At 55.3% G+C, this 57321-nt stretch carries 53 protein-coding genes and 3 tRNA genes (2 of these 56 only partly in view); 30 read left to right on the forward strand and 26 right to left on the reverse strand.

The features are described from left to right. Positions 1-270: the 5' end (the start) of a 5-guanidino-2-oxopentanoate decarboxylase gene (locus EQV93_RS00530; protein WP_240890707.1), read on the reverse strand. The gene continues 1353 nt to the left of window position 1, outside the view; the window shows 270 of its 1623 coding nt (coding positions 1-270); it begins with the start codon at positions 268-270; its stop codon lies beyond the left edge, outside the window. A gap of 112 nt (positions 271-382) precedes the next feature. Between EQV93_RS00530 and EQV93_RS00535 the strand changes: the two genes are divergently transcribed. Then, complete coding sequence (locus tag EQV93_RS00535; RefSeq protein WP_122784666.1) at positions 383-1279, forward strand: LysR substrate-binding domain-containing protein; 897 nt, start codon at positions 383-385, stop codon at positions 1277-1279. Positions 1280-1292: 13 nt separating this feature from the next. On the opposite strand, the gene EQV93_RS00540 is transcribed toward EQV93_RS00535, so the two are convergent. After that, a complete protein-coding gene (locus EQV93_RS00540; protein ID WP_122784667.1) occupies positions 1293-2177 on the reverse strand; it encodes an MBL fold metallo-hydrolase in 885 nt (294 codons plus the stop codon). Between the two features lie 516 nt (positions 2178-2693). On the opposite strand from EQV93_RS00540, the gene EQV93_RS00545 reads away from it, so the two are divergent. Further along, positions 2694-4223, forward strand: a complete 1530-nt coding sequence (locus EQV93_RS00545; RefSeq protein WP_122784668.1) for an MDR family MFS transporter — start codon at positions 2694-2696, stop codon at positions 4221-4223. A gap of 274 nt (positions 4224-4497) precedes the next feature. Here EQV93_RS00545 and EQV93_RS00550 read toward each other — a convergent pair whose 3' ends face one another. The 3 genes from EQV93_RS00550 to EQV93_RS00560 are packed head-to-tail and all read right to left on the reverse strand — an operon-like array spanning position 4498 to position 7289. After that, positions 4498-5313 carry an ATPase gene (locus EQV93_RS00550; protein WP_240890708.1) on the reverse strand — a complete coding sequence of 272 codons (816 nt, stop codon included), beginning with the start codon at positions 5311-5313 and terminating at the stop codon, positions 4498-4500. Positions 5314-5345: 32 nt separating this feature from the next. Then, positions 5346-6344, reverse strand: coding sequence for an NAD-dependent epimerase/dehydratase family protein (locus tag EQV93_RS00555; protein ID WP_146426648.1), 999 nt, complete (start codon positions 6342-6344; stop codon positions 5346-5348). A gap of 51 nt (positions 6345-6395) precedes the next feature. Beyond that, positions 6396-7289, reverse strand: a complete 894-nt coding sequence (locus EQV93_RS00560; protein ID WP_146384017.1) for a LysR family transcriptional regulator ArgP — start codon at positions 7287-7289, stop codon at positions 6396-6398. A gap of 109 nt (positions 7290-7398) precedes the next feature. Here EQV93_RS00560 and EQV93_RS00565 point away from each other — a divergent pair, with 109 nt between their 5' ends. The 8 genes from EQV93_RS00565 to EQV93_RS00600 all read left to right on the forward strand — a co-directional run bounded on the left by EQV93_RS00565 (position 7399) and on the right by EQV93_RS00600 (position 17545). Next, positions 7399-8001 (forward strand): LysE/ArgO family amino acid transporter, encoded by a 603-nt coding sequence (locus EQV93_RS00565; RefSeq protein WP_122784672.1) that lies wholly within the window; start codon positions 7399-7401, stop codon positions 7999-8001. 220 nt (positions 8002-8221) lie between these two features. Continuing rightward, positions 8222-8818: a superoxide dismutase gene (locus EQV93_RS00570; RefSeq protein WP_122784673.1), complete on the forward strand. Its 597-nt coding sequence runs from the start codon at positions 8222-8224 to the stop codon at positions 8816-8818. Positions 8819-9070: 252 nt separating this feature from the next. Continuing rightward, a complete protein-coding gene (locus EQV93_RS00575; protein WP_240890709.1) occupies positions 9071-11122 on the forward strand; it encodes a putative bifunctional diguanylate cyclase/phosphodiesterase in 2052 nt (683 codons plus the stop codon). Between the two features lie 160 nt (positions 11123-11282). Beyond that, positions 11283-12629 (forward strand): imelysin family protein, encoded by a 1347-nt coding sequence (locus tag EQV93_RS00580; protein ID WP_122784675.1) that lies wholly within the window; start codon positions 11283-11285, stop codon positions 12627-12629. Positions 12630-12877: 248 nt separating this feature from the next. Next, positions 12878-13420, forward strand: coding sequence for a hypothetical protein (locus EQV93_RS00585; protein WP_240890710.1), 543 nt, complete (start codon positions 12878-12880; stop codon positions 13418-13420). Positions 13421-13914: 494 nt separating this feature from the next. Continuing rightward, positions 13915-15342: a di-heme oxidoreductase family protein gene (locus EQV93_RS00590; RefSeq protein ID WP_122784676.1), complete on the forward strand. Its 1428-nt coding sequence runs from the start codon at positions 13915-13917 to the stop codon at positions 15340-15342. A 27-nt stretch (positions 15343-15369) separates the two neighbouring features. Then, positions 15370-16434 carry an imelysin family protein gene (locus tag EQV93_RS00595; RefSeq protein WP_146384023.1) on the forward strand — a complete coding sequence of 355 codons (1065 nt, stop codon included), beginning with the start codon at positions 15370-15372 and terminating at the stop codon, positions 16432-16434. 13 nt (positions 16435-16447) lie between these two features. Beyond that, the gene (locus EQV93_RS00600) at positions 16448-17545 is read left to right on the forward strand and encodes a DUF1513 domain-containing protein (RefSeq protein WP_240890711.1); all 1098 of its coding nucleotides are present in this window, start codon (positions 16448-16450) and stop codon (positions 17543-17545) included. 64 nt (positions 17546-17609) lie between these two features. Here the strand turns inward: EQV93_RS00600 and EQV93_RS00605 are convergent, their stop codons facing one another. The 5 genes from EQV93_RS00605 to colR all read right to left on the reverse strand — a co-directional run bounded on the left by EQV93_RS00605 (position 17610) and on the right by colR (position 21339). Further along, positions 17610-17834: a hypothetical protein gene (locus EQV93_RS00605; protein WP_240890712.1), complete on the reverse strand. Its 225-nt coding sequence runs from the start codon at positions 17832-17834 to the stop codon at positions 17610-17612. After that, positions 17834-18550, reverse strand: a complete 717-nt coding sequence (locus tag EQV93_RS00610; RefSeq protein ID WP_122784680.1) for a lipopolysaccharide kinase InaA family protein — start codon at positions 18548-18550, stop codon at positions 17834-17836. The genes EQV93_RS00605 and EQV93_RS00610 overlap by 1 nt, the downstream gene beginning before the upstream one ends. Before the next feature lie 3 nt (positions 18551-18553). Continuing rightward, positions 18554-19234: a class I SAM-dependent methyltransferase gene (locus tag EQV93_RS00615; RefSeq protein WP_240890713.1), complete on the reverse strand. Its 681-nt coding sequence runs from the start codon at positions 19232-19234 to the stop codon at positions 18554-18556. A gap of 151 nt (positions 19235-19385) precedes the next feature. Continuing rightward, a complete protein-coding gene (locus tag EQV93_RS00620) occupies positions 19386-20666 on the reverse strand; it encodes a sensor histidine kinase (RefSeq protein WP_122784682.1) in 1281 nt (426 codons plus the stop codon). Beyond that, the gene (colR, locus tag EQV93_RS00625) at positions 20656-21339 is read right to left on the reverse strand and encodes a two-component system response regulator ColR (protein ID WP_146384029.1); all 684 of its coding nucleotides are present in this window, start codon (positions 21337-21339) and stop codon (positions 20656-20658) included. Before colR ends, EQV93_RS00620 begins: the two co-directional genes overlap by 11 nt. Before the next feature lie 202 nt (positions 21340-21541). Here colR and EQV93_RS00630 point away from each other — a divergent pair, with 202 nt between their 5' ends. Then, positions 21542-23491, forward strand: coding sequence for an LTA synthase family protein (locus tag EQV93_RS00630; RefSeq protein ID WP_122784683.1), 1950 nt, complete (start codon positions 21542-21544; stop codon positions 23489-23491). 340 nt (positions 23492-23831) lie between these two features. On the opposite strand, the gene groL is transcribed toward EQV93_RS00630, so the two are convergent. From groL to EQV93_RS00650, 4 genes are all read right to left on the reverse strand, one after another. Continuing rightward, a complete protein-coding gene (groL, locus tag EQV93_RS00635; protein ID WP_122784684.1) occupies positions 23832-25475 on the reverse strand; it encodes a chaperonin GroEL in 1644 nt (547 codons plus the stop codon). A 49-nt stretch (positions 25476-25524) separates the two neighbouring features. Continuing rightward, a complete protein-coding gene (locus tag EQV93_RS00640; protein WP_122784685.1) occupies positions 25525-25818 on the reverse strand; it encodes a co-chaperone GroES in 294 nt (97 codons plus the stop codon). Positions 25819-26063: 245 nt separating this feature from the next. Continuing rightward, positions 26064-26537 (reverse strand): FxsA family protein, encoded by a 474-nt coding sequence (locus EQV93_RS00645; RefSeq protein WP_122784686.1) that lies wholly within the window; start codon positions 26535-26537, stop codon positions 26064-26066. Between the two features lie 71 nt (positions 26538-26608). Beyond that, the gene (locus tag EQV93_RS00650) at positions 26609-27334 is read right to left on the reverse strand and encodes a HugZ family pyridoxamine 5'-phosphate oxidase (RefSeq protein WP_122784687.1); all 726 of its coding nucleotides are present in this window, start codon (positions 27332-27334) and stop codon (positions 26609-26611) included. A 154-nt stretch (positions 27335-27488) separates the two neighbouring features. Here EQV93_RS00650 and EQV93_RS00655 point away from each other — a divergent pair, with 154 nt between their 5' ends. After that, positions 27489-28247, forward strand: coding sequence for an SDR family oxidoreductase (locus EQV93_RS00655; protein ID WP_146384037.1), 759 nt, complete (start codon positions 27489-27491; stop codon positions 28245-28247). A gap of 51 nt (positions 28248-28298) precedes the next feature. Here the strand turns inward: EQV93_RS00655 and EQV93_RS00660 are convergent, their stop codons facing one another. Then, positions 28299-29312, reverse strand: coding sequence for a DUF481 domain-containing protein (locus EQV93_RS00660; RefSeq protein WP_122784689.1), 1014 nt, complete (start codon positions 29310-29312; stop codon positions 28299-28301). 163 nt (positions 29313-29475) lie between these two features. Between EQV93_RS00660 and EQV93_RS00665 the strand changes: the two genes are divergently transcribed. From EQV93_RS00665 to EQV93_RS00680, 4 genes are all read left to right on the forward strand, one after another. Continuing rightward, entirely contained in the window at positions 29476-29829 is a 354-nt protein-coding gene (locus tag EQV93_RS00665) for an MGMT family protein (protein WP_122784893.1), read from the forward strand. A 42-nt stretch (positions 29830-29871) separates the two neighbouring features. Further along, on the forward strand, positions 29872-31416 hold the full coding sequence (locus EQV93_RS00670) for an AmpG family muropeptide MFS transporter (RefSeq protein ID WP_122784690.1): 1545 nt from the start codon (positions 29872-29874) through the stop codon (positions 31414-31416). 103 nt (positions 31417-31519) lie between these two features. Then, positions 31520-33235 (forward strand): proline--tRNA ligase, encoded by a 1716-nt coding sequence (locus EQV93_RS00675; RefSeq protein WP_240890714.1) that lies wholly within the window; start codon positions 31520-31522, stop codon positions 33233-33235. Between the two features lie 17 nt (positions 33236-33252). Further along, the gene (locus EQV93_RS00680) at positions 33253-34206 is read left to right on the forward strand and encodes a hypothetical protein (protein ID WP_122784692.1); all 954 of its coding nucleotides are present in this window, start codon (positions 33253-33255) and stop codon (positions 34204-34206) included. Here the strand turns inward: EQV93_RS00680 and dinB are convergent. Further along, positions 34203-35264 carry a DNA polymerase IV gene (gene dinB / locus EQV93_RS00685; RefSeq protein ID WP_122784693.1) on the reverse strand — a complete coding sequence of 354 codons (1062 nt, stop codon included), beginning with the start codon at positions 35262-35264 and terminating at the stop codon, positions 34203-34205. The two genes, EQV93_RS00680 and dinB, sit on opposite strands and share 4 nt — an antisense overlap. 287 nt (positions 35265-35551) lie before the next feature. Between dinB and EQV93_RS00690 the strand changes: the two genes are divergently transcribed. The 5 genes from EQV93_RS00690 (at position 35552) to EQV93_RS00710 (ending at position 40395) form a co-directional block, all read left to right on the forward strand. Then, positions 35552-35628, forward strand: a tRNA-Met gene (locus EQV93_RS00690). Positions 35629-35898: 270 nt separating this feature from the next. Next, a tRNA-Met gene (locus EQV93_RS00695) sits at positions 35899-35975 on the forward strand. A gap of 161 nt (positions 35976-36136) precedes the next feature. Then, positions 36137-36213 (forward strand) — tRNA-Met (locus tag EQV93_RS00700). A 259-nt stretch (positions 36214-36472) separates the two neighbouring features. Continuing rightward, positions 36473-39115: a bifunctional lysylphosphatidylglycerol flippase/synthetase MprF gene (gene mprF / locus EQV93_RS00705; protein WP_240890715.1), complete on the forward strand. Its 2643-nt coding sequence runs from the start codon at positions 36473-36475 to the stop codon at positions 39113-39115. Then, on the forward strand, positions 39115-40395 hold the full coding sequence (locus tag EQV93_RS00710; protein WP_240890716.1) for a virulence factor family protein: 1281 nt from the start codon (positions 39115-39117) through the stop codon (positions 40393-40395). Before mprF ends, EQV93_RS00710 begins: the two co-directional genes overlap by 1 nt. A 641-nt stretch (positions 40396-41036) precedes the next feature. Here the strand turns inward: EQV93_RS00710 and EQV93_RS00715 are convergent. After that, complete coding sequence (locus EQV93_RS00715) at positions 41037-42938, reverse strand: potassium transporter Kup (protein WP_122784696.1); 1902 nt, start codon at positions 42936-42938, stop codon at positions 41037-41039. A gap of 438 nt (positions 42939-43376) precedes the next feature. On the opposite strand from EQV93_RS00715, the gene rimO reads away from it, so the two are divergent. The 5 genes from rimO to tsaA all read left to right on the forward strand — a co-directional run bounded on the left by rimO (position 43377) and on the right by tsaA (position 47323). Further along, on the forward strand, positions 43377-44714 hold the full coding sequence (rimO, locus tag EQV93_RS00720) for a 30S ribosomal protein S12 methylthiotransferase RimO (protein ID WP_240890717.1): 1338 nt from the start codon (positions 43377-43379) through the stop codon (positions 44712-44714). A 105-nt stretch (positions 44715-44819) separates the two neighbouring features. Continuing rightward, positions 44820-45305 (forward strand): GNAT family N-acetyltransferase, encoded by a 486-nt coding sequence (locus EQV93_RS00725; protein WP_146384045.1) that lies wholly within the window; start codon positions 44820-44822, stop codon positions 45303-45305. A gap of 50 nt (positions 45306-45355) precedes the next feature. Further along, positions 45356-46066: an rRNA pseudouridine synthase gene (locus tag EQV93_RS00730; protein WP_122784699.1), complete on the forward strand. Its 711-nt coding sequence runs from the start codon at positions 45356-45358 to the stop codon at positions 46064-46066. Positions 46067-46141: 75 nt separating this feature from the next. After that, positions 46142-46603: a DUF1456 family protein gene (locus EQV93_RS00735; protein ID WP_122784700.1), complete on the forward strand. Its 462-nt coding sequence runs from the start codon at positions 46142-46144 to the stop codon at positions 46601-46603. Positions 46604-46627: 24 nt separating this feature from the next. Beyond that, positions 46628-47323, forward strand: coding sequence for a tRNA (N6-threonylcarbamoyladenosine(37)-N6)-methyltransferase TrmO (gene tsaA, locus EQV93_RS00740; protein WP_146384049.1), 696 nt, complete (start codon positions 46628-46630; stop codon positions 47321-47323). Between the two features lie 58 nt (positions 47324-47381). On the opposite strand, the gene fpr is transcribed toward tsaA, so the two are convergent. Then, the gene (fpr, locus tag EQV93_RS00745) at positions 47382-48161 is read right to left on the reverse strand and encodes a ferredoxin-NADP reductase (protein WP_122784702.1); all 780 of its coding nucleotides are present in this window, start codon (positions 48159-48161) and stop codon (positions 47382-47384) included. Between the two features lie 118 nt (positions 48162-48279). Here fpr and EQV93_RS00750 point away from each other — a divergent pair, with 118 nt between their 5' ends. Further along, positions 48280-49206 (forward strand): LysR family transcriptional regulator, encoded by a 927-nt coding sequence (locus EQV93_RS00750; protein WP_122784703.1) that lies wholly within the window; start codon positions 48280-48282, stop codon positions 49204-49206. Here EQV93_RS00750 and EQV93_RS00755 read toward each other — a convergent pair. The 3 genes from EQV93_RS00755 to EQV93_RS00765 form a co-directional block, all read right to left on the reverse strand. Further along, on the reverse strand, positions 49203-49565 hold the full coding sequence (locus EQV93_RS00755; protein ID WP_146384051.1) for a diacylglycerol kinase: 363 nt from the start codon (positions 49563-49565) through the stop codon (positions 49203-49205). The genes EQV93_RS00750 and EQV93_RS00755 overlap by 4 nt on opposite strands. Before the next feature lie 75 nt (positions 49566-49640). Continuing rightward, positions 49641-50291, reverse strand: a complete 651-nt coding sequence (erdR, locus tag EQV93_RS00760) for a response regulator transcription factor ErdR (protein WP_146384053.1) — start codon at positions 50289-50291, stop codon at positions 49641-49643. 300 nt (positions 50292-50591) lie between these two features. Continuing rightward, positions 50592-51338, reverse strand: a complete 747-nt coding sequence (locus tag EQV93_RS00765; protein WP_122784894.1) for a tRNA-uridine aminocarboxypropyltransferase — start codon at positions 51336-51338, stop codon at positions 50592-50594. A gap of 179 nt (positions 51339-51517) precedes the next feature. Here EQV93_RS00765 and EQV93_RS00770 point away from each other — a divergent pair, with 179 nt between their 5' ends. Both EQV93_RS00770 and EQV93_RS00775 read left to right on the forward strand, forming a co-directional pair. Next, entirely contained in the window at positions 51518-51925 is a 408-nt protein-coding gene (locus tag EQV93_RS00770) for a PA3611 family quorum-sensing-regulated virulence factor (RefSeq protein ID WP_146384055.1), read from the forward strand. 215 nt (positions 51926-52140) lie between these two features. Then, positions 52141-53256, forward strand: coding sequence for a TIGR00730 family Rossman fold protein (locus EQV93_RS00775; RefSeq protein WP_146384057.1), 1116 nt, complete (start codon positions 52141-52143; stop codon positions 53254-53256). A gap of 106 nt (positions 53257-53362) precedes the next feature. Here EQV93_RS00775 and recX read toward each other — a convergent pair whose 3' ends face one another. The 5 genes from recX to EQV93_RS00800 form a co-directional block, all read right to left on the reverse strand. Further along, complete coding sequence (gene recX / locus EQV93_RS00780) at positions 53363-53830, reverse strand: recombination regulator RecX (RefSeq protein WP_122784708.1); 468 nt, start codon at positions 53828-53830, stop codon at positions 53363-53365. Positions 53831-53838: 8 nt separating this feature from the next. Further along, positions 53839-54954 carry a recombinase RecA gene (gene recA / locus EQV93_RS00785; RefSeq protein ID WP_122784709.1) on the reverse strand — a complete coding sequence of 372 codons (1116 nt, stop codon included), beginning with the start codon at positions 54952-54954 and terminating at the stop codon, positions 53839-53841. A gap of 101 nt (positions 54955-55055) precedes the next feature. Then, on the reverse strand, positions 55056-55538 hold the full coding sequence (locus tag EQV93_RS00790) for a CinA family protein (RefSeq protein WP_122784710.1): 483 nt from the start codon (positions 55536-55538) through the stop codon (positions 55056-55058). 71 nt (positions 55539-55609) lie between these two features. Beyond that, complete coding sequence (locus EQV93_RS00795; protein WP_122784711.1) at positions 55610-55951, reverse strand: phage holin family protein; 342 nt, start codon at positions 55949-55951, stop codon at positions 55610-55612. A 270-nt stretch (positions 55952-56221) separates the two neighbouring features. After that, a complete protein-coding gene (locus EQV93_RS00800; protein WP_122784712.1) occupies positions 56222-56956 on the reverse strand; it encodes a LexA family transcriptional regulator in 735 nt (244 codons plus the stop codon). A 179-nt stretch (positions 56957-57135) separates the two neighbouring features. Between EQV93_RS00800 and mutS the strand changes: the two genes are divergently transcribed. After that, positions 57136-57321: the 5' portion of a DNA mismatch repair protein MutS gene (gene mutS / locus EQV93_RS00805; RefSeq protein WP_240890718.1), read on the forward strand. It continues 2394 nt past the right edge of the window; 186 of the gene's 2580 nt are visible here — the first part of the coding sequence; its start codon is at positions 57136-57138; the stop codon falls past the right edge of the window.

Below are 57321 nucleotides of genomic sequence, written 5' to 3' on the forward strand. Positions count from 1 at the left end.
TGAGTCGCCGTAGGCTTGCCCCATGGCCGTGGTGATATTGGTCATGCCCGGCCCGGTGATGATGAAACACACCCCCGGTTTGCCGCTGGTGCGCGCATAGCCATCAGCCATAAACCCGGCACCTTGCTCGTGCCGGGGAGTCACGTGACGAATGGTTGAACCTGCAAGGCCGCGATATAACTCAACGGTGTGCACACCGGGGATGCCAAACACCTGCTCAACACCATACGCCTCGAGCAACTTGACCAATACTTCGCCGCACGTCGCCATGTGTCCTGCCTTTTTAATTTACTTTTGAGCCTTTATTGAAGCGAGCACGTGTGGCGCGCACAACGCAATCCTGCTCATACTTGCCATGTCCTGGACTCATGGCTGCCCACCAATGAAACGCTTACCGCCGCTCCCTGCGCTGCACACGTTTATGATCACGGCTCAATGTTGCAACTTCACCCGCGCCGGTGAGCAGCTGCATATCACTCAAGGTGCGGTAAGCCGCCAGATTGCCGGGCTGGAAGAGCATCTGGGCTATTCGCTTTTTCATCGTTTGGCACGCGGCTTAAGCCTCACTGAGCAAGGTCAGGCGCTGTACCCTCGGATCGAACAGGCATTCGACTTGATTGGCGAGGCCATAGAGCAGACCGGCACACGCCGAACGCCATTGCAAATCAAGGCGCCGACCTGCATGCAGCGCTGGCTGCTGCCCAAACTCAAGCAGTGGCAAATGCTACGCCCCGACGTGCCGGTGGAATTGACCAGCAGCATTCAGCACGGGGTGGATTTTCGCCGTGAAACCTTCGACGCCGCCGTGGTCTACAGTCCGGTACCCGGACCTAAACGCGAGGGCCAACACCTGTTCGATGAGCAACTCACCCCTGTGTGCGCCCCGCACTTGTTACAAGGCAGCGCTGCGATCAACACGCTGACCGACCTTGAATACCACACCCTGTTGCATCCCAGCCGTGACCAGCGGGACTGGAACAACTGGCTAAACGCGGTGGGGGCCGACCTGTCTTTGATCCGCCACAGCCAGTACTTTGACACCCTGGACCTTGCCATGACGGTGGCGGCGCAAGGCAATGGTGTGGCGATTGGGGACTTGTCATTGATCGGCGACGACCTTCAGGCCGGCAATCTGGCGATGCCGTTCGATTTCAAAGTCGCGACAGGCGCAGGTTATTACCTGGTGTGCCCGCCTCGGCGCGAACCTTCGGCGCCGTTGCGAGCGTTGATGGAGTGGTTGCTGACTCAGGCTCACTCAACGCCAGGACCCGTTCGTTAAAGGGCACGCTGGCTCACCACTCCACTTCGCCTTTGGCGACTTTGGCGCTAAGTTCCAGCGAAGACTCTTCGCCCAGGTTCGGATAACGCTTTTTCATCGCAGCAATCAATTCGGCTGAATTTCTGGCTTTGGGCGTCTCTTCATCAAAGGCCTTGATGTAGTCGCGGGTGAAGTGAACCGAGCCCAAAGAACGGTCGTTTTCACCCAGGTAATGGCCGGGTACGACAATCTCGGGCTGCAAACTTTCGATGCGTTTAAGGGTCGCCAGCCACTGCCTGTGTGACTGTGGCGTTTGGGTATCGGCCATCCAGACATGCAGCTTGTCTGCCACCACTACACCCCCTACCACTGCCTTGAGCGACGGAATCCACACGTAGCTGCGCTGCGGTTGCCTGCCGGAAAGCCCCATGACATCCAGTTCATGGCCTTCAAGGGTCAAGGTATTGCCCTTCATCACTTCGGGCACAATGATGCGGCTGGGCACATCCGCGCCCATTTGAGGCCCCCAAAAAGCCAGTTTGGCGTCTTTGGTTTCGTTGATATGCGCTACGGTCGGCCCCGAGGCAACCACCTTTGCATTCGGAAAGGCCTGGACCAGGGTTTCAAGGCCGAAGTAGTAATCTGGGTCGCCGTGGCTGATGTAGATCGTCGTCAGGTTTTTACCACTGTTACGAATCTTGTCGACCACCTGCCGGGCCTGAGTTTTGGCAAATTGGGCATCAATCAGAATGGCCTCTTTGTCGCCGCTGACCAGCACTGAGGACACCGCAAAAGCTGCCGAATCTCCAGGGTTGTAAACATCCAGGGTCAAAGGCGCCGTGGCTGCAACGGCCTGTGCCATGAGGCTCAGCAAAGTCATGCTAAGGAAAAAACGGCGCAAAACTCGCACTATCGACATAAATCATTCCTCGGCGGATAGATGTAAACATTAGGTCAAGCTTAGTGACCGCTTGGCCTTTCGTCTGCCACTTCATCCAAAGACTCGCTGGTAGTCCATTTGAAGGATGAACCTACGCATGACCACTCGTACAACTGACATGGCAGGAACCAGGGTCTGAGCTAGCCTCAAAGGTGTGATGTCTAGGTCTGACTCCGAATGAAGCAGGAGAGATAACGCCATGACCACTAAAACAAGAACCAGATGCATGACTCTGTTTATCGTTTTTGCTGCCGCTGCTCTGTTTGCAAGTGCGTGTTATCGCGCCGAACAAACGCGTCAAGCAGCCGGATTTACCGTCAGTTGCAATGGCGGGCACTGTAACTCTATGTTCAGCACATTGAGGTAATACCCGCAGACCGGACTGATCATCTCAGTTCGGTCTGTTTGAGTTAATCACGAACGACTGTACCTCCCGGGCTTTCGCGCGCACGTCTATCCAGTAGACTGATCACATTTGCCCCCCAGGGATTCTTCGTGACCAGCTTGCATCAGCCCGCCTCGCCAAAACCCGCCATTCGCAGCATTCTGATTGCCCTGATGCTGGCGATATTCCTGGGTGCACTCGACCAGACCATCGTAGCCGTTTCGATACCCGCGATTTCCTCTCAATTCAAGGACGTCAGCCAATTGGCGTGGGTAATTTCCGGCTACATGGTGGCAATGACAGTGGCCGTGCCGATTTACGGCAAGCTGGGGGATTTATACGGACGTCGGCGCTTGATGCTGTTTGGCATGAGTGTTTTTACCCTGGCCTCGCTGTTTTGCGGGCTTGCGCAAAATATGGAACAACTGGTGCTGGCCCGGATCATTCAGGGCATTGGCGCGGGCGGCATGATCTCAGTCAGTCAGGCGATTATCGGCGACATCGTGCCGCCCCGTGAGCGCGGTCGCTATCAGGGCTACTTCAGCAGCATGTACGCCGTGGCCAGCGTTGCCGGCCCCGTACTGGGCGGCTACATGACAGAATTCCTATCCTGGCGCTGGGTATTTTTGATCAACTTGCCTCTGGGCCTTGCGGCGTTGTGGATTTCCCATCGCACGCTGATCGGGCTACCCGTCCCACAACGCAAACCGATCATTGATTATGCCGGCACAGTCCTGATGATCATCGGCCTGACGTCATTGCTGCTGGGTATCACCTTTATAGGCCAAGGCTACAGCTGGCATGGCGATCAGGTGATGGGCCTGCTGGTGGCTGCCGTGAGTGCTCTGGCACTGTTTGTGTGGCACGAGCGCCGCACTATAGAACCCTTGCTGCCCATGCACTTGTTTGCCAATCGCAATGCCGTGTTGTGCTGGTGCACGGTGTTCTTCACCAGTTTTCAGGCAATTTCGCTGATTGTGTTGATGCCACTGCGGTATCAAAGCATCACCGGGGCCGGGGCAGACAGTGCGGCGTTACACCTGCTGCCTCTGGCAATGGGTTTACCGATGGGCGCTTACTTTGCCGGGCGCATGACATCGGTGACCGGGCGTTACAAACCGATGATTCTGACAGGTGCGGCACTGATGCCATTTAGCATTTTGGGCATGGCCTTTAGCCCCCCGAGCGCCGAGGTGTTGAGTGGCGTATTCATGTTGTTGAGCGGAATAGCCGCGGGCATGCAATTTCCGACGTCACTGGTGGGCGCGCAGAACTCGGTGCAACAGCATGATATTGGTGTGGCCACCAGCACCACGAACCTGTTTCGCTCACTGGGTGGCGCCATGGGCGTGGCGTTGATGTCAGCCTTGTTGCTCGCGCTGCTGCATGACTCATTGCTGGCACCTGTTACGGGTCAGCCACTGCTGGGTGAAGGCAGTTCGGGCAATGTGCTGCTGGACGGTTTAAACGCCGTGCAAGGGCCAGCGCTGGATGACCTGCGGCTGGAGCTGCTGCAGACATTCCGCCATTTGTTGACTGTCAGCGCGGTGGTTTCACTGTTGGGGTTGAGTGCGGCGATTGCCATGCCCAATCAACTGCTTCGCGGGCGGGGTGACAAGGTCAAAAGCCCCTCACCCTAACCCTCTCCCGGAGGGAGAGGGGATTAAAAGCAAAAGCTGATTTGCGCAGCACCACCAATCAGCCATTTGTTGACTGTCAGCGCGGTGGTTTCTCTGTTGGGGTTAAGTGCGGCGATTGCCAGGCCCACTCAACTGCTTCGCGGGCGGGGCGACAAGGTCAAAAGCCCCTCACCCTAACCCTCTCCCGAGCAAAAGCTGATTTGCGCAACGCCACCAATCAGCCCCCTCTCCCTCTGGGAGAGGGTCGGGGTGAGGGCCAGCCACACCGCTAATTTCAAGGCTTGGCACTGATCTGCTTTTGCAGGTTTTGAATCTGACTTTGCAAGGTGTTGATGTTGCGCGTCACTTGAGCGCGAAACACGTCAAATTCAGCAGCATTGGCACCTTTGGCAGGCACCGGACGATTTTCCAGTTCACTTTTGAGCACCAGTAAATCCTGCTCCAGACGCTCAATGGCAGCGCTTGGATTACCTTGCTTCTTCAAGGCCGCGACATCCGCTGCCTGCTGGTCAAAGCTGCCTTTGAGGGCCGAAACCTCGGCCGTCAAACCTTTTATCTGAGTATCAAATTTGGTTTGAGCCTCTTGCTCAGCCGTCACCTGCGCCAGCAACGCCGTATTGATTTTCTCAAACCGGGCTTCCAACTCGCCTTTCTGCCCTTCAACCGCACCCTGCTGGCGCTTGCCCTGTTCAAGCAGTTGCTCTTCAAGTTGTTTGATCTGAAGTTTCAAGGCTTCACTGCCCGTGTTAAGGCTCGACTCGCTGGCCACCACTTTGCCGGATATAGCCTGCAATCGCCCTGCGGCTTCTTCACTGATGCGCGCAAAGCTTTCTTGCGTCGCTACTAACTGCTGCTCCATCAATGAAATCTGCTGAAAACTCCACCACGCCAACCCCGCAATAGCCAACAGCAGTGCGCCGATAAACGCCCACAAAGGGCCAGTGTGTGGCGCGTTCACCTTAATCACGGGTGCCGTGCGCGAATACACCGTGGTGCGTTCGCGGGCACCGGCACTTTGCACTCCGTCATCCTCCTCGATGGCATGCAGGGTGGGAACAGAGTCAAAATCATCGCGAGCATCGTTACGCATGAAAAAACCTTATAAAAACCTGGAGGTGAGTGTTAACGGTACGGCGATTGCTGAGCCTTCCACCAACCGCAAAATTCGTCCAGCGCGGCCCACAGTGTGACTTTGGGGTCGTAGTCGAGATAGTGCCGGGCACGGCTGATGTCGAGTGTGAAGTCCTTACTCATGAACTGTGCCCCCAAACGTGATTGCGAAGGCTCTGGCTGGCCCGGCCACAGCTTGCACGCCAACTCGCTCAAGGCCCCCATACTGTAAGCGAGACCATAGCTACGGTGACGGGTCACTTGCGCAATATTCATCTGACGCATCACATAATTAATCACATCCCACAGCGGAATCGGCGCCCCATTACTGATGTTGTAGGCCTTGCCCAATGCAGAACCGCTCGCCAGCAGGCTGCTCAGCAGCGCATCACTGAGGTTTTGCACACTGGTGAAATCAACCTTGTTCAAACCGTTGCCGACGATCGCCAACCGACCTTTGCGCTGCATTTTCAATAAGCGCGGAAACACACTCATATCCCCCGCGCCGGTTACACATCGTGGGCGCAGGGCAATCACTTCGAGCCCGAACTCCTGGGCGCCAAAGACCTTTTGCTCGGCCAGATTTTTGGTAGCCGCATAAGGGTGCCGAAATCGTCGAGGCACCTGCTCTTCTGTCAGCCCGACATGAGAGCGCCCGTCGAAGTAAAGTGCGGCAGACGACAGATGCACCAACCGCCGAACGCGCTGTTTCAAACAGGCTTCAACCACGTTTTCGGTGACCAGCACATTGTCGCGCTGGAAGTCCTGATAACGACCCCAAGTACCTCGGTGGCCCGCACAATGCACCACGGCATCGATATCGACGCACAAGTCGCGCACCAACAGACCATCGGTCAAATCACCCGGGATAAATTCAGCACCACGACGTACCAGGTGTTCAACACCCTCGGCTCGTCGTCCGCTGACCCGCACGTCAAAGCCCTGCTCCAAGGCAAAGCGCGCAAAGCGTCCGCCAATAAAGCCGCTCGCGCCGGTGACCAGAATCTTCATCAATCGCTCCAATGCTGTAATTCTTGTTGCTTGCTGTTTAAACGCTACTTGTCACAACAAAGGCACTAACCAGCGCTGCGCCGAACGCGATAAATGTTCGGTTAGCTGGCCCAGCAATTGTCCACCATTACGCCAATGATGCCAGTACAGTGGCACGTCGATGGGTTTATCTGGCAGCAACTCGACTAATACGCCATTTGCCAGCTGCTCACGCACCTGTAACTCCGGTACAAGCCCCCATCCCAGTCCGGCTTCGGTCAGGCGGATAAAACCTTCGGAAGACGGGCACAGATGATGCTCGAAACTGCCATCGACACCCAAGGCGGCCAAGTAACGGTGTTGCAGAAAATCATCCGGGCCGAACACCAGCGCGGGGGTTTTAGGGAGTAATTCGGCGCGAACACCACCAGGAAAATGCCGTGCAACGAACGCAGGGCTGGCGAGTGCCCGATAACGCATGGCCCCCAGTAAAACACTGCGCGCACCCGCTACCGGGCGTTCGCTGGCACATAAGCACGCGGCGACTTCCCCTGCCCGCATGCGTTTGAGCCCCACCGTCTGATCCTCTACCACCAAGTCCAATAGCAGGTGCTGTTCGGCACAGAAGTCACTGACCGCCGTCGCCCACCAAGTGGCCAGGCTGTCTGCATTCAAGGCAATGCGCAGACGCTCGGGCATCCCCTCGTCATCCAGCGCCGGTACGGCACTTTGCAAATCGCGCTCAAGCAAGCGCACTTGCTGAACATGGTTAAGCAAGCGTCGACCTATTTCAGTCGGGCTCGGCGGCGTTGCGCGAATAAGCACCGGTTGGCCAATACGCGCCTCGAGCAATTTGATGCGTTGGGAAACGGCCGATTGCGACAGACCCAATACCTGCGCAGCCCGCTCAAACCCCGCTTGTTCTACCACTGCGGCCAGCGCAGAAAGCAATTTATAGTCGAACATCAGTTTTCCTAATGAGCGATCAGTAGTATTGGTTTTTCTTATACAGCCAAGAACAGGACAATAGCCAGCAGCAAACTTCTTTCCGGCTGCAGTACAACGAGTGAATTTTATGTGGCAAAGCTATCTTAATGGTCTGTTGGTCGCGTTCGGTCTGATCATGGCCATCGGCACTCAGAATGCTTTCGTACTGGCGCAAAGCTTGCGTCGGGAACATCACCTGCCAGTGGCGGCATTTTGCGTGGTGTGCGATGCATTGCTCGTCGCTGCCGGTGTTTTTGGCCTGGCCACTGTTCTGGCGCAAAACCCGCTGCTGCTCAGTGCGGCACGCTGGGGTGGCGCGGTATTTTTGTTGTGGTACGGCACACAGGCGCTGCGTCGAGCTTTTTCCAGTTCAAGCCTTGAGCAGACGGCCGGGCAGACGGCGCGTTCACTTAAAGCCGTCATGCTCAGTGCACTAGCGGTGACGTTGCTCAACCCGCATGTCTATCTCGATACCGTGTTGCTGATAGGCTCCCTTGGGGCGCAACAAAGTGTTCCCGGCGCATATGTGGTGGGTGCAGCCAGTGCGTCATTGTTGTGGTTTTTTACGCTGGCAATTGGAGCCGCATGGTTGGCGCCTTGGCTGGCAAGACCCTCTACATGGCGCATTCTGGATATGTTAGTGGCAGTGATGATGTATGCGGTGGCAATACAGTTGATTCTGGCAGGATGAGATGGCTTCAAGCTTCACGCTTATAACCTGCCGCGTACCGCTCAATTTTTTATCAACCCGGCTGAAACGTCTATTCCACACAGTTGTCGCGTGGTTATGCCGCCACCCCGGTGCTATGATCTTGGCCTGCGCCGCAAAGAGTAAAAACTCCCTGGCGCGTGTTTGGCCGCCCGTGATCGGCCTTGCGCTCATCGCAACTGACCTGATTAGGAGAATCATCATGGCTTTCGAATTGCCGCCGCTGCCCTACGCACACGATGCCCTGCAGCCGCACATCTCCAAAGAAACCCTGGAGTTTCACCACGACAAGCACCACAACACCTACGTCGTGAACCTGAACAACCTGGTGCCAGGCACCGAGTTTGAAGGCAAAACCCTGGAAGAGATCGTCAAAACCTCTTCGGGTGGCATTTTCAACAACGCCGCTCAGGTCTGGAACCACACCTTTTACTGGAACTGCATGACGCCAAACGGCGGCGGCGAACCTACCGGTGCTCTGGCCGAAGCCATCAACGCTGCATTCGGTTCCTTCGACAAGTTCAAGGAAGAGTTCAGCAAAACGTCCATCGGCACATTCGGCTCCGGCTGGGGCTGGCTGGTCAAGAAAGCTGACGGTTCCCTGGCTCTGGCAAGCACCATTGGCGCCGGTAACCCGCTGACCAGCGGCGACACCCCGCTGCTGACCTGCGACGTTTGGGAACACGCTTACTACATCGACTACCGCAACGTACGTCCAAAATATGTAGAAGCGTTCTGGAACCTCGTTAACTGGAAGTTCGTCGCTGAGCAGTTCGAAGGCAAAACCTTCACCGCTTAAGCCTGACACCCAGTAAAAAACCCGGCTTGCCGGGTTTTTTATTGCCTGATTAAAAGCGCCCCACCCGATACGGGCGCCCCCTCCGACCGCTTCTCTTCTCGTGGTGACTCGTGCCCACCCGCTCATACTCAGTTAACAATACACCTGCACACTCGTCTTTGTGACTATCGTGAGATAGCTGCATCTAACATCCGCATCAATGTCCCTGTACACAGGCCACAGCAGTAACGGTAACAAACAAGGAATTGCGCTTTGAGGCTGGAATTCAAAAACAGCTTGTCACTCAAGCTACTCCGGGTTGTGCTGCTGTCAGCATTGGCCGTAGGGAGCGTAATCAGTTGCGCGCAAATCGTGCTGAATATCTACGAAACACGACGGACCCTGGAGCACGATGCTCAACGTTTACTGGTCATGTTTCGCGACCCATCGACTCAAGCGCTCTATAGCCTTGATCGCGATATGGCCATGCAAGTCATCAGCGGCCTGTTCCAGGATGACTCTGTCAGCCAAGCCTCGATTGGCAATCCCAGCACCGGGCCTCTTGCGCAAAAGTCCCGCCCCCTGATGGACACACCCTACCGTTGGCTCACCGATTACATATTGGGCAAGGAGCGCACCTTTACTATCCCGCTCAAAAGCAGCTCGCAATACAACGAGTATTACGGTGATTTGAGCCTCTCTCTCGATACAGCCACGTACGGCGAAGCGTTTCTGACCAATGCCGCAGTGGTGTTTATCTCCGGTGTTTTCCGGGCTCTGCTGATGGGGTTGGTGTTGTACCTCGTGTATCACTGGTTATTGACCCGCCCCCTCTCGAAAATCATCCGACACCTGACACGCGTTAACCCTGACCACCCCAGTAAACACGCCATGCCGCTTCTCAAGGGCCATCAGCACAATGAGTTAGGGGTATGGGTCAATACGATTAATCAATTATTGGCATCCATTGAACGTAATACGCATCTACGTCGAGAAGCTGAAAGCTCTCTGCTTCGTATGACTCAGCATGACTTTCTGACGGGGCTGCCCAACCGTAAGCAACTGCAAATCCTACTGAGTAAAATGCTGGCCGATGCGGGCCGCTCCCAGCGCCGAGTAGCGGTGTTGTGTGTCGGCCTGGACGATTTCAAAGATATAAACGAACAGTTTGGTTATCAGGCTGGCGATCAATTGTTGCAGGTCATTACCGACCGATTGCAGAGCCATAATCAAACCGTCGGGGCACTGGCTCGTCTGGGCGGGGATCAATTCGCGTTAATTCAGCCACACATTGAACAGCCCTACGAGTCTGCCGAATTAGCTCAAAGCATTCTGGATACATTCCTCACACCCTTCAACGTGGGTCAACACGCCATTCGTTTGCGGGCAACGATTGGCATTACGCTGTTTCCAGAAGACAGCGACACGGCTGAACAATTGCTGCAAAAAGCCGAACAAACCATGACGCTGGCGAAAACCCGTTCACGAGGCCGTTATCAGTTTTATATTGCCAGTGTGGATCGCCAAATGCGCCGCATGCGTGAACTTGAACAAGACCTGCAAGACGCCTTGCCCAACAACCAGCTCTACCTGGTTTACCAACCGCAAATTCGTTACAGCGACCACCGTATCGTGGGCGTCGAAGCGTTATTACGTTGGAAGCACCCCAAGCACGGCATGATCGCTCCTGACCTCTTTATTCCGCTGGCTGAAAAAAACGCCAGCATTATTGCGATCGGTGAGTGGGTGCTGGACCAAGCCTGTCGCCAACTGCGGGAATGGCATGATCTGGGCTTCAATGAACTGCGCATAGCGGTGAATCTGTCGACGGTGCAGTTACACCATGCCGACTTGCCAGAAATGATCGATAGCCTGTTACAGAGCCACTGCCTGGCACCGCGCAGTCTAGAGCTGGAAGTCACTGAAACCAGCCTTATGGAAGACATCAACACCGCCCGCCAACACTTGCTCAGCCTGCGTCGCTCCGGGGCCCTGATCGCCATTGATGATTTTGGAACGGGTTACTCGTCATTGAGTTACCTCAAGAGCCTGCCGCTAGACAAAATCAAGATCGACAAGAGTTTTGTTCAAGACCTGATGAAGGACGACGACGATGCAACTATTGTGCGGGCCATTATTCAACTGGGTAAAAGCCTGGGCATGCAGGTGATTGCCGAGGGCGTCGAAACCATTGAACAAGAAACGTATGTGATCAAGGAAGGCTGCCATGAAGGTCAGGGCTATTTGTACAGTAAACCCCTGTCTGCGCGGGCCTTGAGCGCGTATCTGATCAAGGAAGAGCGTGAACGCACGCTCATTCTGTAAATCCATATTTCAAGATTTGGGACAGAATCATCCTGAGACTATGTAAATAAGAAAGATTTCCAACACTAACCCTTTACACAAAATGCATATCTTTCGCATCATGTCGCAGTTTTGCGTGCAGCCGCACGCTTGTCCCACCTCTCGAAGCAGGATTTTCGCCATGATTCGTATGCCCCTGGCCACCGCCAGTCTGCTGGCCATTGCTATCACACTCGCCGGTTGTGGCGACAAGGACAAGGAAAAAACAGCTGCGGCTCCAACGCCAGCGGCAACGACCAACGTGGCAACACCGGCCACTGACATCACCGCAGCCAAAGTTGATGAAGCAGCGGCCAAAGCCGTTGTCGGCCACTACGCTGACATGGTTCACGCCGTGTACAGCGACGCCGAATCCACCGCGAAAAACCTGCAAACCGCTATCGACGCGTTCCTTGCCAAGCCCAACGACGAAACCTTGAAAGCCGCTCGCGAGGCGTGGGTTCAAGCCCGTGTGCCTTACCTGCAAAGCGAAGTGTTCCGCTTCGGCAACACCATCATTGATGACTGGGAAGGCCAAGTGAACGCCTGGCCGCTGGACGAAGGCCTGATCGACTACGTTGACGCTTCCTACGCTGGCGCACTGGGCAATCCGGGGGCCAATGCAAACATCATCGCCAACACCGAGATTCAGGTCGGCGAAGACAAAGTCGACGTGACTGAAATCACACCTGAAACCCTGGCCAGCCTGAACGAACTGGGCGGTTCTGAAGCCAACGTTGCGACTGGCTACCACGCCATCGAATTCCTGTTGTGGGGCCAGGATCTCAACGGCACCGGCCCGGGCGCAGGCAACCGTCCTGCCTCCGACTACCTTGAAGGCGAAGGCGCTACCGGCGGCCACAATGATCGCCGTCGTGCGTACCTGAAAGCCGTAACCCAACTGCTGGTGAACGACCTGAACGAAATGGTCGGTAACTGGGCACCGAATGTGGCCGACAACTACCGCGCTACCCTCGAAGCCGATACACCGCAAAACGGTCTGCGCAAAATGCTGTTTGGCATGGGCAGCCTGTCGTTGGGCGAACTGGCTGGCGAGCGCATGAAAGTGTCGCTGGAAGCCAACTCCCCGGAAGACGAACAAGACTGCTTCAGCGACAACACCCACAACTCGCACTTCTACGACGCCAAAGGTATTCGTAACGTGTACCTGGGCGAGTACGTCCGCGCTGACGGCACCAAAATGACCGGCCCTAGCCTGTCTTCTCTGGTGGTAGTGGTTGACCCCGCTACAGACGCCACGTTGAAATCCGATCTGGCTGACACCGAAGCCAAGATTCAGGTCATGGTTGACCACGCCAACAAGGGTGAGCACTACGACCAGTTGATCGCAGCGGGCAACGAAGCCGGCAACCAAGTCGTTCGTGACGCCATTGCAGCCCTGGTCAAACAGACCGGCGCTATCGAGCAAGCCGCTGGCAAACTCGGTATCAGCGACCTGAACCCGGATAACGCCGATCACGAGTTCTGATCTGCAGGGTTTAAGTGAGTACACAAAAAACGGCCTTCGGGCCGTTTTTTTGTGGGTGTTATTGCTATCGAAGGCTGTTATCTGACGTAGAGCCATTTTGATTTTATTTTTAAGTATTTATTAAGCAGATGCACCCTCCCCCTTCAGACAAAACACCAACAACTCCAAAACAATATACATATACAGCCTTTCACCCCAATCAAACTTGCTTAAATCAAAAATCCAAGAATGTATTAAGCGAGAGAAACATGAGCACTCATTACAGTCCATTTCAAGCTAGCGGTTCCCTCATGCTGCCGCCAAACCAAACGATGTCTCCAGGGCAATATCTTATGTCTGAAAACGGACGTTTCAGACTTGAACTACAAGCTGATGGAAATCTTGTAATTAAAGAGGGGGGATCTACCGTATGGCTAGCCGATAGCAACCAAGCTTACAGCAAAACTTTGCAGCGTAAAAAAATGCGCGAACGGCTTCACTTCGTTATCAGTAACAGTGGTTTCCTTTATGATCCATCAAGAAGACGCTTATGGATTGCTGAAAGTACTCACAGCAATGATAAATCGCTATGGAACAACGCGTGCATGGTTATACAAAATGATGGCAATTTAGTCATTTATGATCAACGTACTGGGAATTTATGCTGGGCTCGGTTTGGATTTATCCCAGGCCGCAGGCCAAAGAGAACATTCACAGCGATAAAATATATTACCCAGTGGGGCACCGATTCCCATATGGGAGTTTTAACCTACACAAACTCCAACTTCCGATACCCATATAGCACAACTTAATTATGAAGCACTGCAGGAGGATGCAAACAATCAAAACCGTACGGATCTGTCTGACATTTGTAAGCAAGCTCTGGACTGTATACTTTAGGAAATGGCCGATCACTTATACATCCAGAAATCGACACCAATATAAATACTGCTAAAATTATCTTCATACTTACTCCGCTTTTTAGGAAGCATAGTGTATTTGAAGAAAAATTTGTATATCACTCATCTCCGATTAATCTGTAGGAAATACCTTTTATATTATCAAGCCATCCAAGGCTTATTTCATGTGAGTCAGCGCGAACCTTTTACCAGTCGGTCAAGCTGATTGGCATTTTCAATCATGATGAGGTTAACCTCCAGACCGTACTGCCCTCCCCCTCACAAGCAGGCTCAATCTCCTGACTGAGCCTGCCACACGTCAAACCAAACGCTAATCCCTCTTATTTCAATTCACCTTCCCTGATAAACTTTGCGCCCTCGATTTTGCTCGCTGATCTGGACGCTTGATGCCTTCGTTGCCTCTTCGCCTGTCTCTGCTGCTGTTGGCCCTGGGCCTCGGCGGCTGTGATGATGCCCCGCGCTTCACCAAACCCGAGCCCGGCGAAGCCCGCTCAGGCGGTGCAACGACTGTGCGCAAAAACGATCAAAATGCGTTTTCCATGCCGTCCGCCAACCTTTCGCCTACACGGCGTCTGGATTTCAGCGTCGGCAACAGTTTTTTTCGCAGCCCTTGGGTCATCGCACCGTCCACCACCACCGCACGTGATGGTTTAGGCCCGCTGTTCAACACCAATGCCTGCCAAAATTGTCATATCAAGGATGGTCGCGGCCACCCGCCACTGCCTGATGCCAAAAACGCTGTGTCCATGCTGGTGCGCCTGTCGATACCTAACGATCCGGCTTACACCTCGCTGATCGAGAAAGCCGGGATCGTTCCCGAACCCGTGTATGGCGGCCAATTACAGGATATGGCCGTGCCCGGTGTTGCCCCCGAGGGCAAGGTGCGGGTTGATTACACAGCTGTGCCGGTGCGCTTTAAAGACGGCACCGAAGTGCAGTTACGCAAACCGACGCTGCAAATTACCCAACTGGGTTATGGCCCGATGCACCCCGACACGCGCTTCTCAGCTCGCGTTGCGCCACCGATGATTGGACTGGGCTTGTTGGAAGCCATCCCCAATGCAGCGATTCTGGCCAACGCCGACCAGCAGAAGAACAACCGCGACGGTATCGCTGGTCGCCCCAACTGGGTGTGGGACGACGCACAGCAAAAGACTGTTTTAGGTCGTTTTGGCTGGAAAGCCGGGCAACCCAATCTCAATCAACAAAATGTTCACGCCTTTTCTGGTGATATGGGACTAACCACCCACCTGAGACCTTTTGATGATTGCACCCCGGCACAGACGGACTGTCTTTCAGCACCTAACGGCAATGGCCCGCAGGGTGAGCCGGAAGTGAGCGAGAATATTTTGCGTCTTGTGGAGTTCTACACCCGCAACCTCGCGGTGCCCGCACGAAGGGACGTAGGATCACCAGACGTACTGGCCGGTAAAAATCTGTTTTATCAGGCCGGCTGCGCCTCATGCCATACACCGACGTTCACCACTTCGCCTGATGCCGCTGAACCCGAGTTGGCCAATCAGGTCATTCACCCGTACAGCGATTTGTTGTTGCACGACATGGGCCCCGGCCTTGCCGATAACCGCACCGAGTTCGCCGCCTCGGGCAGCGACTGGCGAACCCCGCCGCTGTGGGGGATCGGTTTGACCCAAACCGTCAGTGGCCATACTCAGTTTTTACACGATGGCCGTGCACGTAACCTGCTCGAAGCCGTCCTGTGGCACGGTGGAGAAGCCGAGCCGGCCAAGCAGCACGTTTTGCAATTCAATGCCGAGCAGCGTACTGCGTTGCTGGCGTTCCTGAACTCTCTTTAAACGCTTTACACGATCGGGGACCCCGACATGTTTCGACCCAAGCTGTTATTCACCAGCCTTGCCGCTATCGCTTTGGCGGCCTGCTCGCCACAAGACCCGCAAGCCGTCACTTCGGCCGCTATCGCCAAGCAGGTGATTCTGCCTACGTACAGCCGATGGGTTGAAGCTGACCGCCAACTGGCCATCAGCGCGCTGGCGTATTGCGAGGGTAAAGAAACCCTGGAGACCGCTCGTGCCGACTTCCAGCACGCGCAAAAAGCCTGGGCCGAGCTGCAACCTTTGCTGATCGGGCCATTGGCCGAAGGCAATCGTTCGTGGCAAGTACAGTTTTGGCCGGACAAAAAGAATTTGGTCGGCCGTCAGGTTGAGCAACTGGTCATTGCCCAGCCGCAAATCGATGCTGACGCACTGGCCAAGTCCAGCGTTGTGGTACAAGGCCTGTCAGCCTACGAGTACATTCTGTTCGACAGCAATATCGACCTGGCTGACCCGGCACAAAAAGCCCGTTACTGCCCGCTGTTGACCGCTATTGGCGAGCGTCAGAAACAACTGGCCGAAGAGATTCTGGCCAGCTGGAACAGCACGGATGGCATGCTGGCACAGATGACCAAGTTCCCGAACCAACGCTATGCAGACTCTCACGAAGCCATCGCTGATCTGTTGCGTGCCCAGGTGACCGCGCTCGACACCCTGAAAAAGAAACTCGGCACGCCAATGGGCCGCCAGAGCAAGGGCATTGCTCAACCGTTGCAAGCAGAGGCATGGCGCAGCCAGTCCTCCCTGCAAAGCTTGGCCGCCAGCCTCTCAGCCGCGCAGACCGTATGGGTCGGCGTGGATAACAAGGGCTTGCGTGGTTTGTTACCTTCAGATCAAAAGCCACTGGCCGACAAGATCGACGCAGCCTATGCCGCATCGCTCAAACTGTTCAACGACAACCAGCGCTCATTGAGCGAGCTGCTGGCCGATGAGGCCGGCCGTGCTCAACTGAACACCATTTACGACAGCCTGAACGTCGTCCACCGCCTGCATGAAGGCGAGCTGGCCAAAGCGCTGGGCATACAACTGGGCTTTAACGCCAACGACGGCGATTGATGAAGAGGGTTCGATGATGCGCAGGCAAGCACTCAAGCTCGGCGATCTACTGCTGAGCGCTGTCACCTTGGGTGGCTGGTCGCTGTTTCGGCAAAAAGGCCAAGGCCCGCTGTTGCTCAGCGCCCGTGACGATGTAGACGGCAATCACTTTGCCGTCGGGTATCGTCTGGATGGCACCCGGGTCTTCAGCACTCAGGTCGGCCAGCGTTGCCATGACATCATTAACCACCCGACCCTGCCTGTCGCATTGTTCGTGGCCCGGCGCCCTGGCACCGAAAGCTACCTGATCAGCCTGGCTGACGGGCAACTGTTGCAAACACTGACCTCACTGCCCAATCGTCATTTTTACGGTCACGCGGTGATCCACAAAGATGGCGAGTGGCTCTACGCCACGGAAAACGACACCACAGATCCGGGCCGAGGCTTGCTCGGGGTTTATCGCTTTGAAGGCGAACGCCTGACCCATAGCGGCGAAATTCCGACTCACGGGGTTGGCCCGCATCAAGTGTCGTGGATGCCCGACGGCGAAACACTGGTGGTCGCCAATGGCGGCATTCGCACTGAGGCCGAAAGCCGCGTTGAGATGAATCTGAACGCGATGGAGCCCAGCCTGGTGCTGATGCAACGCGATGGCACCCTGCTGAGCAAAGAAACGCTGAGTCAACAAATGAACAGCGTGCGCCACTTGGGCATCGCCAATGACGGCACCATCGTGGCGTGTCAGCAATTTATGGGGGACGCTCAGACGTTATCGCAATTATTGGCAATTAAACGGCCGGGCATGGCGTTTGAGCCGTTTCCAGTGAAGGAAGAGCAACTGCGGGCCATGGGTCACTACACGGCCAGTGTGGCGGTGCACAGTGAATTACGGTTAGTCGCATTGACGGCGCCGCGCGGTAATCGCTTTTTTGTCTGGGACCTGGACAACGGCGATTTACGTCTCGATGCCCCTCTGCCCGACTGCGCGGGTGTAGCGGCGGTAAAAGATGGTTTTGTCGTCACATCCGGCCAAGGACGTTGCCGCTTCTATGATTGCCGCCAAAAATTGCTGACCGCCAAGCCGTTGGAGTTGCCGTCAGGCTTGTGGGACAACCACTTGCATGTGATGTAGGGCGTTGTCATTGCTGGCGAAGACGACCGAGAAAGCGTCATCGCCAGCAACGATACCGCGGCGGCTATCCCTGCCCCTTCAAGCCCTGGGCCATTCCAAACATAAACAACAGCAGGTCATGATCAGGCTGTGCCGCTTCGGCAGTTTTAATGACTCGCGGCAAGGGGCAATTGGCACTATTAGGCCCGCTAATCACCTGCATCACCGGCTGCTCCCATGCGGCCATCGCCACGGAGGCAACAGCAAGAGCCACCAGCAAAAACAAACCTCGTGCTATTTCTCTCTTCATCACCGTAAACCTTTGATGGCGCTACCAAACACCTTTTCATAAAAGTAGTTCAGTTTTTTCCATTCATCGGCATTCCACGACGAATGGCGCCGTAGCTGTTTAAGATCGTGCAGTGCTGCCTTATGCGCGGTCAGTCGTTGACGGCATTTCTCAAGGTCGAGCAAGGCCACATCAACAACTGCGCTCTCCCCCGTACCCGTGACTCGAACAAAGATGTGTTTGGCGTATAAACAGCTGTGTTGCCAGCGCCCCAGGTGCATGCGTGCCAGATTGTGGGCGATGCTTTCAAGGACTCGATCATGGACCGCTTCGCCATGACGCTCACGCTCACCGGCTGCGTACCAGTTATCGACTTCGACAAAACCCTCCAGCGCAGCGGTCACTAACAGGGCACGCCACTGTTTGTCTGCACCTTGCCGGGCTGCACAGTAAACCAATTCAGGAACACCCACGGACAATTTTGTCAGGGCCTGCAACGCATCCCGCTCACGCAAGACCGTCGGGCGCCCCAGCGGATAGCGCCAACTGCGGTAGGTATGGCCGACCTGACGTTTGACATACAGCAACCGCCCACCTTCTTCATATATTCGCTGCACGCCGCTCTCACCGCCGCGACGCTGGTTCGGCTCCTCGACCCACTCGCCTTGCTGCTGCCAATAAAATTCAAAGCGATCTTCGGTCGCAGCGTCGGATGGCGATACTGAATCAGCGGTCATTTATTACCTCTTGCGCAATATGTAAACCCGCCACATGGCGTAGAGCGGGATAAAATCAAAATGGTTCTGAACTGTAAACCCGGCCTTCTTAAACTCGGACTCAACCGTATCGGCTGGTAACACAAAGCGATTTTGGTAACCCTCGGCCCCGCTATCGAACTGGCGAAGTCGCTCTAGACGTTTGCGTTTCCAGGCTTTGAAGTTGCCGTCCACCCACAAAGAAATGATTACGCTGTCTCGGCTGACCCTATGAAACTCCCGTAGCAGAGCCATGCGATGGCTTGAATCGCCAATATGATGGAGCAAGCGCATAGTGAAAATGCTGTCGACCGAGTTGTCAGGCAGATCAATATCAAATGCAGATGTCTGCAAACGTCGTACCCGTTTCACCACTTCGCCAGGTTGTGCCAGCGATGCGACGTCCAGCATGGCTGCCGAATAGTCGGCACCAATGATTTCACGGTTGGTTTTTTCAGCCAATAACGGCCAAAAACGGCCTGCCCCACAGGGTAAATCCAGCACCAGACCCGGCTCACCGGCCAATGCCAAGGCTTTGCGAGCCAATTGCTCATCACGCTTATGCGAAAGGCGACGCGCTAAGCCGTCCTGATGTTTAACCAAGTATTCGCTTGCGTGTTGCGGGTCATACTTTTCAGAAAATTTAAGTTTGATTGTTGAGTTCACAATGACTCTCCTGAAGCGTGTAGCCTCAACTTTAATCAGGAGAACGTGCGTAACAGGTCATTACAAAGTGAAAATTATGTGCCCTGACCCAGCAAACGTTGCAGGGTTTTACAGAGCCTAAATACTGGCTATGGGCCAGTTAATGAACCAGTCATAGGTCTTCAGGGTTTAATTCAACATGGAAGCGGCAACCATTAGGCTCCATGGTCGTCAGCGTCACGCGCCACCCTTGGCTGTCACAGATTCGTTGCACCAGCGAGAGCCCCAGACCCAACCCTTCGCCCCGCTTTTCGCTGCCTCGAACAAAGGGTTGAAACATAGCCTGGCGTTTCTCTTCAGGGATCCCCACGCCGCTGTCTTCCACCACAAAGCCGGTGGGCTCCAGGCTTAAGCGGATAAAGCCGGTGTCGGTGTAATGCAAGGCATTGCGCAGCAGATTGCCCATCACCGCATGCAAGAAAGTGGCGTTATAGCGGGTGTCCAATGGGTTACCCGGGTCATAAATGAGCTTGAGGCCTTTGGCCTCAATGGGGCCACGCCACAAACTGATCAACCCTTCGGCCACGGTGGTAAGGGTGACCGTCGGCGACATGCTCGCGTCTTCATGTTGCGCGCGCGCCAGCATCAGGAAGGTTTGAACCAGTTCGCGCATTTCTTCACAGGCACGTGATATTCGCTCGACCTGAGCGCGGCTGCGTTGATCCAGCGACGGACTTTCAAGCAGTAGCTCACAAGAGCTGGCCAGTACCATCAAGGGCGTACGCAGTTCATGACTGACATCACTGGTAAACAACCGCTCACGGGTGAGGGTGTCACGCAAGCGGCCTAATGTGGCATCGAAGGCCACCGCCAATTCGCCCACTTCATCGGCCGCGTAGTCTGGTGCCAAAGGGGGGGCCAAGCCGAGCAACTGATCGCGGTGACGCACCTGCCGCGCCAACCGCACTACCGGCGCCATCACCCGGCGCGCCAGTACCCAACCGAGGAAGACCGCCAGCGCCAACGCCAGCACGAAGCCGACCACAACCACGGCAAACAGCACACGCTCACGCTCTTCAAAATCACTTTGATCTTGCAGCAATACGTAGCGGCGCCCATCCACGACTTCAACCATCGCGTGATACGACAGCTGATCACGAAAGACCTCATGAAACCCCGGATCGAGATGCCGCAGGTCTTTAGGCAAGGCAAAATCACCGCGCCCGCCGCTGTAATAAAACAGTTGATCGGGCTCAGGACGATGGTTCCAGTCGGCGACGTTATCCATCAGCAGCAAACGCTGAAGGTCACCGCCCAAGCCAGCAGAAATGAGTTTCTCTTCGACCAGGTGAACCGTGGCAACAATGCCCATAGCGAAGGTGCCTGCCACTAAAGCGCTCATCAACGCAAAGGCGATAATGATCCGCTGAGCAAGGCTTTGCTTAAACTCCATCACGGCTCTCGGCGAGGCGATAACCCACACCATGAACAGTTTGCAGCAATGGTTTTTCGAACGGTTTGTCGATCACTTGGCGCAATTGGTGAACATGACTGCGCAAGCTGTCGCTGTCCGGGCAGTCATCACCCCACAAGGCTTCTTCAAGTACCTCGCGGCGTAATACATGAGGGCTTTTCTGCATCAGTACGGCAAGTAATTTAAGCCCGACGGGGTTGAGTTTGAGCAGACGCCCTTCGCGGGTGACTTCAAGGGTGTCGAGGTCGTATTTCAAATCACCCACTTGCAACTCCCGTCGGCCACCGCCTTGGGCACGACGCAACACTGCTTCGATTCGCGCAGCCAGTTCTGACAGCGCGAAAGGTTTGAGCAGGTAGTCGTCGGCACCGGACTTGAAGCCTTGCAAACGGTCATCCAGTTGATCGCGAGCCGTCAACATGATCACCGGAGTGTCGCGACGCGCATCTTCGCGCAGGCGTTTGCACAGGGTATAGCCGTCGATACCAGGCAACATGATGTCGAGCACGATCAGGTCGTAATGCTCGGTTGCCGCCAGATGCAAGCCTGACAAGCCGTCCTGCGCACAGTCCACGGTATAACCTTTAAGCCCCAAGTAGTCGGCTAGATTGGCGAGGATATCGCGGTTGTCTTCAACCAATAGAATTCGCATGGGCACTTCTCCGTACGCAGTTACCGCCATGTTGGCTCGCGCAGCTTAAGTCCTGTCACTGCACAGAGCCAGCGCTCTGGGGCATTTATATGGTTTAGTTATTTGCCGGGCGCATATGACATTTTTTTTACTAACGGTTCACATACCCCCTACAGTAGCGACCGCACACTTGCGCACCCCCAGGGTTTAAGGAAAAACACTCATGCGTCTGCTGTACTCCGCGCCTATGCGCTATCTGCTGTTATTGACGGGCTGCTGGCTTGCGACCTTTTTAATCACCCGAGGGGTGTTGCTGGCCACTCACCTTGGCGAGGCCGGCAATCACTGGCTGCCTGTATTTGGCATTGGCTTGCTCTACGACCTTGGTTTTCTGGCCTATGCCGCCGTGCCACTGGGACTGTATCTACTGCTGTGCCCGCCTGGGCTGTGGCGTCGTCGCGGCCATCAGTGGTTCCTGCAAGGCCTGCTGACCGTCAGTCTGTTTGCCATGCTGTTCACAGCAGTGGCGGAATGGCTGTTCTGGGATGAGTTCGGCGTGCGCTTCAATTTTATCGCCGTGGACTATTTGGTTTACTCCGATGAAGTGCTGAATAACGTCATGGAGTCCTACCCGATTGGCATGTTGCTAAGCGCCATTGGCGTCGTAGCCATTCTTCTAAGCATCGCGTTGCGCAAACCATTCAACGCCGCGATCAATGCACCGCTACCGACCGTTCGCGGACGTGCCGCCACCTTGGCCGGCTTGCTACTGGTGGCCGGGCTGAGCCTGCAACTGCTCGATCAGGATAGCCCGCGCGGCCAGGGCGGCAACGCCTATCAGCATGAGCTGGCCAGCAACGGCCCGTACCAGTTCTTCGCAGCCTTCCGTAACAACGAACTCGATTATCAACAGTTCTACACCAGCCTGCCCACGGCGGTGGTGGCCAAGCAGTTGCGCAGCGAGCTGGCTGAGCCCAATGCGACGTTTGTCGGCACGGACCCGCTGGATATCCGCCGCACGATTGATAACCCCGGCGCTGCGCGCCAACCCAACATCGTGCTGGTCACCATAGAAAGCCTGAGTGCGAAATATTTGGGCAGCAATGGCGATGGTCGCAACCTGACCCCTCACCTCGATCAGTTGCGTAAAGAGAGTCTGTATTTCAATAACTTCTATGCCACCGGCACCCGTACGGATCGTGGGCTGGAAGCGATTACTCTGGCCATTCCACCCACACCGGGGCGCTCAATCGTCAAGCGTATCGGTCGTGAAAGTGGCTTTGCCAGCCTTGGGCAACAGTTGAATGCGGTCGGGTATGACAGTGTATTTGTGTACGGGGGGCGTGGTTACTTCGACAACATGAACGCGTTCTTTAGTGGGAATGGCTATCGCGTCGTCGACCAAAGCAGCGTGAATGAAGCCGACATCCACTTCAAAAACGCGTGGGGCATGGCGGACGAAGACCTCTACCGTGAAACCCTGAAACTGGCCGATGCCGACTACGCTCAGCAAAAGCCGTTTTTGCTGCAATTGATGACCACATCAAACCATCGTCCTTATACCTATCCAGAAGGCCGAATCGACATCAAGTCGGGTAATGGTCGCGATGGGGCAGTGAAATACACCGACTACGCCATCGGCCAATTCCTCGAGAATGCGCGGAAAAAACCGTGGTTTGACAACACCATCTTTATCTTCGTGGCTGATCACACGGCGGGCAGTGCGGGCAAAGAAGACTTGCCGATCAGCAACTACCAAATCCCGTTGTTTATTTATGCGCCAAAGCTGATTGAAGCGCGCGAAAACGCGCAACTGGCGAGCCAGATCGACCTTGCACCCACCCTGCTCGGCTTGTTGAACATGGATTACCAGTCGACGTTCTTTGGTCGTAACGTGTTGCAGGACAACCCGCTGGCACCGCGTGTGGTGGTGGGCAACTATCAGCACCTTGGACTGTTCGACGGCAAGAACCTGGCGATACTGAGCCCGCGCCAGGGGCTACGTCGCCACGATGAAGCGCTGACGGCCAGTGTTGAATCGCGCGTACCGGCGACCGATCCGTTGGTAGAGCGGGCGATTACCTACTATCAGGCCGCGAGCTATGGCTATAAGCAGCAGTTGCTGAGCTGGAAGCCGGAGCACAAGTCGCCAGTGCAGGTCACAGAGCGCTGATTGAGCCGCAACCCTCACCCCAACCCTCTCCCAAAGGGAGAGGGAGCTGATTTGCGGTGGAACACAGGTTTGAGCATCACCTCGATCAGTCCCCTCTCCCTCTGGGAGAGGGAGCTGATTTGCGGTAGAACTCAGGTTTGAGCATCACCTCGATCAGTCCCCTCTCCCTCTGGGAGAGGGAGCTGATTTGCGGTGGAACACAGGTTTGAGCATCACCTCGATCAGTCCCCTCTCCCTCTGGGAGAGGGCTAGGGTGAGGGGCTTTTAACCATACATAATCCACAAAAAAGCCCCGCCTGATTACTCAGGCGGGGCTTTTGCGTATCGGGGTAAAGCTGGCTTACATCATGCCGCCCATACCACCCATACCGCCCATGTCTGGCATACCGCCGCCAGCTGGTTTGTCTTCCTGGATCTCAGCGATCATCGCCTCAGTGGTGATCATCAGGCTGGCAATCGACGAAGCCGCTTGCAGAGCCGAACGAGTCACTTTAGCCGGGTCAAGAATACCCATTTCAATCATGTCGCCGTATTCGCCAGTGGCTGCGTTGTAACCGTAGTTACCCGAACCCTGCTTCACTTTGTCGACAACTACGCTTGGCTCGTCACCGGAGTTGGCAACGATCTGGCGAAGAGGTGCTTCAACAGCACGACGCAGCAGAGCAATACCTACGTTCTGATCAGCGTTGTCGCCTTTCAGTTCGGAGATGGCTTGCAGAGCGCGAACCAGTGCCACGCCACCGCCAGGTACCACGCCTTCTTCAACGGCTGCACGGGTAGCGTGCAGGGCGTCTTCAACGCGGGCTTTCTTCTCTTTCATTTCTACTTCAGAACCAGCGCCAACCTTGATCACTGCAACGCCGCCGGACAGTTTGGCCAGACGCTCTTGCAGTTTTTCACGGTCGTAGTCGGAAGTGGTATCAGCCACTTGAGCACGGATCTGAGTAACGCGAGCCTGAATGTCAGCCTCAACGCCAGCACCATCAATGATGGTGGTGTTTTCTTTGGTCACGGTAACGCGTTTGGCATTACCCAGGTGTTCCAGGGTAGCGCTTTCCAGGCTCAGACCGATCTCTTCCGAGATAACAGTACCGCCTGTCAGAACAGCGATGTCCTGCAGCATTGCTTTACGACGATCACCAAAGCCAGGTGCTTTTACAGCAACTACTTTAACGATACCGCGCATGTTGTTCACAACCAGAGTTGCCAAGGCTTCGCCTTCAACATCTTCGCTGACGATCAACAGTGGACGGCCGGCTTTGGCAACGGCTTCCAGTACTGGCAGCAGTTCGCGGATGTTCGAGATTTTTTTGTCAACCAGCAGGATCAGCGGGCCATCAAGCTCGGCTGTCATGGTGTCTGGCTTGTTGACGAAGTACGGGGACAGGTAACCACGGTCAAACTGCATGCCTTCAACAACAGACAGTTCGTTTTCCAGGCCCGAGCCTTCTTCAACAGTGATCACGCCTTCTTTGCCGACTTTTTCCATAGCTTCGGCAATGATGTCGCCGATGGAGCTGTCGGAGTTGGCAGAGATGGTGCCTACCTGAGCGATTGCCTTGCTGTCAGCGCATGGCTTGGCCAGTTGACGCAGCTCTTTGACAATAGCGATGGTCGCTTTGTCGATACCGCGCTTCAGGTCCATCGGGTTCATGCCGGCAGCGACGGCTTTCAGGCCTTCGTTGACGATCGACTGAGCCAGAACGGTCGCAGTAGTAGTACCGTCACCTGCGTCATCGTTGGCACGGGAGGCAACGTCTTTAACCAGCTGCGCGCCCATGTTTTCGAAACGATCTTTCAGCTCGATTTCTTTGGCTACAGAAACGCCGTCCTTGGTGATGGTCGGAGCGCCGAAGCTTTTCTCGATGATCACGTTACGGCCTTTAGGGCCCAGGGTCGCTTTTACTGCGTCAGCCAGGACGTTTACACCGGCCAACATTTTTTTACGGGCGGAGTCGCCGAATTTAACTTCTTTAGCAGCCATGTTCGTTCTTCCTTAAATACTTTGTAGTAACGGGAAAAGGAGCGGGAAATCAGCCTTCAATTACAGCGAGAATCTCGTTCTCAGCCATAACCAACAGGTCTTCGCCGTCGACTTTCACAGTGTTGCTGCCGGAGTAAGGGCCGAACACAACCTTGTCACCCACTTTAACGGCCAGTGCACGCACTTCACCGTTATCCAGAACGCGACCCGAACCAACGGCGATCACTTCACCGCTGTTAGCTTTTTCAGCAGCAGAACCCGGCAGAACGATACCGCCAGCGGTTTTCTTTTCTTCTTCGCTGCGACGGATTACGACGCGGTCATGCAGAGGACGAAGCTTCATTGTCGATCTCTCCTAATTGAGGTGTTCATCGGCCGATGTCAATACCGGCTGGGTTTACAAGTCCGGAAATGCCGGGTGCCATTCGCTTATAGAGAATCGCTGTAAGCAGCGAAACCCTGCGGTGTCCGTTACATAAGGGCGTATCAACTGATTACAAGAGCGCGCCTGTTAATATTTTTTAAAACGTAGCGCCTGCTGAAAGCAAACACGGCACCCTAGGGTGCCGTGTTGTTAATGCCCAAGCCTTACTTGTCGCGGTGTTCGAACTCACCTTCGATCACGTTGGGCTCACGGCTCAACGGCTTGTGGGTACCCGGACGAACGACCGGGTCGAACTCATCGGCAAATGCCCGCTGACGAAGTGCCTGCTCTTCGGCGCGCTTGCGCAGGCGATAGACCAGAAAACGACGCACTGGCGGGAACAGCAACAGCAGACCAGCCACATCACTGATAAAACCTGGCAGTACCAGCAGGCCGCCACCCAAGGCGAGCATCAGGCCTTCGAGCATTTGCTGGGCCGGCAGCTCACCACGATTCAAACTTTCTCGGGCCTTCAGTGCAGTCGCCAATCCGGCAACGCGAACGACCAAAATACCCAGCATGGAGCCAGCAATGATCAGCAACAACGCAGGGAAAAACCCGATAGCGGTGCTGACCTTGAAAAAGACGTACAGCTCTAGCACGGGAAACAACAGAAAGAGCAATAGAAAAGCGCGCATCAAATGATTCCTCTCCGGAAGAATATCTTCCAACCCAGTTTAAATGATGGCGCGCCTCTCTGAATTCAAGGCTAGGCCGTCTGTTTTTTTGGCCACTCACTGGCGCGCGCCAATAAAACCAAGGCCTCCCGCACCTGTGTCGAATTGTTGCAAGGCTCGGGAAAGCCCAACCAGTACAACGCCTCACCTATACGCAGATGCATCCCTTCGCTGTCGATACCGACCATGCGAGCGGGCGCCGTTTTCGGCAGCCCGGCCAGCTCAACATAATGTTCAATGGCATTGGCATGGTCACTGTTCATATGCTCGATCATGCGCGCTTCTGCCGGGCCAGCAAATGGATTGGACAGTGTGATGTTATCCAGCCAGTGAATGGCACCAAAACCACCGATATAACGGTGGCGAACCGGGTTAAGCACCCAAAAATCGAAATTGTGCGCCGTGTCATAGCTACGCGCTTCAGGGAAGTAACGGTAGTAACGCTCAGCGGCAGCCTCAATAGCTACAGTGTCGGTCAATTGTTCGGCTTCAGCCAGGTACGTCAATCGGCCTACAGCCTGTACGTCCTCAGCTCCGCGCTCCCCCATCATTAACGAACACTTTGGGTCTTTGCGCAAATTGTGGGTGTGCTGAGCAATACGGCTGATCAATATCAGCGGTCGTCCTTGCTCATCCAGACAATAAGGTACAACCGACCCAAACGGAAAACCCGGCATGGCTTTGGAGAGCGTAGACAAGGCTCCCCGGTATTCCTTGAGCAGTAATTCTCGTGCATGCTTGGTCGCTTCAACGCTCAACTTATGACTCCTTATAAAAAATCCGTCTAAAACGGACGAGTTCAGGGCTAGCCGTCAACCCGCACTCAGGGCTATGTCTGATAGGCAAACCGCGCAGGCGGCGCAGATCGATAGCCTATAAGGTCTTACTTCTGAATGGCTGCTGAGGGTTCCCATGCAATTAAACGATAAAGTAATCATTATCACTGGCGGCTGCCAAGGGCTAGGTCGTGCCATGGCCGAATATCTGGCGGCCAAAGGCGCAAAACTGGCGTTGATTGACCTCAACCCCGAAAAGCTTGAATTGGCGGTTGCTGCTTGCCAGGCACAGGGTGTCGAGGCGCGCGCTTACCTGTGCAACGTCGCGGACGAAGACCAGGTGACACAGACTATCGGGCAAGTGGCAGAAGATTTCGGCGCGATCCATGGCCTGATCAACAATGCGGGCATTTTACGTGATGGCCTGCTGCTCAAGGTCAAGGATGGCGTGATGACCAAGATGAGCCTGGCCCAATGGCAGGCAGTCATCGACGTCAACCTGACGGGTGTGTTCCTGTGCACTCGCGAGGTGGCCGCGAAAATGGTCGAACTGAACAATCAGGGTGCAATTATCAATATTTCGTCGATCTCGCGCGCCGGTAATGTCGGCCAGACTAACTACTCTGCCGCCAAGGCGGGTGTAGCCGCTGCCACCGTGACGTGGGCTAAAGAGCTGTCGCGCTACGGAATTCGCGTAGCCGGCATTGCACCCGGTTTTATTGAGACCGAAATGACGTTGGGCATGAAGCCCGAAGCGCTGGAAAAGATGACTGCGGGCATACCGCTCAAGCGTATGGGTAAAGTCGAGGAAATTGCCCACTCAGCGGCTTATATTTTCGAAAACGACTACTACAGCGGGCGTATCCTCGAGCTCGATGGCGGGTTGCGGATTTAATCTCAGCTCTACCCCTCAGCGTTGTTCAGACAACACTGAGGGGTAACACCATCACCACATCACGCCAAACCCTGCGGTATAGCGGGTTTTATTCAGCGCGTTATCTGAACCGCTGCCACTGCCGATCAGGTCTTTTTCAGCCTTGAGATTCAGCGAGGCCCACTCGGTGACTTTGTAGCGCAAGCCAATCTCTGCATCCAGGCTGTAATCCGACGCCCCTTCAAGCGGCTTGCCCAATTCACCATTGGTGAAGATCGAAACTGTTTTACCCAACAGATAACGGTTGTAATCCCACTTCATGGCTATCGAATAGAAGTTGTCTTTCTTGCCATCAGAGTATTCATAATCGGTACGATTAAGCAGCCCGCCGAGCGAGAACGCACCTAATTCATCATCCCAAAACTGGTAGCCCGGGCCGGTACCCACGGTGCGTTGACGGGCAATATCTTCAACCTTGTCCCGTGTATAGCCAAGCCGCCCCTGCCAATACCACTTATCGTCAATGAAGTGATCCAAGGCATATTCGGCACTCCAGTTATCCGTGGTCACCACATCATTCTGGAACTCCCGGTTGTACTCACCTTCGGCGTGGTGACGCCAGGCGCCATGCCGGGCCGTCGTTTTGAAGTCGATATCGTAATCATCGGTGTCTTTATCGGCGCGTTTGTAGTCCAGCGCGACATCCACATTACCTTTCCATACCAGATCTTCGATCACCGGCTTGGGCTTGATGATCTGCTCGATACTGGCAAGATCGACGGTTTTAGGCGCTTCGCCGTTGACCAGGGTGACTTTGCCATCTTCGGCGGCTTTGAGCGACTTGGCTTTTTCGCCCGTGTAAGCATCTTGTTTGACCAACAACTCCTGATCGCTTTCCAGCGTCTTTACTTGCTTCCAGTCAATCGGGATAGCACCCGCGTAGTCGGTTTGAACCAACAACTTGCCGCCATCAAACACTTTGATTTTACCGGTAAGACGGTCACCGTTTTTTAACCAGACAGTATCGGCGAGCAAAGGCGTGGACACATTCAAGACAGCTAGGCATAACAGGGTTCTGGACAACATAAACAAATGCGAAACTCAGGTTTGCGAAAGAATGTCGGCATTATCCGTATAGGCATGCCTCAGGCAATAAAGACTGACTGATTCTCGTGTAGTTCATTTCTTGGTCCAATTGACAAAAACGCATTCACCCTCCACTAGTGTCATGAAACATGAAGAATTTGCCATGAGCACTGCCCTCGACTCACCACCAAGCCCGGCTGATATTCGCCGCACAGCGTTGTACTCGACCCTGATGCAAGTGCCCGAAGGCTATGTGGTGACGTATGGTCAACTCGCCGAACTGGCAGGCCTGGGGCGCGCCGCACGCTGGGTGGGACGCACACTCAGCCAGTTGCCTGAAGGGTCGCGTCTGCCCTGGCACCGAGTAGTTGCCGCCGGAGGACGTATCAGCTTGCCCGCAGGTAGCCCCTCCGGCGACGAACAACGTGCGCGATTGCGCAGTGAAGGGGTGAACGTTTCAAACAGTCGTGTGGATTTACGTCGCCATGGGTGGCGCCCGATAGAGCACTGCGGTTAGAGTGCGCCCTTTGTTTCCGTAATCAGAGGCAGACTCGAGTCCATGCCCCGTAAAACCTGGCGCGAAGCGCTAGCTGCCTATTCCAGCCCCTCAACCCTTGTGCTGTTACTGCTCGGCTTTGCCGCCGGTTTGCCGTACATGTTGGTGTTTTCAACACTCTCCGTTTGGTTGCGTGAAGCCGGTGTGGCCCGCGAAACTATCGGCTATGCGAGCCTGATCGGTCTGGCCTACGCCTTTAAATGGGTGTGGTCGCCGCTGCTCGACCAATGGCGCTTGCCGCTACTGGGTAAACTCGGACGGCGCCGTTCCTGGCTGGTACTCGCGCAAACGCTAGTGATCCTCGGCCTTATTGGCATGGGTTTCTGCGACCCGCAAAAGCATTTGTCATGGCTTATAGCCATTGCCGTTATCGTGTCGTTTGCCTCTGCGACGCAGGACATTGCCGTTGACGCCTACCGACTGGAGATTGCCGACGACAGCCGTCAGGCTGCCCTTGCTGCCAGTTACATGTCTGGTTATCGCGTTGCCGCCTTGCTGGCCACTGCCGGTGCATTGTTTTTTGCCGAAGGCTTCGGGTCTACAGGCTTTGACTATAAGCACTCGGCATGGACTGGCACCTATGTGCTGTTTGGTTTGTTGATGGTTCCGGCGTTGTTGACCACGTTTTTCATGCGCGAACCGCCGGTCCCATTGCGCACTCAGCTGTCTGCCGGGCGCTACAGTTTTGCCCACCAACTGGCATCGGTTTTCGTATTGATCGTACTGCTGGTGTCCGTGCCTGCCATGTTCACCCAGTTGTACAACACCGACTTCGCCAGCGTGCTTTTCGAGGGCGTGAGCCCGGTAAATCTGGTGCTTGAGGACCGTGCTTTTCTAAGGGCCATCCTCTACACACTGCTCACCGTTCTATGCCTGTCTTCAATGGGGCGCCGCGGCTTGGCCCCCGTTCTGACACCGGTTAACGACTTTATCTTGCGTTACCGCTGGCAAGCCCTGCTGCTGCTCGGTCTGATCGCCACTTACCGCATGTCTGATACGGTCATGGGCGTGATGGCCAACGTGTTTTACATCGACCAAGGCTTTACCAAGGATCAAATTGCCGGTGTCAGCAAGATTTTCGGCTTGATCATGACGCTTGTTGGGGCGGGTATGGGGGGGCTGCTCATCGTTCGTTTCGGCATCCTGCCTATTCTGTTGATCGGCGGCGCAGCCTCGGCGGGCACCAACCTGCTATTTATGCTGCTGGCTGACATGGGGCCCAATCTGCAAATGCTGATTGTCACCATCTCACTCGACAACTTTAGCTCGGGCCTCGCGACATCTGCGTTTGTGGCGTACTTGTCCAGCCTGACCAACCTGAAGTTTTCGGCCACCCAATATGCACTGCTCAGTTCGATCATGCTGCTGTTGCCGCGCCTGATGGGGGGTTACTCAGGCGTTCTGGTCGAGAAATTCGGTTACCACAACTTTTTCATCATCACCGCCGTCATGGGCGTGCCGACCTTGCTACTGATCAGCCTGCACTGGTTTCAGGAAAGCCGCCGGGCCCGCCTGAACCCGCCAGTCAATCTCGAAAAAACACCGTAAAAATCGGGGAGAGCCTCTCTCCCCGCCCCGCCCTGTACGCAGACACCTCTCGCCCGTACAATGCCAAGCTATTTCCAGTCATCAGCAACGGCACCGGCTAACCATGCGCACCAGTCAATATTTGCTCGCCACACAGAAAGAAACGCCTTCGGACGCGGTCGTTATCAGCCACCAGCTGATGCTGCGCGCCGGCATGATTCGTAAACTTGCTTCCGGCCTGTACACCTGGCTGCCCATGGGCTTGCGCATCATGCGCAAGGTCGAAGCCATTGTTCGCGAAGAAATGAACGCTGCTGGCGCTCTGGAAGTGCTGATGCCGAGCATTCAACCGGCTGAATTGTGGCAAGAGTCCGGCCGCTGGGAAGAATACGGCCCCGAGCTGTTGCGCCTCAAAGATCGCCACGGTCGTGAGTTCTGCGTAGGGCCGACCCACGAAGAAGTCATCACCGACCTGTGCCGCAACGAGTTGAACAGCTACAAACAGCTGCCTATCAACCTGTACCAGATCCAGACCAAATTCCGTGATGAGATCCGCCCTCGCTTCGGCTTGATGCGCGGTCGCGAATTCATCATGAAGGATGCCTATTCGTTTCATACCGACGAGGCTTCGCTGCAAATCACTTATGACCGCATGCACCAGGCTTACTGCAACATTTTCTCCCGCCTGGGCCTTAACTTCCGCCCAGTAGAAGCCGACAACGGCTCCATCGGCGGCGCTGGCTCCCATGAATTCCACGTATTGGCCGAGTCCGGCGAAGACGACATCGCCTTCAGCAATGCTTCGGATTACGCCGCCAACATCGAAAAAGCCGAAGCGGTACCACGCGAAACTTCACGCGCTGCGGCGACCGAAGAGCTGCGCCTGATCGACACGCCTGATGCCAAAACCATCGTGCAATTGGTAGAAGGCTACAACCTGCCAATCGAAAAAACGGTCAAGACCCTGATCGTTCACGCGGCCGAAGAAGGCAAGTTGATCGCACTGGTGATCCGTGGCGATCATGAACTCAACGAAATCAAGGCCGGTAACCATCCTTTGGTGGCTAGCCCGCTGACCATGGCTTCTGATGCCGAACTGCGCGACGCGATCGGCGCCGGCGCTGGCTCTTTGGGCCCGCTGAACCTGCCGCTGCCGTGCATTATCGACCGTTCGGTCGAGCTGATGAGCGACTTTGGCGTTGGCGCCAACATCGACGACAAACACTACTTCGGCGTGAACTGGGAACGTGACCTGCCTGTTCCGACTGTTGCCGACTTGCGTAACGTAGTGGCTGGCGACCCAAGCCCGGACGGTAAAGGCACGCTGGAAATCAAGCGCGGCATTGAAGTCGGTCACATCTTCCAGCTGGGCACCAAATACAGCGAAGCGATGAAGTGTCAGGTACTGGGTGAGAACGGCAAACCCGTCACACTGGCAATGGGCTGCTATGGCATAGGCGTATCCCGCGTGGTCGCTGCTGCCATCGAGCAGAACAACGACGAGCGCGGCATTATCTGGAGCGACGCACTGGCTCCGTTCCAAGTGGCACTGGTGCCATTGCGCTACGAAACAGAAGCCGTTCGCGAAGCCACTGACGCCCTGTATGCCCAACTGACCGCTGCCGGTTTTGAAGTGCTGCTGGACGACCGCGACAAGAAAACTAGCCCAGGCATCAAGTTCGCCGACATGGAGCTGATCGGTATCCCGCACCGGATCGTCGTCAGCGACCGCGGCCTGGCCGAAGGCAACCTGGAATACAAGAGCCGCACCGAAGCAGAGCCGCAAGCACTGCCCGTTGCTGACGTGCTGGCCTTCCTTCAGGCGCGTATCAGTCGCTGAATCCAGATAGAGACACCATGTTCAATCGACACACCTTGACCCTCGGGGGCGCCGCCATGTGCGGCGCCCTGCTGCTGAGCGGCTGCGCCAATCACATGTCGCAACGTAGCGAGCACGAGGAGCGCATTGAGCGCAAACTGCTCGCCCATAACTTGCAGATCGATGTCGGCTCGCCATCAGTGCTGGAGCTGCCGCAACGCCGTGTGCGCATCAATGAGCAAAAGACCTTTGAGGTCACTGAGTTCGATGTCACGCGCCATTACGACAGGTACACACCCTATCAACCCTGGCGCGAGGTCTATGAGATTCCGCTGGGTGCAGTAGCGATCGTCGCCGGCGTGGGCGCCAATGTGCTTAACGTCTTTATGTTCGGGCAATTACCGGACAGCGTGACGAAAGACTGGATCAGTTACGGTTTTGCCGGCATCAACCCGGCCATGAACGTTCAGTCCCATGGCCGTGCCGAACAAAATCTGGCGGGAATTGACGATATTCAACGCGACAAGCGGCTCGAGAACTCAAGCTTGCCTTGGGCAGAACGGCCGGTCATGGTCAAGGCTGGCTCGCAAAGCCACGAAATGACGACGGACCGTAACGGCGTGCTTCGCCTCAACTTGCTGGACAGCCCTTTTGCCGAGCAGGATTTGAACCGCATCCGCACCCTGACGATTGCGGTTGAAGATGCGCAGGACGAAACACACTCCGATTCCACACTGTCGATCAGCCACACGCTGCGTACAAAACTGCTCGAAGCGCACAACCTGATTTATGACGACCTGGAGGGCGACGACGTCAACCAATGGGTTCACCGGGTCAAGCGCCTCTCAGAATTGGGGCTGGAAGAAGAAGCCAGCGAACTGGAGCAAAGCCTGATCGAACTCACACGCAACGACCCCGAGTTACAACGTGAGTTCTTGCAGTCACTGACCCAGAAAGCCGGTCGATTGGTGGCAGACCCCGGCGTCAGCTAACGCCCGAACAGCTCCAACTGTTCATGGCCACCGCTCAAATCGTGTAACCGCACGCCAAGCCCCAACAACCGGACGGGCTTGGCACCGCGGGCAAACGCCTGACTTAACAACCCCTCGTAACTCTCAAGATCGCGACCGGCACCCGACTGCTCAAGCGTGGTCTGAGTAAAATCGTGGAACTTCACTTTGACGAATGGCTTGCCGGGACGGTAACTGCTACCGATGCGGTCAATCCGTCGATTCAGGGTTTCAAGCAACTCCGGTACTTTTTTAAGGCACGTCGCCAGATCGGGCAAATCCGTGTCGTAGGTGTTCTCCACACTTACGGATTGCCTGCGACTATCACTTTGTACCTGACGCTCATCTATCCCGCGCGCCAACCCCCACAAACGCTCACCGAAACTGCCGAATTCCCGCACCAGCGCCAATTTGTTCCAATCGCGAAGATCAAGACAGGTTTCAATGCCCAAACGCGCCAGCTTGTCAGCTGTGACCTTGCCTACGCCGTGCAGCTTGTTAACAGCCAAGGCCGATACGAAGTCGTCCACCTGATCCGGGGTAATAACGAACAAGCCATTGGGCTTTTTCCAGTCGCTGGCAATCTTGGCGAGGAATTTGTTTGGCGCCACCCCCGCCGACACGGTGATATGGAGCTGGTTGGAAACCCGACGCCGGATGTCTTGGGCAATCCGCGTCGCACTCCCAGCGAAGTGCGAGCTATCCGATACATCCAGATAAGCCTCATCAAGGGACAGCGGCTCAATCAGCTCAGTGTAATCACGCAAAATGCCATGAATCTCTTTGGAGGCTTCTTTATAGGCCTCCATTCGACCGCTCACGATCACCAAGTCAGGGCATAGTTTGAGCGCATGACGGGACGCCATGGCCGAACGTACACCGTAAGCCCGCGCTTCATAGTTGCACGTTGAGATCACGCCCCGTCGGTCAGCCGAGCCACCCACCGCCATTGGCTTGTTCGCCAGGCTCGGGTCATCACGCATCTCAATTGCGGCATAGAAACAGTCACAGTCAACGTGGATGATTTTGCGCTGCGTCATGTAGGGCGGTGTTCTTAGAAGGAAAGGCAATGCAGATCGCCAGTATGTCACCGGCAACTGTATATAGCACCAGTAGTCTTATTTCTGCCCGACGAGCGTAGGAAATTTAACTGATTTATTTGATTTTTTAATCGAATATACCTGGCCTATAGAGCCAAACCCTATACAGGGCAAGGGCTGCGGCCATGTTTATGGCTGCAAAAGATCCTAACTGATTGAAGCAGAACGCTATTTTAGAAATTAACGTTTGACAGCACTGCGTATCGCTGTAGAATCCACCCCACAGACGCGGGATGGAGCAGTCTGGTAGCTCGTCGGGCTCATAACCCGAAGGTCGTCGGTTCAAATCCGGCTCCCGCAACCAAACATTAAAAGGCTACTCGAAAGAGTGGCCTTTTTTGTGCGCGTTTGTTTTGTAGCACCACCCTGCTTTAGAGGCCCGCCCCAATTCCAGCGGTGTGCGCAAATCCTGCATTTGCCTTTTTATCGTATCGCCAGACGCTGACGAGGACGACGCATGACAGGCCCGGAGAGTCGCGAAGCCACCCTGCACGCACTATTCGCACCTTATTTAACTGTTTTGTGGATTAAAGGTTGACTCCCCTGCTCATCACTGTAAAGTGCGCCCCACAGACGCGGGATGGAGCAGTCTGGTAGCTCGTCGGGCTCATAACCCGAAGGTCGTCGGTTCAAATCCGGCTCCCGCAACCAAACATTAAAAGGCTGCTCGAAAGAGTGGCCTTTTTTGTGCGCGCGTGTTTTTCACGACAACTGCCCTACCAGGCCCTCAAGCATTAAAACCGCATATTTCAATCACTTACGTGATTTAAGCTTGACACCTCATCGATCCTCTGTAGAATCCACCCCACAGACGCGGGATGGAGCAGTCTGGTAGCTCGTCGGGCTCATAACCCGAAGGTCGTCGGTTCAAATCCGGCTCCCGCAACCAAACATCAAAAAAGGCTACTCGAAAGAGTGGCCTTTTTTGTGCGTGCTCGAAAAGTACAATGCAGACGTTTATTGACAATAAACGTCATATTTCTGAAAGTCCGGCAGGCTATGCTGAGCGATCACATTTACCTATTTTTCACACACCTAACCTGAACATCAGGCAAACAGCTGCAAGTATTTCAAATTATTTTGACCAAAAGGATTGGTAACTTGAGTCTATGCCTCCATCCTATCGCGCACGATCCACGAGGTGATTGATGCCCGATAATTCGCCAGAACCCATAGAAGCCGTTACAGCTACCCACCCCATTGCCGCAACACGCTTGCGCTGGCTGGACTTGCTGAGCAAATACCGCCAACCCATTGGCCTCGCACTGACCCTTCTGCTGTTTGCAATAGCATTGATCGCTTGTCGTCATTTGTTAAGCGAACTGGATCTCTACGCCCTGCAAGACTCCCTTCAGGAAGTCCCCAAGCCCGCCCTTCTCGGCGCCTTGGCTGCGACTGCCGTGGGGTTTTTGATACTGCTTGGGTATGAGTGGTCTGCCAGTCGTTATGCGGGTGTCAAATTGCCCGCCAAAACGTTGGCCTTTGGCGGGTTTACCGCTTTTGCCATCGGCAATGCCATCGGCTTGTCATTGTTGTCTGGCGGATCAGTGCGCTATCGCCTTTACGCACGCTTTGGCGTAGGGGCTTCTGAAGTTGCTCACATGACGCTGTTTGCCAGCCTGTCACTGGGGTGCGCATTACCGCCTCTGGCTGCACTCGCAACGCTGAGCAATCTGCCTGCAGCTTCGACGGCCCTAAACATTCCTGAATGGGTATTAGGCTCAGTCGCTTTTGCCATACTCGCGCTGTTTGCGTTACTGGCACTGGGCATTTACCGCCGCCGCCTGCCCGAGCAACCCATTCCGGACAATCTGCTGGTAAAGGCCGGACGGCGCACCCTTCGGTTACCCAGCCCCCGCTTGACCTTGCTGCAACTGGTGATTACTGCGCTGGACGTCGCGGCTGCGGCCACAGTGCTGTACTTACTGCTGCCTGAAGCGCCACCATTCGGTCCATTCCTGCTGGTTTATCTGCTGGCACTGGCCGCTGGCGTTCTCAGCCACGTGCCTGGCGGCGTCGGTGTTTTTGAAGCTATCTTGCTCGCCGCATTCGCCGACAAACTGGGTGCGGCACCCCTGGCGGCCGCGTTGCTGCTGTACCGCATTATTTACGTGATTTTGCCGCTACTGATCGCGTGCTTCATGCTGCTGCTCAATGAAGCTCAGCGATTGATCCATACCCGACAAAGCTTGCGGGTGGCATCCGGATTGGCAGCACCGATTCTGTCCGTACTGGTCTTTATGTCTGGCATCGTGCTGCTGTTTTCAGGCGCGACGCCCGAAATTGATACACGCCTTGAACACATAGGGTTTCTGATCCCCCATCGCTTGATCGATGCCTCGCACTTCGGCGCGAGCCTGATCGGCGTACTCTGTCTATTGCTGGCTCAGGGCCTGAGACGACGCCTGTCGGCCGCCTGGATGCTGACCACTATTCTCCTGCTGGTCGGCGCCGTGCTGTCCCTGCTGAAGGGTTTTGACTGGGAAGAAGCCACCATTCTGGTACTGACTGCCAGCCTGCTGGGATTGTTTCGCCGCTCATTCTACCGCCCGAGCCGACTGACCGAACTGCCCTTTTCGCCGCTGTATCTGGTGTCCAGTATCTGTGTGCTAGGCGCTTCTATCTGGCTATTGCTGTTCGCCTATCAAGATGTTCCTTACAGCCATCAACTGTGGTGGCAGTTCACCCTCGACTCGGATGCGCCCCGCGGCCTGCGCTCACTGCTGGGTGCCGCCGTGCTGCTGGTGATCGTATCGCTCACCTGGCTGCTGCGCACCGCACGCCCGGTCATCCACTTGCCGGATGCCGGTGAGTTGGAGAAAGCCGCAAAAATCATCCTGACCTCTGATCAGCCCGATGGTGGTCTGGCCTTGACGGGCGATAAGACACTGCTGTTTCACCCTGATGACAACGCCTTCCTGATGTACGCACGTCGAGGACGCAGCCTGGTTGCGCTGTATGACCCGATTGGGCCGCCTCAGCAACGGGCCGAACTGATCTGGCAATTCCGCGACCTGTGTGATGTCTATCATGCTCGCCCCGTGTTCTATCAGGTTCGCGCCGAAAACCTGCCGTTCTATATGGACATCGGCCTGACCGCGATCAAGCTGGGAGAAGAGGCCCGGGTGGACCTGCATCGATTTGATCTCGACGCCAAAGGCAAAGAGATGAAAGACCTGCGCTATACCTGGAACCGCGGCACTCGCGATGGCCTGTCGCTGGAAATCCATGAGCCGGGTGAGGCGCCAATGGCCGAACTCAAGGTGATTTCCGATGCGTGGCTGACGGGCAAGAATGTGCGCGAAAAGGGCTTCTCGCTAGGGCGTTTCAATGAGGACTACATCAAGCATTTTCGCGTGGCGATTATTCGCTTCGAAGGAAAACCGGTGGCTTTTGCCAACCTGCTCGAGACCCACAGCCATGAACTGTCGAGCCTCGACCTGATGCGCGCCCACCCGCAAGCCCCAAAACTGACCATGGAATTCATGATGGTCGGCCTGATTCAGCATTATAAGAAGCATGGATACGCACGATTCAGCCTTGGCATGGTGCCCCTGTCTGGCCTGCAACCCCGCCGTGGCGCGCCACTGACCCAGCGCTTGGGGTCAATGTTGTTCCAGCGTGGTGAGCACTTGTACAACTTCCAGGGTTTGCGCCGCTTCAAAGACAAATTCCAGCCTGACTGGGAACCTCGTTATATGGCCGTGCCCGCCGGACTTGATCCACTGGTGGCTCTGGCCGACACTGCCGCCCTGATTGCAGGCGGCTTGACTGGATTGGTGAAACGTTAATGAAACATCGTTCCTGGCGGTTTTTATGGCTTGCATTGGTTGTTCTGGTCGCGCTCGCCGCTGGCGGCTATTGGTGGTGGAATCGCCCCGCCCCCGAACCCACCGTTGAACACCTGACTCAAACCGACGGCTCGACCCTGACCAATGTGACACCCGGCCAGAAGGCCCAAGCCCGCGTGATTATCGCAACGCCGGCCGAAGAGGCACTGACCGACAAACAACTCACGGCGTTAAGCCGTGGTGGTAAAGCGCAACTGGTGCAAGTGATCCTGCCCAAAGATGATTGCACCCTGCAGCAGCAAGCACTGCAAACGGCACTGCAACAACTTAAGGGCCCTGCCACGCTGGTTAGCGGCATTGGCCCAGGGGCAACCCTGGCTTGGCGCTGGTTAGTTGAACAGGCCAACGATAAGGCCCAGGCAGTGTCGGTGGGTTTCAAGCTGGAAGACCCTGCTTGTAGCCTGCCCGTGCCGAAATCCGCAGCTCACGGCAACTGGCTGGTGGCCTGGAACGACAACCCTGACGACCCCAGTGCAGCCTTTGTGCGCGATCAGCCCAATGCGCAAACCAGCATCAGCGATTACGACATTCACTTCCCACAAGTGTTGAGCAACGAACTGCGCAAAATTCTGGTGGGCGATGACAATGGCGGGCTGAGCATGCCTGTGGTTGAAGTCCCGGCTGGTCAGCAAAACAGCACTGTCACGCTATTTCTGTCGGGCGATGGCGGTTGGCGTGATCTGGATCGCGATGTGGCCGGGGAAATGGCAAAGATCGGTTACCCGGTCGTCGGCATCGACATGCTGCGTTATTACTGGCAGCACAAGACGCCCGAGCAAAGCGCCACCGACCTTACCGAACTGATGCAACACTACCGCCAGAAGTGGGGCACTCAGCGCTTTGTGCTGGTTGGCTATTCGTTTGGCGCGGACGTATTGCCTGCCACCTACAACCGTTTGCCCGAAGCCGAACAGAATCGTGTGGACGCCATCATGCTGCTGGCCTTTGCCCGCAGTGGCAGCTTTGAGATACATGTTGATGGCTGGCTGGGTAAAGCTGGTGCTGAAGCTGATACCGGCGAAGAAATGTCCAAACTGCCTGCCAACAAAGTGGTGTGCATCTATGGGGCAGAAGAAGTCGATGAAAGCGGCTGCACGGCCAAGACAGCGGTAGGCGAAAGCCTGAAGCTGCCGGGCGGGCATCACTTTGACGAGAACTATCCGGCGCTGGCTCAGCGTCTGGTTGACCTGATCAAGAAGCATCAAGTGACACCGGAGTAAAGGCCGACCCTCACCCCAGCCCTCTCCCAGAGGGAGAGGGAGCTTGATTGTGGTGTTGCGCAAATCTGCTTTTGCTTTTAGTCCCCTCTCCCTCTGGGAGAGGGAGCTTGATTGTGGTGTAGCTCAAATCTGCTTTTGCTTTTAGTCCCCTCTCCCTCTGGGAGAGGGGGCTTGATTGTGGTGTAGCTCAAATCTGCTTTTGCTTTTAGTCCCCTCTCCCTCTGGGAGAGGGGGCTTGATTGTGGTGTTGCCCAAATCTGCTTTTGCTTTTAGTCCCCTCTCCCTCTGGGAGAAGGAGCTTGATTGTGGTGTAGCCCACATCAGCTTTTGCTTTTAGTCCCCTCTCCCTCTGGGAGAGGGAGCTTGATTGTGGTGTAGCTCAAATCTGCTTTTGCTTTTAGTCCCCTCTCCCTCTGGGAGAAGAAGCTTGATTGTGGTGTAGCTCAAATCTGCTTTTGCTTTTAGTCCCCTCTCCCTCTGGGAGAAGGAGCTTGATTGTGGTGTAGCCCACATCAGCTTTTGCTTTTAGTCCCCTCTCCCTCTGGGATAGGGAGCTTGATTGTGGTGTAGCTCAAATCTGCTTTTGCTTTTAGTCCCCTCTCCCTCTGGGAGAGGGTTAGGGTGAGGGGCTTTGGCCTTTTCTACATTTCCACCTGAGTCCCGAGTTCAATCACCCGGTTGACCGGCAATTTGAAGAACCGAAGGTTGCCGTTAGCGTTCTTCAACATAAAACCGAACAACGCTTCGCGCCAACGCGCCATGCCCACCAATTTGGACGCAATCACTGTTTCGCGGCTCAGAAAGTAAGTCGTGCGCATCGGATTGAAATCCAACTCTTCGAGGTGGCACAGCTTCAACGCTTGCGGCACATCCGGCTCGTCCATAAAGCCAAAGTGCAGGATCACCCGGAAGAACCCTTCGCCATACGCATCCACTTCAAAACGCTGCGCCGCCGGAACCCTTGGCGTGTCTTCGTTGACCACCGTCAACAACACCACCTGCTCATGCAATACCTGGTTATGCAACAGGTTGTGCAATAACGCATGAGGTACCGCATCAGGGCGGGCGGTCAAAAATACGGCCGTGCCCTGAACGCGATGAGGCGGCTGAACACGGATACTGCTGATGAACAACGGTAACGGCAGCGCATTTTCATCCAGGCGATCCACCAGCAACTGTTTGCCGCGTCGCCAGGTGGTCATCAGGATAAACAGCACAATCCCCGCCAGTACCGGAAACGCACCGCCCTGAACGATTTTCGGCACGTTGGCAGCAAAGAACAGTCCGTCCACCAACAAAAAGCCGATCAACACCGGCACCGCCAATACGGGTGGCCATTTCCACAGCAACAACATGACGGCGGACACCAGAATACTGGTGATCAACATGGTGCCGGTGACGGCCACGCCGTAGGCCGAAGCCAGCGCACCTGACGACTCAAAACCCAGCACCAGCAGAATGACCCCGACCATCAACGACCAGTTCACCGCACCAATATAAATCTGCCCTTGCTCGGCGCTGGACGTGTGCTGAATGTGCATGCGCGGGATATAACCCAGCTGAATGGCTTGGCGGGTCAACGAGAAGGCGCCCGAAATGACCGCCTGGGACGCAATCACGGTCGCCAGCGTGGACAGGACCACCAACGGGATCAACGCCCAACTTGGCGCCAGCAAATAGAACGGGTTGCGTGCCGCCTCAGGGTTTTCCAGTAACAGGGCACCCTGCCCGAAGTAGTTGAGCACCAGCGCAGGCAGTACCAGAACAAACCAGGCACGGGCAATCGGCTTGCGCCCAAAGTGCCCCATGTCAGCGTATAGCGCTTCAGCACCGGTCAGCGCCAGCACCACGGCCCCTAAAATGGCGACGCCCATGCCAGGATGAGAGACAAAGAAACGCACGCCCCACACGGGGTTCAGCGCATTCAACACTTGCGGATGTTGAAGGATGCCGTGAATACCCAACCCCGCCAGCACCACAAACCACAGCACCATGATCGGGCCGAACAACTTGCCCAACGTTGCCGTGCCCCGGCGTTGAATCAAGAACAGCGCCACCAGCACTATCAGAGCCAGAGGGACGACCCAACGGTCCAGACCGCTAAAGGCCAGTTCAAGCCCTTCAACGGCGGACAAAACCGAGATCGCCGGGGTAATCATGCTGTCGCCGTAAAACAGCGAGGCGCCCACCAACCCCAGTATCACCAACACTGAGCGTAACTTGGGATAAGGCGAGGCTGCGCGTCGCGCCAGCGCCGTCAGCGCCATGATGCCGCCCTCGCCTTCGTTGTCCGCGCGCAGGATGAACAGCACGTATTTGATCGAGACAACCCAGATCAGCGACCAGAAGATCAGCGCCAAAATGCCGAAGACCCCATCGTGATTGACTTGAACGCCATACCCGCCGGAAAACACTTCTTTGAGGGTGTACAACGGACTGGTACCGATATCGCCATACACCACACCAACGGCGGCAACCAGCATGCCAATGGGCTTTGCTGTTGAATGACCGTGTTCCGCTGCCTGACTGCTGACCTGCCCCATCAACCACTCCTACGACTCAAGACCGTATTTCATAAACCAGAGCGATGCATTTACAAACAGCATGCACTGATTTTCTGACTATTAGCGACGACACTTTCCCGCACAAACTCGGCAGTAAAATACGCTGATTCCGCGACGGCGCGCAGCATAGCGCAGCACTCGTCGCAAATCCCCGTTTAACGCTGGTCAAGCGCGGTTCCCGTAGCTAGAATTGCGCACTTTTTTACATTAGAGGCGCACTAGGGTCTGTGCGAAATGTTTTCGAGCGAAGGTTAGGCAAGGCGAAAACAGGCGAGGAAGCGGAGTTAACGTTGAGCATTCCGAGCCTGTTTTTAACGCCGCATAACCGAGCGCAGATACATTTCGTACAGAGCCTAAGCGCCCGTTCGTCGTGCAGCCTTTACGGGCATGTAACGTCACTACATACCGAGGTTCGCCATGTCCACCGTTACCAAGCCAGCCAACCCTAAGGTCGGGTTTGTTTCTCTGGGTTGCCCAAAAGCCCTTGTCGACTCCGAACGCATCCTGACGCAGCTGCGCATGGAAGGCTACGATGTTGTTTCCACCTACCAGGACGCTGATGTCGTGGTGGTCAACACGTGCGGCTTTATCGACAGCGCCAAGGCTGAATCGCTGGAAGTCATCGGCGAAGCCATCAAGGAAAACGGCAAGGTCATCGTTACCGGCTGCATGGGCGTTGAAGAAGGTGCTATTCGCAACGTTCACCCTAGCGTTTTGGCCGTAACCGGCCCGCAGCAGTACGAGCAAGTCGTCAACGCCGTTCACGAAGTCGTGCCGCCACGTCAGGATCACAACCCGCTGATCGACCTGGTGCCACCACAAGGCATCAAGCTGACACCGCGCCACTATGCCTACCTGAAAATTTCCGAAGGCTGTAACCACAGCTGCAGCTTCTGCATCATCCCTTCCATGCGCGGTAAATTGGTCAGCCGCCCGGTCGGTGACGTGCTTGATGAGGCCCAGCGTCTGGTCAAATCCGGCGTTAAAGAGCTGCTGGTGATTTCTCAGGACACCAGCGCTTATGGCGTCGACGTAAAGTACCGCACCGGTTTCTGGAACGGCGCGCCGGTTAAAACCCGCATGACAGAGCTGTGCGAAGCACTCAGCACCCTGGGCGTATGGGTGCGCCTGCACTACGTTTACCCGTACCCGCACGTTGACGAGCTGATCCCGCTGATGGCGGCCGGCAAAATCCTGCCGTACCTGGACATTCCTTTCCAGCACGCCAGCCCCAAAGTGCTCAAGGCCATGAAGCGCCCGGCTTTTGAAGACAAGACCCTGGCTCGCATCAAGAACTGGCGCGTAATCTGCCCCGACCTGATCATCCGTTCGACCTTTATTGTCGGCTTCCCGGGCGAGACCGAAGAAGACTTCCAATACCTGCTCGACTGGTTGACCGAAGCACAGCTCGATCGCGTTGGCTGCTTCCAGTACTCGCCAGTAGAAGGTGCGCCCGCCAACTTGCTGGATGCCGCCATCGTGCCGGATGACGTCAAGCAAGATCGCTGGGAGCGCTTTATGGCTCACCAACAGGCCATCAGTGCAGCCCGCCTGCAACTGAAGATCGGCAAGGAAATCGAAGTGCTGATCGACGAAGTGGACGAGCAAGGCGCTGTGGGTCGTTGCTTCTTCGACGCCCCGGAAATCGACGGCAACGTATTTATCGCCACCGAGAAAGACATCAAGCCCGGCGACAAAATCATGTGCCGCGTGACCGACGCCGACGAGTACGATCTGTGGGCTGAAGCGATCTAAACTGCTAATGCTTGCGAAAAAAAGCCCTGCCGTGCTCACGACAGGGCTTTTTTTACGGCTATTGTTAACCCATAGCGCTCGTCATCTGCGCCAGGAGACACGCCGATGCAACAGAAGTGGGCCATTCATACGCCGCGCCTTAGGGATTTTGTCGAACTGACTGACGTATGGGAGGCATCCGTTCGCGCTACCCACGATTTTTTGCCTGACAGCTATATTCAGCTGCTGCGGCCCATGGTTAAAGATCAGTATCTGGACACCGTGATGCTCGCGTGTTGCAAAGACCCGGCCCGCAAAAAAATCAGCGGCTTTGTGGGCGTGGCAGCCAACAAGGTTGAAATGCTTTTCATCCACCCCGACTATCGGGGCCTCGGGGTAGGCAAAAGCCTGCTCTGCTTTGCCATAGACGAGCTCAACGCCCAGGAACTGGACGTTAACGAACAAAATTCGCAAGCTATCGGCTTTTACATGAAACAAGGCTTTGAAGTCGTTGGCCGCTGCGAAAAAGACGGCTTGGGCCAGCCATATCCGCTGCTTCACTTGCGTTATAAACGCCCACCCCGTGCTTTCGGTAAATGTAGCCGGGCTTAACCAGCGCCAGCCGGGTACAATAGCCGCCCCATTCTATTACGGCCCCTGTCATGTCTGAACCGATACGTCTCTCCAAACGCCTCATCGAACTCGTCGGCTGCTCCCGCCGTGAGGCCGAACTGTTCATTGAAGGTGGCTGGGTCACGGTAGATGGCGAAGTCATCGACGAGCCGCAATTCAAGGTCAGCGACCAAAAGGTCGAGCTGGATCCGCACGCCAAGGCCACACCACCTGAGCCTGTGACCATCTTGCTGAACGCACCTGCGGGCCTGGACACGGACAGTGCCATGGCTTTGATTGGCCCAGAGACCCTGAGCGAAGAACATCGCTACGGCAAACGACCGCTCAAGGGGCATTTCCTGCGCCTGACCGTTGGCAATGAGTTGCAAGCCAACGCCAGCGGCCTGCTGGTGTTCACCCAAGACTGGAAAATTGTGCGCAAACTGACTGCCGATGCCAACAAAATCGAGCAAGAGTATGTGGTTGAAGTCTCCGGCGAGATGGCCCCGCACGGTTTGAACCGTCTTAACCACGGCATGACCTACAAAGGCCGCGAACTGCCTGCCGTGAAGGCCAGTTGGCAGAGTGAAAATCGTCTGCGCTTTGCGATGAAGAATCCGCAGCCGGGTGTCATTGCACAATTCTGCCAGGCCGTCGGCCTGACCGTCATTTCCATGCGCCGCATTCGTATTGGTGGCGTATCGATGGGCAAGTTGCCTGTCGGCCAGTGGCGCTACATGGCGACCACCGAAAAGTTCTAAACACCGCCTGCCCCGAACATTTCGACACCGCAGCATGGCCTGCGGTGCTCACTGCTGAATATCAGGATTGACCACATGATTCATAACGACGTATTGCGTAGCGTGCGCTACATGCTCGACATCAGTGACAACAAGGTTGTCGAAATCATCAAGCTGGGCGGCATGGACGTCACCAAAGAAGACGTGCTGACCTACCTGAAGAAAGACGAGGAAGAAGGTTTTGTTCGCTGCCCTGACGACGTCATGGCGCACTTCCTTGATGGCCTGGTGATCTTCAAGCGCGGTAAAGACGAAAGCCGTCCGCCGATGCCGGTAGAACTGCCCGTGACCAACAACATCATCTTGAAAAAACTGCGGGTTGCATTCGAACTCAAAGAGGACGACATGCACGCCATCCTCAAGGCGGCTGAGTTCCCTGTGTCGAAACCAGAATTGAGCGCTCTTTTCCGCAAGTTTGGCCACACCAACTACCGCACCTGTGGCGACCAGTTGCTGCGCAATTTCCTCAAGGGCCTGACCCTGCGGGTTAGAGCTTAAAAACAGCTGGGAGCCCGCGCAACCATGACCTACAGCGTTTCGCCTATTGGCTTTGTGCGCTCCTGCTTCAAGGAAAAGTTCGCCATTCCGCGTCAGCCGCAGCTGGCTCCGGCCGCCCGCGGTGTACTGGAACTGGTTGCGCCTTTCAATCAGGGCGACGCAGTACAGGGACTGGAACAGGTGAGTCACGTCTGGCTACTGTTTGTGTTCCATCAGGCACTCGAAGACAAGCCTCGCCTCAAGGTGCGCCCGCCCCGGCTAGGCGGCAATACGTCCATGGGCGTATTCGCTACCCGCGCCACCCATCGCCCGAATGGTATTGGCCAGTCAGTGGTCAAGCTGGACAAGGTTGAACCCGGGCGCTTGTTTATCTCAGGAATTGACCTGCTCGACGGCACGCCGATTCTGGACATCAAGCCCTACGTGCCTTACGCCGACATTATCGACAGCGCCAGCAACAGCATGGCAAGCGCACCACCGGCCTTGATCCCCGTGCACTGGAGCGAGAACGCGCTGCACCAGGCACAAGAGCATGCCCTGCGTATTCAAGAGCCGCTGGTGGCGCTGATAGAGCAATGCTTGGCCCAAGACCCACGACCGGCCTACCAGACACCTACAGCCGAGCGCGAATACGGCGCAGGTTTTTGGGATGTCGATGTGCGCTGGCATTACCCGCAGCCCAGTGTAATTCGCGTGCTCGAGGTGATTCCTAAGCAGTAGGCGCAAACAAAAAGAGGGAGCTGGCAAGCCAGCTCCCTCTTTTTTTGATCCGCGCTGCTTACTTCTCGACGAAGGCGCGCTCGATCAAATAGTCACCCGGCTCGCGCATCCGCGGCGAAACGGTCAGGCCGAAGCTGTTAAGCACTTCGCTGGTTTCGTCGAGCATGCTTGGGCTACCGCACAGCATGGCGCGATCGTCCTGCGGGTTGATCGGCGGCAGGCCAATATCGGAGAACAACTTGCCGCTGCGCATCAAATCGGTCAAACGACCCTGATTTTCGAATGGCTCACGGGTTACGGTTGGGTAGTAGATCAGTTTTTCGCGCACCGCCTCACCGAAGAACTCATTCTGCGGCAAGGTCTCGGTGATGAATTCGCGGTAAGCCACTTCATTGACGTAACGGACGCCGTGGCACAGGATCACCTTGTCGAAACGCTCATAGGTTTCAGGATCCTGGATGACGCTCATAAACGGCGCCAAACCTGTACCCGTGCTCAACAGGTACAAATGCTTACCCGGCTTCAAGTCATCCAGAACCAGCGTGCCCGTAGGCTTTTTGCTGATCAGGACTTCATCGCCTTCCTTCAAATGCTGCAATTGAGAGGTCAGCGGGCCGTCCGGCACCTTGATGCTGAAGAACTCAAGATGCTCTTCCCAGTTAGGGCTGGCGATCGAATAGGCACGCATAAGCGGACGACCGTTAGGCTGCATCAGGCCGATCATCACGAACTGACCGTTCTCAAAGCGCAGGCCCGGGTCACGGGTGCACTTGAAGCTGAACAGGGTGTCGTTCCAGTGGTGAACACTGAGGACACGTTCGTGGTTCATGTTGCTCATGTACGGGGCTCCTAAAATTCGCCTGCGCTGACAATGGGCGCGATTGCGCAGCATTCTAATGGCGAGGACAATATCTGTTAACTGAATTATTAAGATAAGGGTTATCGGTTATATCGATATGCGATTTACTCTCAGACAACTCCAGGTTTTTGTCACCGTCGCCCAACAAGAGAGCGTGTCACGCGCTGCGGGTTTGTTGGCCCTTTCACAATCGGCTGCCAGTACTTCAATCACCGAACTGGAGCGTCAAACCAGCTGCCAGCTCTTTGATCGTGCGGGCAAACGTCTAAGCCTTAATGCCTTAGGTCGCCAGTTATTGCCTCAGGCCGTCGCGCTACTGGACCAGGCCAAGGAAATCGAGGACTTGCTCAATGGCAAGTCAGGTTTCGGCTCGCTCACCGTGGGCGCCACACTGACCATTGGCAACTACCTGGCCACACTGCTGATCGGCAGTTTTATGCAGGCGCACCCTGAGAGCCAGGTCAAATTGATCGTTCAAAACACGGCGCATATCGTGCAACAAGTGGCCCATTATGAAATTGATCTTGGTCTGATCGAGGGCGATTGCAGCCACCCTGATATTGAAGTGCAAAGCTGGGTTGAAGATGAATTGGTGGTGTTCTGCGCTCCTCAACATCCGCTGGCGGCTCGTGGGCACGCGACACTGGAAGAACTGAGCCGCGAAGCATGGATTTTGCGAGAACAAGGATCCGGTACCCGCCTGACCTTCGACCAAGCCATGCGCCATCATCAGACGTCGCTCAATATCCGCCTCGAACTGGAACACACCGAAGCGATTAAACGCGCGGTGGAATCAGGTCTGGGAATTGGTTGTATCTCTCGGCTGGCCCTGCGCGATGCTTTTCGGCGGGGCAGCCTGGTGGCAGTAGAAACCCCTGATCTGGATCTCGCTCGTCAATTTTTCTTCATCTGGCACAAGAAGAAGTACCAGACCTCAGCAATGCGCGAGTTTCTGGAACTGTGCCGCGCATTTACCGCAGGTGTTCAGCGCAGCGACGAGATCGTGCTGCCGAGCATTGCTTAAAGCAGGATCACGGCCCACACCACGGCAATCAGCGTGAGCACCACAAATTGCGCGGCACTGCCCATGTCTTTGGCGTTTTTAGACAGCGGGTGCAGATCAAGGGAGATTCGATCGATCGCGGCTTCAATGGCCGAGTTCAGCAACTCCACAATCAGTGCCAGCAAGCACACGGCAATCAATAGCGCACGCTCTACCCGGCTGACATTCAATAAAAATGTCAGCGGGATCAACACCACATTAAGCAACACCAATTGCCTAAATGCAGCCTCGCCGGTGAAGGCTGCTCGTAAACCGTCCAGCGAGTAGCCGCCCGCATTCAAAATCCGTTTAAATCCGGTTTTACCCTTAAAAGGCGACATAGATAGGCAACTGCACAAAAAATGAGGGTGGAACGCTAGTTCACCGCTTGTTAAAAAAGCGTGAAAGCCAGCAGCTTAATGGCTCGAAATTGATTCAAGCTGTTGCAGAAGGAGCGCCGCCTGAGTCCGGGTACGAACCCCTAACTTGCGGAAAATAGCCGTCACGTGTGCTTTGATAGTGGCTTCGGACACGCCCAGTTCGTAAGCGATCTGCTTATTCAGCAGCCCTTCACACACCATGGTCAACACCCTGAACTGTTGGGGGGTGAGACTGGCCAACCCTTCACTTGCCGCTTTGGCTTCAGCGGAGACCTGAACGGCCTCGAAAGCCTTGGGTGGCCAGCTAACATCACCCTCCAGCACAGCACTCACTGCTTGCTGAATGTCAGTCATAGAGCTTGATTTGGGGATAAAACCACTGGCGCCAAATTCACGCGAGCGCACCATGATTGATGCATCTTCCTGAGCCGAAACCATTACCACCGGAATTTGTGGGTACTGTCCACGTAACAATACCAGCCCGGAGAAACCGTAAGCACCCGGCATATTAAGGTCGAGCAGCACCAGATCCCAATCGGCCTTGTCTGCCAGCTGTGCCTCAAGCTCGGCAATACTGGCGACCTCCACCAAGCGGACATCAGGCCCCAACCCCATTGTCACCGCTTGGCGCAAAGCACTGCGAAACAAAGGATGGTCGTCGGCAATCAGGATTTCGTATGTGGCCATTTTTTAAATGATCCTGTTTTTTAGGCGAGCCCTGATGCATTTCAGTACTCGCTAAGGCAACTCGAACAACAGCGTAGAGAAGCGTTTCAAAACACGCGTTTTACGCTAAACGTCGGTAAATATAAGTGTTTTTACAGTCGTTGCCGCCCAATGGGCGCCAAGCATGCCGAGCGAATCCAGAGGGGTCAAGTCGAAAACCTGACGCCAGACTCAGCTAAATGCTATTACAGCGCCACCCTCCAGAACCGGTGATAGCGCTAAGTGACATCACGGTGAAAATTGTAGCGCTACTTCTTTAGTCTATTGAGAGCGATTCTGGGGAAGGTCTTTTACAAAAACGCCCAGTTCACGGTGCGCTGCACTGCTCTCGTTAATCGGCAACTGGTTTTTGGCATCCAGATAATGCTGACTGAACACATCAAAGTAAGCATCCAGCGCACAGGAAGCCTCGGTGTCTCCGGCAAGATCAAGGCACAAGCTGGCCACTTCGGCTGTACACAAGTGCTCGCTTCGCGTCGATCTGCGTAAACGATAGCGAGACAGTTTTTCTGGCAGCAGACTCAAAATCGGCAAGGCATCAAAATACGGGCTTTTGCGAAAGATCTTGCGCGCCTCGGTCCAAGTTGCATCAAGCAGAATAAAGAGAGGCCGTTTACTGGTGTCCATTTCCACCGAATGCGTGACACGCTCAGGGGCAACATACTCACCCGGAAACACCAGGTAAGGCTGCCACTGTGGGTCGGCCAGCAAGGCCAGCAAAGCATCATCCGTTTCAGTGCGCGACCAGATAAACGCAAAATTGTCCTTCACCACGTCAGCAATCAACCAGCCTGTATTACTGGGCTTGAAGACTTCCTTTTTGGTCATGATCAGGCAAACGCCTGCGCGAGTACTGACCCGGGGCCGCCAGTTGCACAGGCAATGACTGACGATCACTCGACACGTATGGCAGCGCGGCGCGCGTGAACCTCGCGCCAGATAAGGCTTGGTGCTCTCCTCTTCACGCTCGTCACGTAAACGGGCAACAGCATTGGGGGAAAAGGTCATCAGGGTCATGATCTGGGTAACGACGGATAGTAAAAAGAGAGCCGCGAAGTTTAACAGAGGCTGAGCCCCCATGACCGGAGGCATTTCCTGTGCTCCAATGCTGACCTATACTCCTGCGCCACTGAACGCACCGATCTATGACGGGTCGAAGCTTGCGTCACTGAAATCAGGAGAGTTTCATGCTGCGCACTATCATCCCGACCCTTGCTCTACTGTTCGCACTGCCATTGAGCGCTCAAGCGGCCTCTCTTGCAGAGTTCAACTTGAATAAGGACTTGCTCAAAGTTGCCAAAGTCAGCAATGAAGGGAAACCCCGCGCCATCAGCCCCGACCTTCTGGACAAAGGCTTTTCCGTTGACGGCACGGTGCTGATCAATCACCTGGAAGCCAGCCCTACCCTTTCAGCACAAATGCGCTCTGCTCCGGAAGCGGCCGTACCGCAACTGGGCCGCAGCGTTTGCAGCAACCCGAACTTCCGTAAATTGATGGCCAAGGGCGCGACCATGCGCTTTGACATCAGGGAATACAAAACCAATACATCGGTTTTGACCCAGGACATCGGCGCCGACAACTGCCAGCGCAAATAATCACTGCCTGCTTTTCTTGCGCACGCCGTGTCATAAACGGCGTGCAGCCCTCGCTGCACTTTCTTCGTTATCAGGCTTCTTCTTCCACATCAGGCAATTAGCTATTGCCAGTCAAGACAACACCGGACCATCATCAACCATCGCTTTTGACTCCTTGAGTCGTTGCGCTTGGCTGATCGGGCGCCCCCAAGGATGTTGTCTAGAAGGAGCTATACATGCCCGACCAAACTCAGGACACCCTGTCACTTTACTTCGAGAACCACGGCCTGAATGTTGCCGCAGAGGTTGATGCACAACTACAACGGGTGGCCCCTGACAGCCCGAACCAACCGCTTTATCGTGAGATGCTGCTGACTGTCTTGCGCATGGCCCATGACGATATCGATCGCTGGAATGCCAAAATCACCCTGCAAGCCATCCGCGAACTTGAAAAAACCTTTCGCGTACTGGAGCAATTCAAAGGACGCCGCAAAGTCACCGTGTTCGGCTCAGCCCGCACGCCCGCAGAAGATCCCCTGTATGTGCTGGCCCGCGAGGTGGGTGCAACACTGGCACGGTCAGACATGATGGTCATTACTGGAGGCGGCGGCGGAATAATGGCCGCTGCACATGAAGGCGCGGGTCTGCAATACAGCTTGGGGTTCAATATCACCCTGCCATTTGAACAGCGCGCCAACGCCACAATCATTGACTCAGAGCACTTGCTGGCCTTTCACTTCTTCTTCACCCGCAAGCTGTTTTTCATCAAGGAAGCAGAGGCCTTGATCATTTGCCCCGGCGGCTTCGGCACATTGGACGAAGTGCTGGAAGTGCTGACGCTGATGCAAACCGGCAAAACACCTCTGGTGCCAATCGTGCTTCTGGATATGCCCGGCGCAACGTTCTGGCAAAGCGCCCTGGACTTCATCCATAACCAGTTGCAAGCCCATCAATACATTCTGCCCAATGATCTGAAATTGATGCGTCTGGTTCACAGTGCTCAAGAAGCGGTTGATGAGATCGAGCAGTTCTACAGCAACTACCATTCGAGCCGCTGGCTCACCAAAACCTTTGTTCTACGCATGAAAAGGGCTGTGAATGTCGCAGCCCTTGAACAGATCAAGCAGAACTTCGCCGACATTTGCGTTCATGACAGTTTTCACCAGCAAGCCTATGCGCAGATTGAGCACGACGACCCTGCATTCAATCACTTGACGTGTCTGAGCTTCGCTTTCAGTGGGCGTAATCAAGGGCGGTTACGCGAACTAGTCAACTTCATCAACTTGCCCGAAAATTGGGCGACAGCAGAGTCCTCACCGGTAGCACAAAGGTCCGAGTGGATCGCTGAATAAGGTAGGGAAAATGAGGCTGCGACAAGTTGTTGGATGATCAAGCGTTCGTAGCAGGAACGAAGGTCATGCAATGCTTATCGCAGTCTGTGACTACAGATGCCCGTAGTCAGTCATCAAATTCTCGGCCACTCAACAAGCGGCCGATCATTTCCAGCGGATAGCCTCGATAACTCAAGAAGCGCCCTTGGCGAGCACGTTCTTTGGCGTCTTCCGGCAACTGCGCGGAAAACTTGCGGCGCCAGGTTTCTTCCAACCGTTCTTGCCAGTTAAATCCACACTCGCGCAGCGCATCTTCTACATCGCCACGGGGCAACCCGCGTTGATTAAGCTCTTCGCGAATGCGCAAAGGGCCATAACCGGAACCGGCACGATAAGAGATATAGCTTTCAAGGTAACGTGCCTCCGACAGCAGACCATCTTCCGTTAAACGGTCGAGGGCGATGTCGATCATGTCGGGGCAAGCACCGCGCTGACGCAATTTGCGAGTCAACTCTACCCGACCATGCTCGCGTCGCGCGAGCAGGTCCATGGCAGTTCGACGCACCGCGGCCAGGTTATCCAGAACTACGGTCATGAGTCAGATCAGTTGTTATTGGCGTCTGAGCCGTTTTCCAGCGCCATTTCTGCCGCTTCAGCTTCATCAGCGGCCGCTTTGGCTGCTTTGCTCATTTTTGGCATGATTTTGATCTCAGCCATCTCGGCATCCGACTTTGGCCCCAACAACTTGGCGCGCAACTGCTTCTCAAGGGCTTCCTTGATTTCAGGGTTGTCGTCCAGGAACTTGGCCGAGTTGGCTTTGCCCTGACCAATCTTGCTGCCGTTGTAGCTGTACCAGGCGCCGGCCTTCTCGACGAAGCCGTGCAATACGCCCAGGTCGATCATCTCGCCATTGAGATAGATGCCCTTGCCGTAAAGAATCTGGAATTCAGCCTGGCGGAACGGCGGAGCCATTTTGTTTTTGACCACTTTGACGCGGGTTTCGCTGCCAACCACCACATCGCCTTCTTTCACCGCACCCGTGCGGCGGATGTCCAGACGTACCGAGGAGTAAAACTTCAGCGCGTTACCACCGGTGGTGGTTTCCGGGCTGCCGAACATCACGCCGATTTTCATGCGGATCTGGTTGATGAAGATCACCAGGCAGTTGGCGTTTTTGATGTTACCGGTAATTTTACGCAGGGCCTGAGACATGAGACGGGCTTGCAGACCCACATGCATGTCACCCATATCGCCTTCGATTTCGGCTTTTGGGGTCAATGCTGCTACGGAGTCGATGATGATCACGTCAACGGCGTTGGAACGCACCAGCATGTCAGTGATTTCAAGTGCCTGTTCGCCGGTATCTGGCTGAGAAACCAGCAGGTCGTCGACGTTAACACCCAGCTTGGCAGCGTATTCAGGGTCAAGGGCGTGTTCGGCATCGACGAAGGCACAGGTGGCACCCGCCTTTTGTGCTTGAGCGATTACCGACAGAGTGAGTGTGGTTTTACCCGAAGACTCTGGACCGTAAATTTCAACAATACGGCCTTTTGGCAAGCCGCCAATGCCCAGCGCGATGTCCAGACCCAGCGAACCGGTAGAGATTGCCGGCACTTCCTGGCGCTCTTGCTCGCCCATGAGCATTACGGCACCCTTGCCGAATTGACGTTCGATCTGACCCAAGGCCGCAGCCAAGGCTTTCTTCTTGTTGTCGTCCATTAAAGTCCTCTCGTAATCAATAAGGCCGGTCGGCCGATAACTGTATAAGTAGCCAGTATTATTCCACAGGGTTAAACGATCGCCTACCCCTGTTTTTTTATTTATCGTACCGTTCGGCGTATTAGGCCTTTCAGAGCAGCGATTACGGTTTGCCGGCGCACCTCATCACGGTCACCGGCAAAATACCGGCGTTCAGTTGTAACCTCGCCGTCATCCCCCCACGCCAGCCAAACGGTGCCAACCGGTTTCTCTTCCGAGCCACCACCGGGCCCGGCCACGCCACTGACTGCTACGGCAAAGCGTGCTCCGCTTTGCGCCTGAGCCCCCGCGACCATAGCCTCGACCACCTCGCGGCTGACAGCGCCGACTTGGCCAAACAAGGCCTCGGGAACCCCCAGCTGCTTGGTTTTTTGCTTATTGGAATAGGTGACAAAGCCGGCCTCGAACCAGGCCGAACTGCCGGGGATACGGGTAATGGCTTCGGCAATACCACCTCCAGTGCAGGATTCAGCAGTCGTAACCTGGGCATTTATCGCCTTCAGCAGGTCTCCGAGTTCGGCAGCAAGGTGAGACAGTGAGTCCATAGTGATTTCCTGAGAGGCAATGGTTTGCGCATATTTGTAAGCACTGATCGATGCCATAACCTACACGAAAACTAAGGTTCGATTCGTGAGTCGGTTGCAGAACTCTCCACCCCGAGCCGCTTTGCAGCCCAACGCTGATACAGGCTGATCGCAGCATCTGCACCGGCCAATGCTGTCAGGCAACCAAAGGCACCCGCCGCCAGCACAGACATACCTGCCGAATACAACAACAGAAAGGTTGAGACGCCACATACCATGCAGGCACCCGAGCGCAGCGCAAGGCGCCGGATCAGCAACCATCCACTGGCACCGTCTTTGTCAGCACGCCACATCTCTCCAAAAACGCCCCCCACCAAGGCCAGAAGGATGACCAGTAAAACTGGCATATCCAGCAATACTTGCGGTTCATTCATGGTGTCATCACTCCTGGGTCCTTAGGGATAAATAGTCAATTTCTGACCTGGGCTGCCGGCGCTATTGATCGCGCCGCTTCCCTGCTTGAATTCGATCGCTGAGCGTCATGCAAACTAGACTATGCATGTATGGATATACAGTCAATGCACCAGTGCATATATTTCTATACCGCCCAACTCAAGCCACCCTTGAATACGCCATCCGTAATAAACACCGCTTTAAAACCAAAAAAACCCACGTTTATGTGGGCTTTTTTCATAAGACTTAGCTCAGCGTGCGTACATGCCCCACCAGAACACATGGCCCAGAATGACCAGTTGCTCATCTTCCATGTCACTGTAGGCGTAGTCCTCGTCTGGATACTCGTCACGGTTAAAACTGCGCAATCGAATACCCTGTGGCAAGCGATAGACCTGCTTCACCCGTAGCTGGCCGTTGTGATTGATTGCATACAGGTCACCATCAATGACGTCTTCAAGAGCACGCTTGCCCGCGTTGACCCCCACCGTTGCACCATCGCGCAAAACCGGCAGCATGCTGTCACCGCGCACCGTCACACACTTGGCCTGATCGAATTGCACGCCGTTATGGCGCAGGCTGCGCTTGCCAAAACGCAGTTTGGCACGCTCGCTCTCTTCAATGGCAAAACGCCCGGAACCGGCCGCCAATTCGACCTGGCGCAGAAAGGCAATGGACACTTCATCATCCGCCACAGGCGTGTCGTCATCCCATAAGCAAATATCCCGCAGCTGCGGATGCCTCGGGTCGGCCTCGGATACAACAAGCCTGACAGGGCTATCCCGGCCCCGCAGTTGATCGGTGCTGATTTGAAAATATTCCGCGATCCTAGAGATTTGCCTATCAGACGGATCGACAATTTTGCCATTCAAAATTCGCGAAAGTGTTGATTGCGGCACACCCGTACTACGGTGCAGCGCCATTGCACTGAGCTGATGACGAGCAAGTAGCTCTTTGAGGACGATAGAAACAGTTCGTTTAGGCATGGAGAGAATAGTGCTAGCGGTGTTTATAGATGGCAAATGCTATTTCTTCTATTAATAGCAGCGCCCATGAGCGCCTGTAGATGCACATGGCTGACATGTTAACCTTGCGCCCATTGCGAAAACCTCAGGCCACGCGCCTGCCTTTGCCCACTTTCAAAACGAATCCGCCTAAGCCTCTCATGAGTAAAAATACTTCCGACCTTTCCGGCCACACGCCGATGATGCAGCAGTACTGGCGCCTGAAGAACCAGCACCCTGATCAGTTGATGTTCTATCGCATGGGCGACTTCTACGAGATCTTCTACGAAGACGCGAAGAAAGCCGCCAAGTTGCTGGATATCACCCTCACCGCACGCGGACAATCT

The sequence above is a fragment of the Pseudomonas sp. TMW22091 genome, assembly GCF_022496705.1.
Classification (GTDB): Bacteria; Pseudomonadota; Gammaproteobacteria; order Pseudomonadales; family Pseudomonadaceae; genus Aquipseudomonas; species Aquipseudomonas saxonica.

Bases quoted from the DNA above. Each gene is read 5' to 3' on its own strand.
- mprF (WP_240890715.1), top strand. From the start codon at position 36,473: ATGCCCGATAATTCGCCAGAACCCATAGAAGCCGTTACAGCTACCCAC.
- EQV93_RS00730 (WP_122784699.1), top strand. From the start codon at position 45,356: ATGTCTGAACCGATACGTCTCTCCAAACGCCTCATCGAACTCGTCGGC.
- EQV93_RS00605 (WP_240890712.1), bottom strand. From the start codon at position 17,834: ATGAAGAGAGAAATAGCACGAGGTTTGTTTTTGCTGGTGGCTCTTGCT.
- EQV93_RS00565 (WP_122784672.1), top strand. From the start codon at position 7,399: ATGTGGCAAAGCTATCTTAATGGTCTGTTGGTCGCGTTCGGTCTGATC.
- dinB (WP_122784693.1), bottom strand. From the start codon at position 35,264: ATGACGCAGCGCAAAATCATCCACGTTGACTGTGACTGTTTCTATGCC.
- EQV93_RS00610 (WP_122784680.1), bottom strand. From the start codon at position 18,550: ATGACCGCTGATTCAGTATCGCCATCCGACGCTGCGACCGAAGATCGC.
- EQV93_RS00710 (WP_240890716.1), top strand. From the start codon at position 39,115: ATGAAACATCGTTCCTGGCGGTTTTTATGGCTTGCATTGGTTGTTCTG.
- EQV93_RS00765 (WP_122784894.1), bottom strand. From the start codon at position 51,338: ATGACCTTTTCCCCCAATGCTGTTGCCCGTTTACGTGACGAGCGTGAA.
- EQV93_RS00535 (WP_122784666.1), top strand. From the start codon at position 383: ATGAAACGCTTACCGCCGCTCCCTGCGCTGCACACGTTTATGATCACG.
- erdR (WP_146384053.1), bottom strand. From the start codon at position 50,291: ATGGCCACATACGAAATCCTGATTGCCGACGACCATCCTTTGTTTCGC.
- EQV93_RS00620 (WP_122784682.1), bottom strand. From the start codon at position 20,666: ATGGAGTTTAAGCAAAGCCTTGCTCAGCGGATCATTATCGCCTTTGCG.
- EQV93_RS00755 (WP_146384051.1), bottom strand. From the start codon at position 49,565: ATGTCGCCTTTTAAGGGTAAAACCGGATTTAAACGGATTTTGAATGCG.
- colR (WP_146384029.1), bottom strand. From the start codon at position 21,339: ATGCGAATTCTATTGGTTGAAGACAACCGCGATATCCTCGCCAATCTA.
- EQV93_RS00680 (WP_122784692.1), top strand. From the start codon at position 33,253: ATGTTCAATCGACACACCTTGACCCTCGGGGGCGCCGCCATGTGCGGC.
- EQV93_RS00655 (WP_146384037.1), top strand. From the start codon at position 27,489: ATGCAATTAAACGATAAAGTAATCATTATCACTGGCGGCTGCCAAGGG.
- EQV93_RS00590 (WP_122784676.1), top strand. From the start codon at position 13,915: ATGCCTTCGTTGCCTCTTCGCCTGTCTCTGCTGCTGTTGGCCCTGGGC.
- EQV93_RS00750 (WP_122784703.1), top strand. From the start codon at position 48,280: ATGCGATTTACTCTCAGACAACTCCAGGTTTTTGTCACCGTCGCCCAA.
- EQV93_RS00645 (WP_122784686.1), bottom strand. From the start codon at position 26,537: ATGCGCGCTTTTCTATTGCTCTTTCTGTTGTTTCCCGTGCTAGAGCTG.
- rimO (WP_240890717.1), top strand. From the start codon at position 43,377: ATGTCCACCGTTACCAAGCCAGCCAACCCTAAGGTCGGGTTTGTTTCT.
- EQV93_RS00580 (WP_122784675.1), top strand. From the start codon at position 11,283: ATGATTCGTATGCCCCTGGCCACCGCCAGTCTGCTGGCCATTGCTATC.
- fpr (WP_122784702.1), bottom strand. From the start codon at position 48,161: ATGAGCAACATGAACCACGAACGTGTCCTCAGTGTTCACCACTGGAAC.
- EQV93_RS00735 (WP_122784700.1), top strand. From the start codon at position 46,142: ATGATTCATAACGACGTATTGCGTAGCGTGCGCTACATGCTCGACATC.
- EQV93_RS00550 (WP_240890708.1), bottom strand. From the start codon at position 5,313: ATGCGTAACGATGCTCGCGATGATTTTGACTCTGTTCCCACCCTGCAT.
- EQV93_RS00670 (WP_122784690.1), top strand. From the start codon at position 29,872: ATGCCCCGTAAAACCTGGCGCGAAGCGCTAGCTGCCTATTCCAGCCCC.
- EQV93_RS00585 (WP_240890710.1), top strand. From the start codon at position 12,878: ATGAGCACTCATTACAGTCCATTTCAAGCTAGCGGTTCCCTCATGCTG.
- EQV93_RS00595 (WP_146384023.1), top strand. From the start codon at position 15,370: ATGTTTCGACCCAAGCTGTTATTCACCAGCCTTGCCGCTATCGCTTTG.
- EQV93_RS00560 (WP_146384017.1), bottom strand. From the start codon at position 7,289: ATGTTCGACTATAAATTGCTTTCTGCGCTGGCCGCAGTGGTAGAACAA.
- recA (WP_122784709.1), bottom strand. From the start codon at position 54,954: ATGGACGACAACAAGAAGAAAGCCTTGGCTGCGGCCTTGGGTCAGATC.
- EQV93_RS00800 (WP_122784712.1), bottom strand. From the start codon at position 56,956: ATGCCTAAACGAACTGTTTCTATCGTCCTCAAAGAGCTACTTGCTCGT.
- EQV93_RS00675 (WP_240890714.1), top strand. From the start codon at position 31,520: ATGCGCACCAGTCAATATTTGCTCGCCACACAGAAAGAAACGCCTTCG.
- EQV93_RS00770 (WP_146384055.1), top strand. From the start codon at position 51,518: ATGCTGCGCACTATCATCCCGACCCTTGCTCTACTGTTCGCACTGCCA.
- recX (WP_122784708.1), bottom strand. From the start codon at position 53,830: ATGACCGTAGTTCTGGATAACCTGGCCGCGGTGCGTCGAACTGCCATG.
- EQV93_RS00725 (WP_146384045.1), top strand. From the start codon at position 44,820: ATGCAACAGAAGTGGGCCATTCATACGCCGCGCCTTAGGGATTTTGTC.
- EQV93_RS00640 (WP_122784685.1), bottom strand. From the start codon at position 25,818: ATGAAGCTTCGTCCTCTGCATGACCGCGTCGTAATCCGTCGCAGCGAA.
- EQV93_RS00555 (WP_146426648.1), bottom strand. From the start codon at position 6,344: ATGAAGATTCTGGTCACCGGCGCGAGCGGCTTTATTGGCGGACGCTTT.
- EQV93_RS00715 (WP_122784696.1), bottom strand. From the start codon at position 42,938: ATGGGGCAGGTCAGCAGTCAGGCAGCGGAACACGGTCATTCAACAGCA.
- EQV93_RS00795 (WP_122784711.1), bottom strand. From the start codon at position 55,951: ATGAATGAACCGCAAGTATTGCTGGATATGCCAGTTTTACTGGTCATC.
- EQV93_RS00790 (WP_122784710.1), bottom strand. From the start codon at position 55,538: ATGGACTCACTGTCTCACCTTGCTGCCGAACTCGGAGACCTGCTGAAG.
- EQV93_RS00600 (WP_240890711.1), top strand. From the start codon at position 16,448: ATGATGCGCAGGCAAGCACTCAAGCTCGGCGATCTACTGCTGAGCGCT.
- EQV93_RS00775 (WP_146384057.1), top strand. From the start codon at position 52,141: ATGCCCGACCAAACTCAGGACACCCTGTCACTTTACTTCGAGAACCAC.
- groL (WP_122784684.1), bottom strand. From the start codon at position 25,475: ATGGCTGCTAAAGAAGTTAAATTCGGCGACTCCGCCCGTAAAAAAATG.
- tsaA (WP_146384049.1), top strand. From the start codon at position 46,628: ATGACCTACAGCGTTTCGCCTATTGGCTTTGTGCGCTCCTGCTTCAAG.
- EQV93_RS00540 (WP_122784667.1), bottom strand. From the start codon at position 2,177: ATGTCGATAGTGCGAGTTTTGCGCCGTTTTTTCCTTAGCATGACTTTG.
- EQV93_RS00660 (WP_122784689.1), bottom strand. From the start codon at position 29,312: ATGTTGTCCAGAACCCTGTTATGCCTAGCTGTCTTGAATGTGTCCACG.
- EQV93_RS00630 (WP_122784683.1), top strand. From the start codon at position 21,542: ATGCGTCTGCTGTACTCCGCGCCTATGCGCTATCTGCTGTTATTGACG.
- EQV93_RS00665 (WP_122784893.1), top strand. From the start codon at position 29,476: ATGAGCACTGCCCTCGACTCACCACCAAGCCCGGCTGATATTCGCCGC.
- EQV93_RS00570 (WP_122784673.1), top strand. From the start codon at position 8,222: ATGGCTTTCGAATTGCCGCCGCTGCCCTACGCACACGATGCCCTGCAG.